Source organism: Streptomyces sp. NPDC086989 (assembly GCF_044745505.1).
Classification (GTDB): domain Bacteria; phylum Actinomycetota; class Actinomycetes; order Streptomycetales; family Streptomycetaceae; genus Streptomyces.
In genome coordinates, this window is the sequence record NZ_JBIVAL010000030.1 from 1 (window position 1) to 47,630 (window position 47,630).

Genomic DNA, 47,630 nt, shown 5'->3' on the forward strand with positions numbered 1-47,630 from the left:
CCGCTACGAGCGCAAGGCTGAACACTTCCTCGCCTTCGTCGGCATAGCCGCAGCCCTCATCTGCCACCGCCGCCTCACCAAATGAAACGACGTCTAAGGGGTCCCGCGTGACACCCAGGAGCTGTGGTGCCGGATCAGGCCCCGACGGGAGACAGGCAGCCGCAGGAGGCAGTGGACGCGGGAAGGCGCCGCCGACGTGGGCGATGTTGGGCCGCCACCCTCGGACCCCGTACACCGACCCTCCGCGGCGACCGCTTCCGGCGTCCGCGAGCCGGCGGGTGTGCACACCGCCGTCCGGGGTCATGGGCGCCGTCTACAGCCGAGCCGCGGCCAGGATGAGCGCATCGAACGGTACTGCCCCTCGGGGACGTGGACGGCGGCGGTGGCAGCGGCTCCGCCTCGGCACCAGTCGGTTTCCGGCCACAAAGCGGCACTGCCTTCGGGGTCCCCGCGAGGGCCCCTTTCTCTGCTCAGGCGCCGTGGGACAGGACGAAGGCCGCCAGGAATCCCAGGACCGTGGTGAGCCCGGCGAGGAGGTGCGCCTCCTCGAAGGCCTCCGGGATCATGGTGTCCGCGACCATCGCGAGGATCGCTCCGGCGGCCACCGCGGTGATGACTGCCATCCACGTACCGGAGGCTCCGCCCAGGAAGGCGTAACCGGCCAGCGCGGCGAGCCCGGACACCACCGCGATGACCGACCACAGGGTGAAGACGTACGCGTGGCTGCGGCCCGCACGCTTCATCCCGGCTGCGCTGGCCATCCCTTCCGGGACGTTGCTGATGAAGACGGCGGCGACGGTGGCCACGCCGACGCTCCCCCCGCCCAGCAGGCTGGTGCCGATGACCACCGACTCCGGGATGCCGTCGAGCAGTGCGCCGAGCGCGATGGCGTTGCCGGAGCCGGGCTGCTCCTGTTCCGAGGGCTGGCGAGCGCCCGAGCGCTTGCGGTGCCTGGCTCCGCGGCGGGACAGCAGCACGTTCGCCAGGGAGTACACGGTAGCCCCGGCCACCGCCCCGGTGGCGGTCGGCAGCATGCCGCCCTGCTCGTAGGCCTCCTCCACCAGCTCGAACGACACGGCCGAGATCAGCACGCCGCTGCCGAAGGCCATGACCAGCGCGATCCACCGGGTGGAGACCGGGAACAACGACCCGACCGCCGCGCCCACCAACAAGGCTGCTCCCGCGAACAGCCCCCATCCTCCGGCCATCAGCACTCCGGCCATGCCCCGCCCCTGCCTCTTCGTCGGTCGTTACTCCCGACCCTGCCCCGGGAACGGGCCTTGATCCGTTCCCCCTGCGAAGCCGAGGACTCCCGACGACAGTGTGTGGAGCGGCCGCCGACGGACGGCATGCTGCTCACCGGGCAGCGCCCGGCCGGCAGCGGACTGGTTGGAGCCCGCTCAGCGAACGGGACATGACACTGCTGTCCTTCACCGATCCGCTGTGACGGGAGTTCGCCTGATGAGCTACGTGTCCGAGCGTCCGTTCCCCGCGTCGACGAACTGCCGAGCAGGTGCCGAGGAGGTGCTCGGACCTTCGCGGTCAGACGGGGGGCATCAGGTCGCTCTCGCTGATCGTGTACGTCAGGAGCGGGTAGACGAAGTCCGTTTCCCTGTTCTCACGGCGTCGTAGTCGGAAGAACTCACGCCTCTGCTCGTCATCGGCTTGCGTGAGGCGCTCACCCTGCGGGAGGCATGCGTGTCCGTCGCGAAACCGCACGACGGTCTTTGACGTTCGAAACGTTACGCCCAACCATTGGTTGTCCGCCGGTCGGCGGGACGCGTCCAATACGATTTTGTGCCTGAGTCGCCGGTTCGCGTCGATGGAGAACGCGACGATGCTGTTGTGGGCGAGGGGGATCTCGAACTTCTCACCACCGGACTCTTTCGATTCGAAGACGAGCTTCCTGGGCGGGCCCACTTCAGGGTGTTGGTAACAGGAGAAGACCGCGATGGACGACTCGTCGGCCAGGTCGAGGGCTTGGTCGGAATGGCTGCCCATGCTGGTGTAAGCGTTCGTGTAGCTCTCGATGAGAGCATTGTTGAAGCCGATCGGGAGCGCGGCGCGTTCTTGAATCCGTTGCGCCAGCCGTTCGTGCACCGTCCGGAAACGCTGCGCCGGGGTGCTGTATTGAGTGGTAGTCCGTACGAGAGGCACGCCACCCGCCTCGTCGACCCTGGCAAGCGTGGCGCCTCGCCGGCCCTTCCCCAGGTCTTCCCACTGGACCGACGCGGACAGCTCCCCGAAGAGGTTCTCATCGGTCGGCACATCGCACGAAAGGATCTCGTCCACGATCCTAGACTCGCGGGGCAATGTAGTCTCCCGTATTCATGCTGAAGAGAAACTTGTGGCCGTAATCGATGAAGGAGGAGGTCTTGTTCTCCTCGGCGTAGAGCCTGCGCAGGTCGCTCATGCCGGCCTCTGTGGGCGCCTCCAGGTTCACGAGGCCTCCGGCCGATTTGAGGAACGTGCGGCCGTTCCTGTGAACGGCTTCGGCGCTCGAACACCGCACCACGTATCCCATGCGGGTCGGGAGCAACTCCGCGTCCAACGATGACGGCCGGATTTCGTGCGTATAGAAGCGGTTGGTGGACAGCGGCATGAAGAAGACGGAGCCGGGGTAGAGATTGACGGTGAACTGCGGCGGGAGCGGGGCCCCGGCGCGGTCTTCGGTCGGCTCCTTGAGGCGAAAGTGGAGTTTGGTCAGACCGCTGACTCCCTTCACACCATGGTCGAAGGAGTCCTCGGCGAGGGGCTGCAGCTTGTCGAGCCCGTCATAGAAGGTACAGAAGGCCATGACGCCGTTGACGGGCATGTCCTTGGTCTTGTCGGCGTGGGACGAGATCCTGGCCTTGGACTGTTTGCGCTCGGCCGTGGCAAGGGTGTTGTGGTAGATCTGGGCGAGGACGTGATTGAGCGGTGCCTGGTTCCGGAAGACGGTGGCGGCCTCGCGGTTCAGCGCCTCGACGATGCGCGTGTCGGTCGGGCGGAAGTTCTCGGTCGGCCCTGAGAGATTCGTGGAGCACCGGAGCAGGCGGAAATGCAGCCCGTCACCGTCTCGCCTGACAGGTGTCAGATAGATTCCGCTGCGATGGGCCGTTCCGGGCTTGGTGGACTCCGTCAGGGACTGGAACGCGTGCTCCGAACGGATCCGGTCGAAGTGATCGTCACCGAGCCCGAAGAAGCGGCGGTAGTACACGCCGACGCCGTGTACGCGGACGGGAACTCGGCCGAGGTCGACGGGAGTCCAAGGCAGGCCGCCGTCCACTTGACAGCCGTGCGACAGCTCCCGGACAACGAACACCCGGGCAGCGGCGTGCAGGTGGCGGCTGCTGATGCCGGTTATGTCGCCACACAGGTAGACGGTCTTCTGCTCGACGTCGGGCGAGCCGGAAGCGAGCTCCTCCGGCGTGATGACGGACCCGAAGAAGTCTCTGATCAGATCATTGTCTTGCAGCGTCGAAGGCGCGACCAGGATGTTGTTCGCATCCTCGATGCGGGCTTCGGCCGACTCGGCTGTGGACATCAAACAGTACCCGTCATTCGCGAAATCGTGGCGAGTTGCTCAAAATCGTGGACATGGCATGAAATGACATGACAATGGCCCGCGCTCTTCCCTCTGCGCGCTGCGCCGGCGCAAACGAAAGAAGACGGACCGTTGAGGCTTGATGCTCTCACGTTGCTCGCCCGCGGACAACGGGGTTCTGCCGTACGGGCGGTGGGCGCGCGGCGGTAGGCGATCGTCAACGCGCTCGCTCCGGGCCGACGTGAAGTGCCGGTGCCTTCGCGGTCTTGCCGAACCCTCGCAGGGTGCGTGCCGGGACAGCACAGGCCCGTGTCCCTCCTGGCCCGGCCCGGAAGACACCCCCGTTGTCGACGCCCCGATCCGGGGTCACCTCCACCACCCGGTCCGGGCGGGGTCGTCGTCCCCGGACGGCGACGATGATGCTGTCGGGTGATGTGAGGGGGCTGGCACCCGATTGGGGTGCCAGCCTTTACTGTCCGGAACGAGAGCTCGGAATTCCACGCGCAAAAGTCCTGGTGGGGAAGTCAAGTGCGCAGGAGGCAGACCTTGATACGGATTCATCTCGGGTCCGAGGGCTTGGGCCGGGTCCGAGTCTGTTCCCTCCCGGACTTCGACGCCGAACTGACAGCAGCCGGGAGGGATTACGCCCGCAGGGGGCGGCCTGAGGACCTGCTGATGCAGCTCTACGCACGCAGCGTCTCACCGGATCTCGCCGAGGTGTCAGCCGCCACTGCCTCTTCCACTTGTTCGCGTGTCGCAGTCCCACGCCCTTCACCAAGGCCCTCGCCGAGGGCGAGGAGCGGTCCTGCAGCGTCCTGGCGAACGCCATCGACCACCTGCGCAGCACCGCCGTCGAGCCACAGAGCTCGGGCATCCGGGCTGCGGTCGCAGCCACGGCCGTCGGCCTGTCCCACCGGTACGTCACCGGCGGAGCATCGGCGATGCTCCAGCAACTCGGACACGGCATCCGACTCCGGCGGGTGTTCTGGAACTGCCGACGTCCTTCGACGCGGACCTCGAACTCGACCAGCGCTTGCTTCGGGTCCAGGCAGTCGCACTCAGCCCACGGGTCACCCTGGCTGAGCCGGCCGGCGTCCGGTGGAGTGACCGGGCGCGAACTGGCATCACTGCTCGGAGTGTCGAACGCGGCCGCAAGCCGGCACGCCGCGGTGCTTCGGCGTGCCGGCCTGATCCGAACCCTGCGCGGGGGGCAGGCAGTCGAACACGTCGGAACCCCCTTGGGCTATCACCTGGCCCAACCAGAAACACCGACGGCGCCGTAACCGCAACCCACGAAGGCGAGCCCAACCGATCGGTTCAGCATGCTCGACGACCCAGCGTGCGGTGTTTGTCGAAGTCGTAGCCGCGGTCGGCGAAGAGCCGGCGGGACCGGTGACGAGACCGTCCGCGAAGCCCGCGGATGCGGGGTATCGCCACTCCCGCTCCAATTCTCGTGCGCGACCTCCCGGCCGGTGTCTGGCGAGGAACCTGAAGACGAGGTGGAGGTGTCTGCAGCGGGCGGCCAGGACACGGTCCGTTCGGTGTCGCCGCGACCGCAGCCCGCAGCCCGCGAGGATTCGTGGTCCCTGCGGGCGTGAGTGGACGGCCCGGCCCTCGTCGGGGTTGCCGGGGCCGCCCACGGGGCGGCGGCCCCGGCTGGGGTGAGGCGCGACCCTAGGGCCGGGCGAGGACGTCGGTCACCCGGTGTGCGTAGATCACCCGGCCGCATGGGGAGCCGGCGTCCGTGCACGTCGGGTCCGTGGGGTCCATGCGGTGTTCGGTCAGCGACCACAGGTACTGCGTACCGCCGCCCGGGACACTCTGCCCGTGTTCGAAGGACAGGTCCTCGGGACCGACCGCGTTGGTGATGTTGGCGCCGTAGTCCACCAGACGGCCGCCCGAGACGGTCGCCCGGCGCAGGCTGCCGCTGTGCGTGGTCCAGCTGCGGTTGAAGTAGTACATGCCGCCGTAACGTGCCGCGCCCTGGGTCAGGTCGCGGGGCAGGTAGAACGCCCCCGTCGCACTGACCACGCCGTTGGTCGACTTCAGGAGGCCGGTGGCGTCGTCGATCGGCAGTGCGCCGACCCGGCCCTTCTCGGGGTGCGTGTCGTCGGAGTCACAGTACTCACCCATGATCATAGCCGGGGCGGCGGTGTCGCTGCGGTCGACGGAGATGTAGGAGGCCTTCGGCGCTCCCGTCGCCACGCAGGTGCCTGCGGAGGAATTGCCCTGGGCGCTGACGAACTTGTACGAGGCCACCTGGGGCATCACGTACCGGTACGTGTAGCTGTAGTAGACGTTGTTCTGCCGGCCGATCTGGGTTTCGTCCCGGACGTTGCTCTTCAGGCCGTCCAGTGTGGTGTCGTCCACCGATGCGTTCTGGTCCGGGTTCAGGTCCAGGATGGAACGCATGTCGAAGACCCGAAGGCCGTTCATGGTGTCTGCGACGTAGAGGTAGTACTTGTACCAGGCGATGCCGCCCGCGTGGACGTCGATCGCCTTGTAGGAGACGTGGTTGTAGCTGTTGTAGTACGGCTCCACCAGCAGGACGTGACGGTACCGCCGGCCGTCGGGGTCGCCCGGTATCGCGGTCTTCGGGTCGAGGAACGACAGCCGCACGCCCTTACTGCCGACCTTGTCGTACCAGGCGGTGACCAGTGGCTTCCGGGAGCCCCACAGCTCGTCGGTCTGGGCGTCCGAGACGCCGGTGACGCCCTGGGGTATCCATTCCTCGGTGGTGGAGTCACCGGAGTCCCAGCAGAGCTTTTTGGCCGGCGCCAGCACCTTGCCGTCGTCGCCGGTGCCGAACGGGTCCGTGGTGCAGGATGCGTCCGTCTTCGCTACCCGGTTGCCCTGGTCCAGCAAGTTCTGAACGCCCTCCGTGGGCAGAGCCGCTTTCAGATCGGCCACCTGGCCGCTCAGGTCGGGGCCGGACTTGAGGTTGAAGAAGGACGCGGTCGCCGGGTCGCCGGGGGCCGCATGAGCGGGGGAACCGAGGACCGGGACCGAGAGGACCACCGCGAGGGCGGCGGCGATCCAACTGGCATACCGGCCAGCGGGTTTACGGGGTGGCATCGCTGATTGTCCGACCTTCGCTCGGGGGGAGAAAGCGAAGATCATACGTAGGCCCGCCGGATGCCCGTGAGCCGGGGTCGGGTGAGTCGCTGGAGCCCGCTGGGCCGGCAGGGCCGGCAGCGCGTCGAAGGGCCGGCGTGCCAAGTACCGAGTGACCGGCGCGACAGTCGGTGCCTTCGTTCACCGAGCAACTGGGCGGCTACCGGATCGTGGCCGGCTACGACGACCCGAGGGCGACGTCTACGGCCCGGTACCGGCGGCCCGCGCCCTTACCCCCTGCTGACCCGACACTGCGAGGAAGGCGCCCAGGCCCCGGTCCAGATCGCCGACTCCGACGACTCGGATGTCCCCGGACCCTCGCATCCCCGGGCGACCCGCCCGGACACCACAGGGCGCGCATCCGGCCGACGGCCAGCGGGGGCTCGGTGCGCTCATTGCCGGCCGTCCGCCACGAGGGCGTGTCCACGCCGCCGACGCACGGGGCGAAGCAGGTCGCGAGACCGGTCAGGAATCGAGAAGCCCGGGCCGCGGTGCAGCCCCTAACGTGATGTTCATGGCAACCACCGCTTCCACCGCAGCCCCCACGTCCCTCGCCTCCGTCACCCTTGAGGTCGCCGACTCCGAGGCCGCCCACCGCTTCTACACCGCCTTCGGCGTGGACACGTACGTACGCCTGCGGGTGTCCGAGGCCGACTCCGCCGGATTCCGCGGCTTCACCCTCGGCCTCACGGTGTCCAACCCGGCCACCGTCGACGGCTTCTTCGCCTCCGCCGTGGACGCCGGCGCCACGGTCCTGAAGCCCACCGCGAAGTCGCTGTGGGGCTACAGCGGCGTGGTCCGGGCCCCGGACGGGACGATCTGGAAGATCGCGACCTCCGCGAAGAAGGACACCGGCCCCGACACCCGAGAGGTCGACGACCTGGTCCTGCTGCTCGGCGTCGAGGCCGTGAAGGCCACCAGGCAGTTCTACGTCGAGCGCGGTCTGACCGTGGCCAAGAGCTTCGGCGGCAAGTACACCGAGTTCGCCCCCGGCACCTCCAGCCCCGTCAAGCTCGCCCTGTACAAGCGCAGCGCCCTGGCCAAGGACCTCGGCGTCCCCGTGGACGGCGACGGCTCGCACCGCATCGTCCTCGGCAGCACCGCCGGCACGTTCACCGACCCGGACGGGTTCGTCTGGGAGCCTGCCGCGTAGCCCGCCTCCCACCCCGCGCCTCGCCCCTTCCCGGCCGCGCGCTCCCGCACCTCCCCAACTGTTCCGTCTGTCCCACCTTGTTCGAGAGGAAAACCGCCATGTCGTCCACGAACTCGCCCACCGAGAAGTACAGCGGATTCACCGCCGAGGAGCGGGCCGCTATGAAGGAGCACGCACAGGAGCAGAAGAGCACGGCGGCCCGGCGCGGCGCGTCGAAGGCGGAGAAGGAGGCGGCAGCGGAACAGGACGTGCTCGCGAAGATCGCCGAGATGCCGGACGCCGACCGGGTCCTCGCCGAGCGGATCCACGAGCTCATCAAGGCTGCCGCTCCCGGCCTCGCGCCCAAGCTGTGGTACGGGATGCCCGCGTACGCCCGGGACGGCAAGGTCGTCTGCCACTTCCAGAGCGCGGAGAAGTTCAAGTCGCGGTACGCGACGCTCGGCTTCAGCGATCAGGCGGCACTCGACGACGGTGCGATGTGGCCGACCGCCTTCGCCCTCAAGGAGCTGACCGCGGCCGACGAACAGCTCGTCAGCGCGCTCGTGAAGAAGGCGGTGGGCTGAGGCCGATGACCGGCGGCGGGAGCAGCAGCGAAAGCGAAAGCGACCAAGCGTGACGGAACGTTCATGCGCCCGTTGCTCCCCCGGACTCTGAGAAACGGCGCTCCGCATCGTCCCGCGACCCCCTCCTCCGAGGGACGGGGAAATCCATGGACGCACCAGTGGAAGATCACGTACCGTGTGGCACCACGCCCTGAGACGGACGGAAGGAGGCGAGCCCGTGCAGTTCACACCTATCCAGCGCTCCCTCTTCCGCTGCCCCGGCGTGGCTCGTCAGTTCTGACCGGGAGCGCTCCAAGCAGCCTGTATCCCGGAGGAATCCATGACCGGTCCGGTCATCCGTACGCTCTCGGCGAGCGACGCTCATCTCTTCGACGCACTCCCCGACCCACTGGGCGCCCGTGAAGGGCATCGGCGAACCCGGTTCCGACCCGAATGGAAGCGCGTCGCCCTGCGCGACGGCCGGGTCGTCGCACGCGGAGCTTGGTGGGGCGGTCCCGACGACTCGGAGCCCGTCAACATCAACTGGTTCGACGTGGCCGAAGGCGAGGAGGAAGCCGGGACCGAACTCCTGCGCTCCGCTCCCTGGAAAGTCGAACTCGAGATCAACCTGCCCGCTGGCTGGCGGGAACAGAGCGACCTGCGCGCCGGTGCCGAGTCCCGCTTCGCCGCCGCACGGGCCGCGGGGTACGAACTCCTCGTGGAACGCCTCCTGTACCGCTGGACCCCGGAGCGAGGACTGCCCGAGCGGCCCGGACGCCTGCGCTTCGGCGCAGAACCCGACGACGCCGTGTTCTTCGACGCGCTGCGCCGCATCCACTCCGCCACCCTGGATGCCCACGCGCTCAGGGCCATCGGTGAGGGCGGGCTCGACCAGGCCGCCCAGGAGGAACTCGACTTCTTCCACTGGTGCCCCTCCCCCCGGGAGTGGTGGCAGACCGCACGCACACCGGACGGCGACCTGGCCGGCATCCACATCCCGGCCCACAACCCCTCGGGCCCCACCATCGGCTTCATCGGGGTCGTCCCGGAACAGCGCGGTCGCGGCTACGCCTACGACCTCCTCGCGGAGTGCACCCATTTCCTCGCCGAGCAGGGCGCGGAGTTCATCAGCGCAGCCACGGACCAGGCCAACTTCCCCATGGCCGCGAACTTCGCCAAGGCGGGCTTCCCCGTCGTCCGCGAGCGCATCAACTTCCGCCCGGCGGGCTGAGCAGTCTGGCCGAGGAGTAGCACCCGGTGAGCGGCGGTCCGGTCGGACGACTGCCCGGACCGCTTGCCGACCAGGACCCGACGGCTGGTCCCCTTGCCCACCCGGCCGTTTCGTTGGCCCTCCGCTCATCACGGCCCGTCGGGCAGGTCCCGCCGGGGCGAGTAAGGGACACGTTTGAGCTGTCCCTGCCGCGCCGCACGACGCGCGGACCACGGCAGCGGTCAGGGTGACGGAGCCCGTACGCGACTTCGACGGTGCCGACGTCGAAGTGACCCCGGATCGACCCCGGGAGCCCTGGTCGTGGACCGCCCAAGTCACCGTCGACTACACCGTCCCCGTCACGGGCACCGTCACTTCGGAGCGGAACCCGCCTCGCCGAGTGCCTGAGGCTGAACGACGCGCAAACCCGCCCCGCGTGTGGACATCAGGTGGGTGTCGACGGCCGCCCGCCGTCCAGGCGGCCGTCGACACCTGACACCGGTCAGTGGTGGCGACGGCCCCAGGACTCGGTGTCGATCGTGCGGCCGCGATCATCGCGCAGCGTGGCGGTGTCGGCCCGGTTGTCCCAGACGTAGTCGCGGCGGTTCTGGAACAGGTCGGTGCGGGTGTTGCGTCCGGTGCCGGTGTGGATGCGGATGGTGGCGCGGCTGTTGATGCGGACGTTGTCGAAGCGGTAGCGGTTGCCGTCGTCGTCGCGCAGGGTCCAGCCGCGGAGGTTGATCGGGTTGCGGGTGGTGTTGGTGATCTCCACCCACTCCCCGTTCAGAGACCGGTTCGAGCGGTCCTCGCGCCCGGGGCTGACGGCCTGGACGCGGCTGATCTCCACCCGCGGACGCTGCTGGTGGCCGCGGTCCTGGGCAGCCGCCGGCAACGCCGCGGCACCGACCACCGCTCCGGCGGCCAAGACGGCGGCGCCGATGCGACGGACGGAGGAAGAAGCAGATGACATGGGTGATGCTCCCTCAAGAACAGTGTCCTGCCGACCGAACGAGCGGTGGCGGCGGGTGCGGAGTCGCGGCCCGGAGCGAGCCGAGGACCACACTCTCGCCCCGGCCCCCGCCTCTGCGCAGCACCCGCCGAGGTCGGTTACCAGCCACGGACATTTCCGTCACGCTCGCCTGCTCACCCCAAGCACATCTTCCGGGCGTGACCCTGACATTCACCGACCCTGCGCCCACCCGTACCGCATGCGGCATCCGGGGGCCTGGCGCTCCGGCGCACCACCGGGCGCAGTCTTCCCCGACCTCACCCACCCGGAGCAATTGATCTGGTAACAACCGTTCTGCGGAATTCTTCGCGCTCGCGCCCGTCATTCGTCCAGACCTTCGTGTCCTACCGGAGTGGCATGCCCTGCTGGGACCGCCCCTGCTCGACCCCTTCGTCCTGACTTACTCCGCACGGGCCAGGCCATGGACCCGCGCTTCATCGATCCGTTCAGGAGTTCGGTCGGATCCTCCGCGGGCGGTTCGGCGGGGACTGGGCCTGGTCCCGGTGAGCCAGCCAGTGCAGCCGTGCATTGCGCCTGCGACGACGATCCGGGCCGGGGGCATGCTGGTGAGAGCGGCGTACAGCGGTGAGACCGTGGGATCGCGGGTGACCGATCGCGTTGGAATCGTGCGATGTGCAGGCGTCAGCGCCGCAGGGGCGCCACGCCAGCGTTGACGCCACCGTTCGGGTCGGTTCTCAGACTCATGCGGCGCCTGATCCAAGGTGGTACACGGCGAAGGCCCTATCGATGACCGGCATCGCCACGTTGCGCACCCGAACCCCGCCGGCCGTCATCCCGTGCTCGGTGCCCATATGCGCATGGCCGTGGACAGCGAGGTCGGCACCCCCCTGGTCCATCGCCTCGGCCAGCAGGTAACTGCCGAGGAACGGATATATCTCCAGCGGCTCACCCGCCAGGGTGTCCGCCACGGGTGAGAAGTGCGTGAGCGCGATCAGGACGGTGCCTCCGGCTCCCCGGAGCTCACCGAGCGAACGCGCGAGGTTGTCCGCGCACCGCCGCGTGTAGCGCACGAAGGACTTCATCTCCGGCTCGCCGAATTCGCTGGCACAGCGTCCGGCGAAGCCGCCGCCGAACCCCTTGGTCCCCGCGACCCCGACCCGCGAACCGTCCACGTCCAGCAGTACGCCGTTCCCCTCCAGCACGTGCACCCCGGCCCGGGTCAGTTCCCCGGTGACGGCCGCCTCCTGGTCGCTCTGGTAGTCGTGGTTCCCGAGCACGGCGACCACGGGCACGGGCAGTCCCGCCACCTCCCCGGCGACCACCTGCGCCTCTCGCGGCGTGCCGTGCCTGGTGAGGTCGCCCGCCAACAGCAGGAGATCGGCGCAGCTCCCGAGGGTGTCGAAGGCGGGCCGCAGGGCGCCCTCGTCCCCCGGGGCGAGATGGATGTCCCCCACGGCCGCCACGCGGATCACGACAGCTCCTCAGGATGGTCCGGCGGTTGGTGACAGCTCACCTGAAGGTCCGCGTGCCACGGGACACCCGCGAGTTCCTCCTCGGCGATCCGCAGGACCGCCGCGCGACAATCCGTGCTGGTGACACTGCCCCAGACGTGTACGGCGGGCCCACGGGTCTCGACGCGTACGCCGAGCTCGGCGATGTCTTCGCGTGCCAGCCGGTCCCGCAGGTGCTGGATCAGGTATTCGATCTGCCCTCCCGCCGTCATGGCTCCTCCCGCCGCTCCCGCGGCTCGATGACACGGAGCCGTTCCAGGAGGTAGAGGAACGCGTCGGACAACGGCGCGTCCCGGTGGTCCAGGTACATCCGGTCCCAGTCGATCTGTTCCCGCAGCATGCGGGCCATCGGGAGCAGATCGCCGAAGTCGCAGTAGTGCTCACACAGCGCGGCAAGCCGGCTGTCCATCAGGTCGGTGGGCGCCAGGACCGGCATCCACACCGAGTCCACCGCCCTGCTTTCGGCCCGGTCGAGCAGTTCCGTACTCACCGGACGCCGGGCGAGCTCGAAGATCAAATCGAAGTCCTCCCCCTCGGAACACCCCTTGACCAGCCAGTCCTCGGGTGCCTGGCGCATGGTGACGCCGCCGGCCTCCAACGCCTGGACCACTTCGCCGGCGTCCTCGCGACGGACGCAGAAGTCGGTGTCGTGCTGGAAGCTGGCTGGCAGGCCGTGTGCGAACGCGGCTACGCTCCCCGCGAGCGCGAACCGCTTTCCGGAGGCCTTCAACAGAGCCGCGACGCGCTTCGTGGTCTCCAGGATGGCCTGCGTGTGGTCGTGGGGCAGGGGCACGCTGCGGCCGGGGGGCGTGGCGGGCCCGTCACATCCGTCCCTCTCGGCGATCACGGCCGGCACCTCCTCCGCCACGGAATCCACGGGTGCGCTACATACGGCCGCTACCCAGGGTGGGGCCGCTCATGCTTCTGTTTTGCGGCGGCCCGGCGTCGAGCGCATCGGCTCTCACGAAGCCGCTCTGAGCGCCGACACCGTAGGCAGCGCAGGCACTGCAGGCACTGCAGCAACCCTCATATGGCTTCGCACGTGATCGACCGGACAGGATCCCGGTGGCCTGGCGTGATGCCGTCAGGCCACCGCGCACGGGGCCGGGGCGCTGGAACCCGGGAATTGGGGTATCCGTGTGGGCGCGATTCGTGCCCCACGCGGGGCCGAGGCCGGCTTCTGTCGCACGTCCGGGCCCCGTGCCGCGCCGCCGGTGGCGGGCGGGCCGGCGTTCTCCCGGGTCAGGAGTCCTCGATACGGACGAGACCTCCGACCACGCCGACGTAGGCGGAGCCGTCACCGCCCAAGGTGATCGGTGCGTAGTGGTTGTTGAACAGGGGGCCGCAGCCGATCAGGCGGCTCCAGACCCGCTTGCCGGTACGGACGTCCAGCGCGGTGAGGTACCAGGCGTCCGGGGCCGCCGCGGTGCCCTTGCGGTCCGCGGTCCGCAGTTCGGCGGCAGTCGGGTGCGTGAACGTGTAGAGGAGGCCGTTGGCCAGGGAGACCTTGCTGACGACGCTGGGAATCCTCTCGCCGGTGTCGGACCAGACGAGGGAACAGGTGCGGGAGGTGTAGTCGACGTGCACACGGGCCACGCCGGCTTCCGTGTCCACCTGGCGCCCTCCCAGCACGCCCTTCAGCAGTGCATGGCCGCCGACGGCATAGCCGTAGTTGTTCTCGACGACGAGGTCGCCGCCCACGGCGATGAGGCTGTTCTCGGTGGCGCTCCGGCCCGGGGCGAACACGGGCTGTGTGCAGATTCCGTGGGGTCCGGCGGTCCCGCGGGTCATCACCAGCACGTTCATTCTCGGGTCGGCGTTGTCGGTGATGGCGATGTACCCGCCGTCCGGGCCGGATGCCGAGCCGATGAGGGTGGGGGTGGTACCGCTGCCCTGGCTCAGCTGGCCCGGCTTCCGTCGCGAGCCCCTGTCGTAGGGGGACCGCCACGTGGTGACGGGCCTGCCTTCGGTGTTCGCGTCGAAGCGGTAGAGGGCCCGGTCGCTGACGACGAAAACGCCTCCGGACTCGTCGACCGCGATGCTGTTGGCGATGCTCTCCCCCGTGAGTGTGTGGGAGCTGATGGCGCCGGTGGAGGGATCGAGTACGCCGACCACGCCGCTTTCGGACACGAACCACATCCTGCCCGCCCAGTCGGGCAGGACGGAGACGATTCCGCTGGCGCCGACCACCGGTTTGAGGTCGTGGCGAGCCTCGGTGACAAGTGTGTCGCCCCGGACGGCCACGATCTGGAGGGTGCCGTCCTTCGTCGGGATGACGGCCCGGTCACGCTGGTCGAGGTAGAAGTATCCGCCTCCGGAGACCTCCGTCGGGCTGCTGCCGGCCCTGCCGGGCAGGGTGAGGGAGGCAATCGACGCGAGGCTGTGCGGATCGAGCAGCATCAGCCGGGGAGCGTGTTCCGGGGTCATGCACACGGTCACGATCCGGCCTCGGGAGTCGAAGGTGACCGAGCCGCACAGCCCGCCCTGCAGTCTGCTGCGTACGGTGAGATCGCGACCGGTGGGGCCGGGTCCGGTGTACGTGTCGCTCTGATAGGCGTCCCCGTGCAGGTTGCTGGAGCCGTTGGGAGCCATGAAGGGGTTCTGCGGGACGGCGGGGACGGTCACCGGGCGTGGTGCGGCTGCGTGGCCGGTGAACTGCGTCAATGACGCCCCGCGGGGGTCTCCCGGTATGGCCACGGCGGGAACGGACACCGCTGCGGCGGGGGCCGCGGCCGCCAGAGGCGGGAGGAGGGCGGCTGCCGCCAGGACGGCCAGGACGCGGACGATCATGGGCATGTGGAGCCTTTCATCCGAGGACCGCGCGAGGACGGGCGGAGGGCTCTCGAGCGGCATTCACCTTTCCACTATTGCACCGCCAGTGCAATTAAATGATGACGCAGATCCTGCGGGGCTGTCGAGGGTGCGGAGCCCACGTCATCCTGCAGGCGCCCAGGACATCCCGCAGGCGCACCCACCAGCACAGGGAAGTCCGATCCCTGGCGAGGCAGGCGGCGGTCCTGGTCACGAGCTCTCGGCCACCGCGCAAGCCGGCGTGTCCTCGAACTGCGAGCACAGGGCGCCCATGACGTCACCGACCTGGCATCGGTCGAGGAGCGCCTGACCGGCCTCGATTGCCTGGACGCCCTGGTCAATAACGCGGGCGCGGGTCACCAGGGCACGCTGGAGCTGGAGAGCGGGCAAGAGGCCTACTGCGCAGCCAATTTTGCGGTCGAGGGGTTTACGGAGTCCCTCGCGCCGGCCACCTCCGCGGTGGGCGTGTCCGTCGGCGCGATCGAGCCCGGCGCGGCGACCAACCGGTCACCACGCAAACAACTTGTCGTCCTGGTAAGTAATTTGCCGACTTGTCATCATCTCCGTCGACTGTCCCTCGCGCGCCTTCCTTCGGCGTCAGCACCTGGACCGGACCAAGCTGGTCCCCGCGCATCCCACGCTCTTGATCTCGCCGGCATCGAAATTCAGGATGCCGATATCGATGCCGAACACCTCCCCACGGCCGACACGGGCTCGGCTTGATTACCAGGCACCCGATGGTTGGGATGCGGTGGCGAGATGTCAGGGAACGCCGCAGCGAGTGGCTCCGCCGAGGCAGGTGACGCTGTCGTTGGACGCCAAGCCCACGATCATCAGCGCCAGGACGATGAGAGCGAGGACGATCACAGGAACGTCGTCTGCAGCCCAACTATCGTGCGTGCGCGGGGCTTTCGGAGCACTGGGCTGTGGGCTGACATCGTCGCGGTCGGGCTCGGCGCCGGGCCCGTCGTCTCCTGCTGTCGCAGGACCGGGCGTGTCGGAGGCGGGACAGACACGATCTGGGGCCTGCGTCGCCCGAAGACCTGGCCCGTGCCGGACGGCGGACCGTACGACACGGGAGTCGGCGATGACCAGGAGTGGCTCCCAAACGGTCTCAGCTGCTTCTCTGGCGAGCCGAGTGCCCTCGGTGTACCCGACACATTTATCATCGCGGCGGAGTCCGCAGCCGCAACCCTCCGTCTCGGGGGGAGGGATTCAGACGCAGGACTTCTGGGACCGGCCCCGGACAGCGGACCGCGGACAGCCCTTCACGGCAGGGGCCCGCCCGACTGCGCAAACCTCAAGGTTCGGCTCACCCGGCAGCGGCGGCGTCTCAGACCGGTCACGGAATCAGCGATGAGTTTTCCCGGTCCGGCGAGTCTTACCACCGCTGTCGACAACACAGGAGGAACACGTGACCCAGCTGCTGAGAGTCCAGAACTTCAACGTCTCGAGCGACGGGATCGGCGCCGGAGAGGACCAGACACTCGAGAGGCCATTCGGTCACGTGGATCCCCAGCGGCTGTTCGCCTGGGCCGGCGCCACGGCGAGCTGGCCCATGCGCACCGCCCCCGGAGGAAGCCGGGGACTGGACGACTACTTCACGCGGGACTACGCCCGCAACATCGGCGCCGAGATCATGGGTCGCAACAAGTTCGGGCCCCAGCGCGGACCCTGGCAGGACTACGAGTGGCAGGGCTGGTGGGGTGACGAGCCCCCGTTCCGCACGCCGGTGTTCGTCATGACCCACTACGAGCGTCCTTCGTTCACGCTCTCCGACACCACGTTCCACTTCGTCGGCGGTGATCCCGCGGCGGTCCTTGAGCAGGCCCGGGAGGCGGCGCAGGGCAAGGACGTCCGACTCGGCGGCGGGGCCAGCACCATCCGGGAGTTTCTCGACGCCGACCTCGTCGACACTCTGCACGTCGTGGTCTCCCCGGTGAAGCTGGGGTCCGGAGTGCGACTCTGGGAGTCCCCTGATGAGCTGCTGGACCGGTTCCACCTTGAGGTCGTTCCCAGCCCGAGCGGGGTGGCTCACCACTTGTTCTGGCGAAAGTGACCGGACCGGGCCGTCGACCACGCCGTGGCGGACAGGAGTCGGTACTGTCTGCGGTTCTCCCGGTTGCCGCACTGCGGTCGCCGGGTGCCGGGTTGCGGGCCGAAGCCCTTCAGCGCCCCATCCCTGCCTGCCCCGTCACCGAACATCCGGCGGCCGCCGGGGCACGTCCACCGGGCTCGCTCGTCGGCGGCCGCCGGGGCCGACCGAGGGCGTCGTGGAGGAATGCGGGGGTCTCCGCCCGTGACGGCCACGGATGGGTCACCCCGCTGGAGCGAGCCCGTACTGATCGCCGCTGAGCTCAGGAGCCTTCGACCGGCCCCGCCCGATCCCATCCAGGCGCCCGCACGTCGATCGTGAGACTGCCCGACTCGACCTCCTCACCGCAGGTCCGGCACGTCGACTTCAGGTCGAGGTCGTGCTCGGTGCCGGGCCCGCCGCGATGCCGGAAGGCAACCGGCGGAGTGTCCACCGCCCAGCGATCGCCCCAGGCCAACAGCGCGTGCATCACCGGTGCGAGGTCGCGGCCCGCTTCCGTCAGGTGGTACTCGAAGCGCAATGGGCGCTCGCTGTAGGCGTGGCGCTCGACCACGCCCGCTTCCTCCAGTGCGCGCAGTCGGGCGGCGAGACGGTCGCGCGGGGCGCCGGTGTTGCGGACGATCCGGTCGAAGCGCTGGTTGCCGTAGAAGATCTCGCGGATCGCCAGGAGCGCCCAGCGCTCGCCGACGAGTTGCAGCGCGGCGGCGGCGGAGCACGGCCGTCCGGGTACGTCGGGGTGCGGAACCGAGTTCTCGCTCTGCTTCGCGTTCGAGGTCACGTCCCCATCCTCCCCCGAGTGCGTTGTGTTTTCAAACTCGCCCGGCTACTCTCCGGGCCATGACAGTTGGATTTTCAAACCCACTAAGGGCGTCCCGGGCCGTGCTCGCGACGGTCGCCGCCGCGGTCTTCATGTCGAACCTCGACCTCTTCATCGTCAACGTGGCCCTCCCCGGGATCGGCCGCTCGTTCGGCGGCAGCGACCTCGGCTCCCTCTCCTGGGTCCTCAACGGCTACGCGATCGTCTTCGCGGCGCTCCTCGTAGTCGCCGGCCGCGTCGCCGACCGCTCCGGCCACAAGCCGGTCTTCCTGACCGGTTTGGCGGTGTTCACCCTCGCCTCGGTCGGCTGCGCCGTCGCTCCCAGCATCGGGACGCTGGTCGCGGCACGGCTCGTGCAGGCCGCCGGCGCTGCGCTGGTGATGCCGACGTCGCTCGCGCTGCTGCTCGCCACGACGGCACCCGAAAAGCGCGCCGGGGCAGTGCGGGCCTGGGCGTCGATCGGCGGAATCGCCGCCGGACTCGGTCCGGTGGCCGGCGGGCTGCTGGTCGAGGCCGGATGGCGCTGGGTGTTCATCGTCAACGTGCCCGTGGGGATCGCGGCGTTCGCCCTCGGTGTCAAGGTGCTGCCGACCCCCGGACGCGCCGGGGCGGAGAAGAGTCCCCTGCCCGACCTGTTCGGCGCTGCGCTCCTCACCGCTTCGATCGCAACGCTCGCGCTCGGTCTCGTCAAGGCTCCCGACTGGGGTTGGACGAGTGCCGGCACCCTCGGCGGCCTGGCCGTCGCAGTGCTGCTCGGCGTCTGGTTCGTCCTGCGCTCGGCCCGCCACGCCGTGCCGATCGTCGAGCTGCCACTGCTCCGGGTTCCGGCGTTCGCCTCCGCGGCGACGGCCCTGGCGCTGTTCACCGTCGCGTTCGCCGGAATGCTGCTCGGCGCCGTGCTGTGGTGCCAGGGCGTGTGGGGCTACTCGGCTCTGCGCACCGGCCTGGCGATCGCGCCGGGGCCGTTGCTGGTGCCGCCGGTCGCGCTGCGGATCGGCCCCGCCGTCGCCAGATTCGGTGCGGGCCGCATCGCGCTGGCGGGAACCGTCCTGTTCGCAGCCGGCATCCTGTGGTGGGCCGCGGCGCTCGACACCGGCTCGGCCTACGCGGCCTCGCTCCTGCCCGGCATGTTGCTGACCGGCCTCGGCGTCGGTATGACGCTCCCGGTCCTGACCGGGGCGTCGGCGGCAGCCCTGCCACCGGCCCGCTTCGCCACCGGCTCGGCCATCACCTCGATGGGCCGCCAGATCGGCGCGGTCCTCGGCGTCGCGATTCTGGTCGGTGTCCTCGGCACCCCGGCTCCCGGACACGCTGTCACCGCGTTCCGGAACGGCTGGTACGCGGTCGCCCTGGCGTCCCTGCTCGCCGCGTGCGCGACGGTCCCGCTCGTCCGTAAGCCGCGACCGGCCGCCGCGAAGGCGGCCGACGCAGCGGAGGCCGCGGAGGTCGGCGCGGCCTGAGAAGCGAGTCCCGCCCGCCGCGGGCCGCGCCGACGCCGCCCCGGAGCCGGCCGACTGCCGGTGCGGGTGGCCGAGGACGGCATCTGGCCCGCAGCGGTCGTGGGCGCGCAATCCGATGCACACACGGACTCCGTCGCAGCGGGCCTGGTGTGGAGTTCCCCCGCCACCGGAGGGGCTCGCCGGGCATCGCCCGCAGCCTCACCCCCCTTCGTCGCCAACCCCCGCCCGTCGTCAACGCCATCGCCGACCCGTCGCCGGCGCAGAGCAGGGCTTCGGCCGGATGCCGAGGATGCGCAGGGGGGCTGTGTATCCGGCGGCGGAGCCCGTGACGGTGACCTTACGTACGCCGTCCCTCGGCTCGCCTCGGCCGCGTCGTCCGTCTCAGGCCTTCGACCCGGCGTCGATCTCGGCGATCAGGCCCTCGATGAGGCCCTTGATCTCGTCACGGATGGGACGGACGGCCTCGACGCCCTGGCCGGCCGGATCCTCGAGCCGCCAGTCGAGGTAGGTCTTGCCGGGGAAGTACGGGCAGGCGTCGCCGCATCCCATGGTGATGATGTAGTCGGACGCCTGGGCGGCCTCGGGGGTGAGGACCTTCGGCTTCTGGTCGGAGATGTCGATGCCCAGCTCGGCCATGGCGGCGACGGCGGAGGGGTTGATCTGCTCACCGGGCACGGAGCCGGCGGAGCGGACCTCGATGCGGTCTCCGGCGAGGTGGCGCAGGAACCCGGCCGCCATCTGGGAGCGACCCGCGTTGTGGATGCAGACGAACAGGACGGAGGCGGTGGGAGCGGAGGACATCTGTTCTTCCTGGGGGTGAGGCGACTGCGGCGGGGGCTGGGGCTGGGGGCTTCAAGGGGGTGGCGGGATGGGGAGACGGGGTGGAGGGGCCGCTGCCGCGGCGCGGTTCGGTGCGTGTCTTTGGGTTCGGACGTACCGGATGTGCGGGATGCATCGGATGTGCGGGATGCACCGGATGTACCGGCTGCCGTACCGACGAGACCTCGGACCCATCGACAGGTTTCACCCCACGTTGGGGCTGCGACGCTCCAGCAGTACGACGTCACGCCAGACGCCGTGATGGCAGCCGATGCGCTCGCGGGTGCCGATGACCCGGAAGCCGGCCCGCTGGTGGAGGGCCAGGCTCGCACGGTTCTCGGGGAAGACGCCGGACTGGATCGTCCAGATCCCCGCGGCCTCGGTGGAGTCGATCAGCGCCTGGAGCAGCGCCCGGGCGACACCTTGTCCACGGGCGGCGGGCTGGACGTAGACGGAGTGCTCGACCACGCCCGCATACGCGCACCGGTCCGAGACCGCGCTCGCCGCGATCCAGCCGAGGACCTTGCCGTCCTCGCCGACAGCGGCGAAGCGGTGCTCCGGGAGCCTGCCCGCAGAGAACGCCTGCCAGGTGGGGGCCGCGGTCTCGAACGTGGCGTCGCCCTCGGCGATCCCCGCCTCGTAGATCGCCAGGACCTCATCCGCGTGCGCTTCGGTCAGCGGCGCGATGGTGATGCTCATGCGGAGGCCGCCCGGGTCAGGAGTCGGCCCATGGCGGCGAGTACCGCGGGCTCGACCCGGTAGTACACCCAGGTGCCGCGCCGCTCGGAGGCCAGCAGCCCTGCCTCCCGCAGCTTCTTCAGGTGATGGGAGACGGTCGGCTGGGAGACCCCCACGTCGGAGATGTCACACACGCACGCCTCGCCGCCCTCGTGCGAAGCGACCAGTGAGAACAGGCGCAGGCGCACGGGGTCACCCAGGGCCTTGAACATGACGGCGGTCCGTTCGGCCTCCTCTGCCGTCAGCGGGCGCTCCGACAGGGGCGGGCAGCACACCGCCACGGCTTCCGGCTCCAGCAGCGGCAACACCTTCGTAGTCATGGCTCCATCATCCGATTGATTTCGACAGATGTCTATGTTGACGAACGTCGATTCAGGGATCACGCTGGATTCGACAGGACATCGACAGACATCGAATCAACAGGGAGCCCGCTGTGAACGCATCCACCGAAGCCCTGCCCGTCGTCGTGATCGGCGCCGGCCCGACCGGACTCGCCGCGGCGGCCCGCCTCATCGAGCGGGACATCGAGCCCCTGATCCTGGAGGCCGGACCCGCCGCCGCCTCCGCCGTGCGCGAGTGGTCGCACGTACGCCTCTTCTCCACCTGGTCCGAGGTCACCGACCCCGCCGCCGAAAAGCTCCTCTCCCCCACCGGCTGGGTGAAGCCGGACGGCGCCACCTACCCGTCCGGCGGCGACTGGGCCGAGCACTACCTGCAGCCCCTGGCCGATGCCCTTGGGGACCGCGTCCGCTACGACGCGACCGTCACCGGCGTCTCCCGCGCCGGCCGCGACCGCATCGTCGACGCCGACCGCGAGACCCGGCCCCTCGTCATCCACCTCACCGGACCCGGCGGCGAGGAGAGGATCTTCGCCCGCGCCGTCATCGACGCCTCCGGCACCTGGTCCACCCCGGGCCCGGCCGGCGGCAGCGGCCTCGCCGCCCTCGGCGAGAAGGCCACTGCCGACCGGGTCACGTACCGGGTCCCGGACCTCGAAGACCCCACCATCCGGGCCCGGTACGCGGGCAAGCGCACCGCGGTCATCGGATCCGGCGCATCCGCCTTCACCGCTGTGGCCTGTCTTGCGGATCTCGCCGAGTCCGAGGTCGGCAGGGGCACGCACGTCATGTGGATCCTGCGCCGCGGGATCTCCGGCTCCACCTTCGGCGGCGGCGATGCCGACCGGCTCCCCGCCCGCGGCGCCCTCGGCCTCGCCGCCAAGGCCGCCGTGGACGGCGGGTACGCGGAGGCGGTCACCGGCTTCCGCACCGACACCTTCGAGCGTGATGGTGATGGCCGGGTGGTCCTCGTCGGAGAGGACGGCCGCCGCCTGGACCCGGTCGACGAGGTCATCGCCCTCACCGGCTTCCGCCCCGACCTGACGTTCCTCGGCGAGCTCCGGCTCGGTCTCGACGAGCGCCTGCAGGCACCCGTGGAGCTGGCCCCTCTGATCGACCCCAACCAGCACTCCTGCGGCACCGTCCATCCGCACGGCGTCAAGGAGCTCTCCCACCCGGAGAAGGGCGTCTACCTGGTCGGCATGAAGTCCTACGGCCGCGCCTCCACCTTCCTCGCCCTGACCGGCTACGAGCAGGTCCGCTCCGTCGCCGCCGCCCTGGCCGGTGACCGCGAGGCCGCTGAGCGCGTCGAACTCAAGCTCCCCGAGACGGGCGTGTGCGGAGGCGCGGGCCTCTTCGACGAGCCGGAAGCCACCGAGCAGGCCGGTGGGGGATGCTGCGCCGCTCCGGCCACGCTCACCGTCGCAGCCGCGCCCGCCCCCTCCGGTGGCTGCTGACAGGTGCCCGACACCAAGGCCGGCATGGCGGGGTTCCACATCGGCTGTGTCCTGGCCGCCGCGGTCCCCGTACCGTCATGCTGGGAGCTCACATCCGACTCAGACCAGATGCGGGCATCGGCCCTGTTGCCCGCCGCACTCGCCGGATGACCGCTGGAGCGCCAGGGCGATGAGCAGCCCGAAGGCGAGAGTGGCGGTGGCGGTGCGGGCGTCGTTGAAGAGTTCCCAACGGCGCAGGATCTCCGCGTGGTCGGGCGGCGGTGCAGTGGCGGCCCACTGCTTGATGTGGCCGTTGATCGGGACGTTCCCGAACCGCGTGATCAGGAAGGCGGACACCGTCAGGAGCCCCGCCGCGCCGGCCAGGAGGCGCGCCCGGCCGCGTACCGAGGCGGCCAGGGCCAGGGCACTGAGGGCCGAGACCGCCATCGCGGCCTGCATGGTGATGCCGTTCATCTTCATCAGCTCGGCGTGGAAGTCGAGCCGCATCTCGATCGGCACGGCGTTGAACGTCGGGACCAGGTTGGCGGCGCCGTAGCCGAAGGCGCCGGCCAGCAGGCCGGTGGAGAAGAGGGCGATCGCCCGGAGGAGTCGGATGCGTCGCACAGCCCTCACCGCCCGGGGAAGCGGCGGGCCGCGTCGCCGCGGAATCGGCCGGGTGGAACACGCCGGCCGAAGGCGCCGTTCACGCGGTGGAGGTTGCCCCGCGTCTTCAGGAGTGCGTCCGGGGTGGCGGGGAGGGAGAGCGCGGCGACCTCGCGGGCCGCCCAGCCCACACGCGGGCTGCGGGCGTGGCGGTCGTCGGCTTTCAGGGCGTCGAAGAGGTTCGCCGGCTCGCGGCGTTCGGCGGCGATGGCGGCCTTGCGGACAGCCTGCTCATGTGTGGGTTCCGTTGCGCTTTGCATGTGATCAGCCTGCAAGTGACTGATCCAGAAGGCCAATAGACAGTTCTGCTGGCCCCCAGCATCAGCAGTTATGAAGCTGAGTTCGCAGGACAGGGTCACCGGGGTGGGGGCGCATGGGAGGAGCCGCATGCCTCGCCCGGCCGAGGTGTGCGGACCGGTCCGCCGACCGCACCACCGGCCGGACGCGGGCGCCGCCCGGGCGGAGGGGATGGATGCGGCTGGGCTGCGTCAGGTGTAGTCGGCGGTGTTCCGTACCTCGCCGAAGCGCGGGAAGGTCCGCTTCACGGTGAACTCGTGCTCGTCCGCGGCCAGTCCGGACATCGCGTCGGCGGCGAACTCCACCTCGTAGCCGTGGTCGGCCGCCGCCCTTGCGGTGGACTCGACGCCCATCGTGGTGACCAGACCGGCGAGCACCAACGTGTCCACACCGAGCTTGCGCAACTGCTCGTCCAGGTCGGTGCCGTAGAACGCTCCGATGGTCCGCTTGACCACCACGATGTCGCCGTCCTGGACCAGGCCATCGGCGAAGTCGCTGCCCGGCGGCTGCTCGGCGACGTTCGGGCGCTCCACCCGGACCAGCACCACCGGCCGTCCGCTCTCCCGGAACGAGCGGGCCAGTGCATGGCAGCGCGCGAGCACTTCGTCGCCGGAGTGAGGTGCGAGCGGGAGGGCGACGATGCGCGGCATCAGGTCGATGAGGATCAGTGCGGAGGTCATGGCGACGATCGTAATGCCGTTCAGATCAGCGGGAGTTGGTGGGGACGCAGACGGGCGGACGGGCGGGGGCGTGGGTTGTGGGGGCGTGGGTTGTGGGGGCCTGCGGCCCCGGGTGGCTCATGCGGCTTCCCTTGGCAGACCACGCTCTGCAGCAACGAAACCAGTGGCTCGAGAGCCGGAGGTTCCGTAGCGTGTCGGTCATGCCGATGCCCGTCCTGTACTGCCGTGACTCGTTGAACCCTCGACGCGTAGACGAACACTTCCCGCTGGAGGCACGAGAGGTCCGCGCCCGTGGCGGGGCAGTGGGGCTGATCGACCACGACGCGCTGTTGCAGGGCGACGCGCGACAGGCTGTTGCACACGTTCCGGATGGGCTGGGAAACGTCTGGTACCGAGGCTGGATGATTCCCGGCGACCGATACGCCGCACTGGATGAGGCCCTGCGCCGGCGCGGCGCCGAGTTGATCGTCACACCGGAGCAGTACCGCACCGCTCACGAGCTGCCGGGCTGGTATGCGACCTTCGCCGAAGTCACGCCCGCGAGCGTGTGGCGCCCCGCCAGACCTGATGAGGTGCTGACCGCTGAAGACCTGGCGGCTCTCTCCGAGCCTCTGCCGCCAGGGGCGGCGATCGTGAAGGACTACGTCAAATCCCGCAAACACGAGTGGGAGCAGGCGTGCTTCATTCCCGACCTGGCCGACACCGTGCAGCTGACACGGGTCGTACAGCGCTTTGTTGAGTTGCAGGAGGAGTTCCTGACCGGTGGGATCGTACTCCGTGCCTTCGAAGCGTTCCCGCGGCTTGAGTCCGTCGCGGCTGAGGTGCGCGTCTGGTGGCTGGATGGAGAACCCCGGCTGTTCACTCCCCATCCGGACAGCCCGTTCGAGCGCGGGCTGGAGCCCGACCTTGACAGCATCGGGCCTGCGGTGCGGCGCCTGGGATGCCGGTTCATCACAACCGACTTGGCCCTTCGGTCGGACGGGGTGTGGCGGGTCGTCGAAGTCGGTGACGGCCAGGTCAGTGATCTGCACCAGTCGAGCAGCCAAGGCGAACTGGCCGCACTGCTGGTCGGCCCCTGAGACCTGTCCCATAAGTCCTGTGGTGCTCAGACCGGATCTGGCTGCGGTTCCATAGCCTTGAGCAGGCACTCGCGGTCGTCCGCGCTGAGCAGCGCGCCCGTGAGACTCTCGTCCTCCAGCAATGCGCTCAGTTCAGAGGCGTGTGCGGCGAACGCGGCCCGGCACCATGCGCGTTCCGGGTGATCGCAGTCGTTGCCGAACAGCCCGGCCTGGCCTTCGTCGTCCGCTTCGACGGGTCGGGTCACCTCGGCGACGACGGTCAGCAGCTCGACCACGCCGGGGCGCGCCGCGATGTCGGGGACGGCCGCCAGGCGGATCAGGAAGGGCAGGGCGGTCGGCATCGCCGCGCTCGGGTGGAAGATTCCGTTCATCAGGACGTTGCCCAGCACGCGCAGGGCCTCGGGGCCGGCGGCCTGATCGAGGAGCCCGCGGAGCAGGACCGGGATTCCGGCAGGACAACCGGGAATCTGTGACCAGCCGGCATCGGCGCAGCCCACAAGTGCAGGGTGGTCGCCTTCGGCTCGCCCTGTCTGCGGATACTCGCGGAGGAACCGAGCGACTGCGGCCTCTTTGGCCGCAGTGTCCATTACGCACATACGTCTGCCCCCAGCCCCGGCTCACCGATCCGCTCATGGTGCAGACAGGCGGCGGGCGGTGAGCCTACCAGCGGGGGTGAGTGTGAAGACGGTGGGCTCCATCATGCTGGTCACGCTGGCCGTTTTCCCATGGGCCTGCAGCACGAGATCCTCGGCCTTGCCGTAGTGGATGTCGGCCTCGGCCGCGTCGCCCCAGTTGTTGACACGTACGTGCGTCGACCAACCCTCGATCCCCCCGTCGGTCCAGGGCCCCCAGCTCCCCTCCGGCAGGAGCCCGGGCGCGCGGCCCTCCCGGACGGCGAACACGGCCCCGGCTGACGACGCCACCACGATGACGGCGGCCAAGGTCCCGGCGAGGCGGGATACGCGGGCAGGCGTACGAGGGCGGGTGCGACGGAACGGGAGCGGCACGGCGGTTCTCCTGTCGGACAGCCGGTCAAGACCGCCGGGAGGCGGTCTTCGTCCGGGGAGAGGCAGACCACAGCGGAGGCGTTCCCTCCACCGCGCCCAGGTCGGACCGCGACGGCCAGCCCAGCCGGTGCCTGCCGACCAGGTGGCGGATGTAGTAGCCCACCATGGGGCACAGTCATTCCTTTCGACGCCGGTACGACCCTCCTGTCCGACGTGACTGCCGCGGTGACGACCGCCGGGGTCACATTGCGCGACCGCCACACCTCGCACGCCCGGGGCGTGAGTCTGGACGAGGTCGTCGGCGAGATCCACGCCAACGACGACGCGGTGCCGGACGTGCTGCGGGAACCGCTGCTGCGGGCACGGCAAGGGTCGCAGTGGGCCGAGGACGAGCTGGCCGGCGGAGCGCTCCCGCCCGGGGAATGGTGGGCCGTCGCCCCTGCCGAGGGCAACATCAACCACGTCCAGTGGGCGCAGCACTCGCCGGCACCGTCCAGGCCAGCCCCGGCGAGGACGAGCGCACTTTCCGGCGCATCGGTGACTCCGTCACCGCCATGCCCTCACACGGCTTCAAACCATGGCAGCTCGGGCGGTGCACCGCACTGCTGCGGCTCCGGCGCCGGCTTGATGCAGGCTGAGTCGTCCCTTCGACGGACCTCAGTCCCCAGGAGTGAAGAACTCGCCGTCCAGGACTGGTGGTCCTGTCTCCCCGGCATGCTGATACGCCTCGTCCACCAGCTCCACGAAGCGAATGCGGCGCGGGTCTTCCAGCGCAGCCATGTGGTCACGCCACATGGGACCGCTGTTCTCCCAATGCGCTCGTGCCACCTCCCCTCGAAAATGCGCTCCGAGCACCACCCGCAGCGCGCTGTCGTTGAGACGTCCCAGGTGATGGTCACTGGCCCACATGCTCACGATCAAGTTCGTGACAATGAGCTGCTTCCACCTCGATTCGGTTGTCGGAATCCTCGGCGGCTCCCAACAACGCAGCAGTGCCGAGTCGGTCAAGGTCAGCATCGTCAGCTCCCGATGGGCTGCACGGAACGTCTGCTCGCCTTCCAGTCGAGCCTGCTTCGCCTGGAACGCGATGGAGGTCACGACCCCCAGAAGGGCTGCAGCGGAGATCACGAGTGACACGGCGCCGTATGACTGGCTTATGTCGCTCAGACGGTTCCAGTCCAGGGTGGTGGGCGCGACGAAATTCAGAACGAACGGTGTCACCGCGACTGCGCCCATGAACACGAGAAGCGCACCGCTCCATGCAAGAGCACGGCGAATCCTGCGTAACCTGGGATTGTCTGCCATCCAATACCCTCTCTCCGAGCAGGACGTACAGGGCTGCCTGCGCCCTCGCCCCGCCGGCATGGGGCACTGAGCTCCTCACAAAGTTCCTTGAACCCAACTGGCTTGGCAAGAGGGCTGGGACATCGGACAGCGACGCCGACACCGGGCAGGCGCCACTCAGCTGCTGGCTGCTATCCGCCCCCGTCGCCACGGCCACGCCGGCTTCTGATCCGCGTTGTCATCGGTTCGCGACGGGCTTGCCGTCGGTGACGGCCACGTCCTCGAGACCCGGCGCTCTCAGCCCTGGCCCGCGGGCTCATGGAAGAGCGATCTGTGGTGGGTGGCCTCCCGCCGTTGGGGATCACGCACCCGCGCAAGCACACCACGGCGACGGCGACGGCGTAGGGGGGCGGGCTGCCGTGCGGGGCACTCTGCCCGGTCCCCTCGCCCGTCGGCGCGATCGGCCCCGGGCGAGCCCGGCAGCCAGGGCGTCATGAGCCACGAGACATCACATCCCCGTAGAAGTTGCCCGTGTAACTAGGCGTATCTCCCGATATGCCCGCCTAGCATGCCGCCATGAAGCCTGGAAAGGGAGAGCCCGCGGGCGGCCCGCAGGAGAGTGTCGGGCCCGGGCGGAGCCTGGCCCCGCTCATCGCGGTCTGCACCGGCTACTTCATGGTCATTCTGGACTTGACGGCCGTCAACGTCGCCGTCCCGGTCATCGGGCGGGACCTCTCCGCCTCCGTCACCGCGGTCCAGTGGGTGACCAACGGCTACACCATGGCCTTCGCCGCCCTCCTGCTCATGGGCGGGGCACTCGGGGACCGGTTCGGCCACCGGCTCGTCTTCTGCGTCGGCATCGTCGTGTTCACCACGGCCTCGGCGGCCTGCGGGCTCGCCCCGGACGTGATCGTCCTGACCGCCGCACGGCTTCTGGAAGGGGCCGGCGCCGCGTTCATCGTCCCCGCCTCGCTCGCCCTCCTCCAGGAGGCCTACCGGTCGCCGGCGGACCGGGCCCGTGCCTACGGGCTCTGGGGCTCCATGGCCGGCATCGCCGCCTCCGCGGGCCCGCTGCTCGGCGGCCTGCTCGTGGACACCTTGGGATGGCGCTGGGTCTTCTTCGTCAACCTGCCGGTCGGAGTCCTGTGCCTCCTGCTCACCATGAGCCATGTCCCGGCCTCGGTCCGCCGACCCGGCCGCTCGCTGGACTGGCCCGCCCAGACCGCGCTCGTCGCACTGGTCACCTTCCTCACCACCGCCCTGAACGAAGCCGGCCGGCTCGGCTGGACCGCCCCGCTGGTCCTGGCCTCGGCCGGACTGTGTCTCGTCGCGTGCGCACTGTTCGTCCTGCGCGAGCACCTGGCACGCCGTCCCGCGCTACCGCTCTCGCTGCTGCGCAAGCGCCCCGTGGCGGGCGGAGCCGCCATCGGGCTCCTGTTCAACTTCGCCTTCTACGGCATGGTCTTCACCGCCAGCCTGTACTTCCAGCACGAGCGGGGAATGAGCGCCCTGCGCACCGGTTTCGCGCTCTTCCCCGCAGTGGCGATGTCGATGTTCGCCTCGGCCCTGTCGGGGCGGCTCGCCCGCCGGACCGGGCACCGCCCTCTCGTGATCACCGGCATGCTGATCGGCGCCGCGGGCCTGGCCGGCTGGGCGGCCGCCGGGCCGGACCCGTCCTACTGGCTGCTCGTGGCCCCGATGACGGCCGCGGGATTCGGTACCTCCTTCACCCTCACCGGGACCACCGCGACGGTGCTGTCCGCCGCCCCGGAGACGCACGCCGGCACCGCCTCCGCCCTGTTCAACACCACGCGCCAGATCGGCAGCGCGGCCGGCGTGGCACTCGGCGGCACCCTGCTGGCAGCCTCAGCCGATTTCGCCGACGGGATCCGCCTCAGCATGGCCGCCGGCTCGGCGGCGTACCTGGTCGCCGCCGCGCTGGCCGTTCTCTGTGTCCCGCGCACGCCGTGAGCCGCGTCCGACACCGACGGCTACCGACGGCGCAGGCTCCGGCCCGACCGCCCCGAACCGGACGTAAGGCCATGAAAACGGAGGTGTGGTGTCCGGCTCACGACCGGTGGTTCCAGCAGGTCCGCGCCATCCGGGAGAGAGACGCCTGTCATCACCCCCGTCCGGGCTCCGGATTCCGATCGCGGGGTACCGAGGGGAATGGCGCGGCACCCATCAGGGAAAGGCCGTTGGACGGGTATTCAAAGAAAAGGTTCCACTTGCCTCGCCGTTCTCTTTGGCCAATTCGGACCCGTCAGGCGCCATTGACCCTGTTGGAGAACCTGAAATAGCGTGCAGACAACAAATCCAACCAGGGGGGAACCAGTCCATGCGCAACAGGAAGACGATCGCCCTCGCGCTCGGCGGCGCCGCGGCGTTGGCCGGCACGGTCGTGTTCGGGGGTGCGGCTCAGGCCGCGACGCCCGCGCCGACGGGTACGAAAGTGACGGAGCATGTCGTCTGGGAGGCGCCCGTACCTGGGAAGATCACCCCGATGCACGTCCCGAACCACGGTTTCAACACGTACTACTTCAACGGCGTTTCGTGGCGCGCGACCGTCACTGTCGACTACGGCCGTACCGGAGCATGGACCCACTGCAGCGATGGCACGGACATCCACGGCCCGCTACAGAATCCTGGATTCTGGGACTTCGGCGGAAGCTGCAGCGGTCACGGAACGATTACCCAGTACGGGTGGTACGACGGCTGAGCCGCCCCTCGGCGACCAGACCGTTCACGAAATACCCCGGGACGCGAATGCGTTCCGGGGTATTTCCACGACCCGTTTTCATTGATTTCCGCCGAGGGGCATCGGCGCGGTATCGGACCGTGCACCACATACGGGCGACCGCGCCCTCAGTGTCCGTCGGCGAGCGCGGCACGCAGTCGGCCGAGTCGGGAGGCGGCGCGGGTGGCCCAGCCGTCGCGCAGCTGCAACGGCACGGTCACCGTCACCCCGCTCTGTACCGGGTCGCGGACTTCCACCACGAACGGGTCGGCGGCGCGCAGCCGCAGGTAGGCGCTTCGGCCCGCGGCGGGCCAGTCGGTGATCGACCCGTCTGGGAGGGCACTGTCCTCCTCGGCTGCCGCCCGAGCAGCGAGGAACGCGGTGAGGTCCGCGAGGTCGGAGTCGGTGAAGTGCACGGGCAGGCGCGCGCCGACGAAGCCCGTCTCGATCACGATCTCGGCCTCGTGCCAGCCCCCGTGGCGTCCTCCGCCGCCTGCCGCGGTCTCCAGAACCACCGATACGCTCCGCGCCCGGTCCGCAAACCTGACGACGTCGAGATCCCTCACCCCTGCCCCTCCTCATCCCGATCTGCCGCCGTAACCGGACGGTCAGGACCGCGTCGAGCCCGCCGCCGCGGGGCGGGAGCCCGGCGGGTCGGGGGCCCGCTCCGCGCCCGCCGGGGTGGGAGCGCGGAGCGGACGGCCCCGCAGCAGCGGCCGGGCGGAAGTTCAGCCGGCGTCCGGTCCTGCGTGGGAACCGGGCTCCCGGTGCGGCGGTCGGCGTCGGAGACGGTACACGACGGCCGCTGCGCCGCCGGCTCCCGCGAGGAGGACGGCCGACCACACATAGCCGGTGAGCGGCTCCGCGGAGGACGCGGCGGCGGCCACGGGAGGCGGACCGGTGCGGGTGGGCGCAGCGGCCGGCGGCGGCTGAAGCGATCCGACGGGGTCCACCCGTCCGGCGGCGGCGAAGCCCCAGTCCATCAGGGCCCGCGCCTCGTCGTACACGGCGAAGGCGCCGCCTTGCTGGGGGTTCATGACGGTGACCAGGAGGGTGCGGCCACCGCGTCGCGCGGCGGTGACGAGGGTGAATCCGGCCCCGGAGGTGTAGCCGTTCTTGATGCCGATGATGCCCGGGTAGCGTTCGACTCCGTCCTCACCGGTGAGGAGCCGGTTGGTGTTCTCGATGCCGTACGTCCAGCTCGGCCGGCCCTCGGCGTCCGTGTCCCCGGGGAACGGGGCGTCGGCCAGTGCCGCGTACCGGGCGAAATCGGGATCGGCGAGGCCCGCCCGGCCGAAGACGGCGAGGTCGTACGCGGAGGACACCTGGCCGTCGGCGTCGTAGCCGTCCGGGGAGACGACGTGGGTGTCCCGCGCTCCCAGGGTGCGGGCCTTCGCCTGCATCTCCGCGGCCGTTTGCGTCCAGCCGCCGTTCATGTCGGCCAGGACGTGGACGGCGTCGTTGCCGGAGCTGAGGAAGACGCCTTTCCACAGGTCTGCGATCCGGTAGGTGCGGCCGGCGTCGAGGCCCACGAGACTGCTGCCTTCGCCCACCTCGGCGAGTTCGGCGTCGGTGACCGTGTGCGTGCCGGTACGCGGCAGGTGGGGCAAGGCGGTCAGGGCGAAGAGCGTCTTCATGGTGCTGGCCGGCGGCAGGCCCCGGTGGGCGTCGTGGGCGGCGAGAACCTCACCGCTGCCGGCATCGGCCACCAGCCAGGACAGCGCGGAGATGTCGTCGGGTAGGGCGGGGGCGCCCTCGCGTGGCCGCAGGTGGACGCCGGGGCGGTGCAGGAGAGCCGGGTCCGGCGGAGCCGCTGCCCGCGGGGGCGCGGGCTCGGCCGGGGCCGCGCCGGCGAGCGACGGCGTGAAGACGACGCCCACACCGGCGGCCAGAGCGGCCGCACGGGAGAGGAGCCTGCGTACGGACGGACTGAGGATCATCCGGTCACGGTAGGGACGGTCCAGCCGGCTCGCAGCTCGGCGTGGGCCGACCGGCGTAGCGACCGGCGCGGCGTTCTGGGAGGCGTCGTGACCAAGCCGGGGCCGGTCGTCCTCGGCTCGGGTGCGCGGACACCGCAGCCGTCGCGGCCGCCTTCGGCGTCGTGCGTGCCTCCGGCGCCAGGTGGCCGGCCGCTTTTCGCTGCGAAGGCGCGGAGCCGGGGGGCCACAGCGGCCCTGCGCTGCGCGCTGCCGCGACGTTCCTCCCGGCGCCGCGCGCCCGCCTGCGCCCGCGTAGCACGCCGGCACGGCGTCGGCCCCGCTGTGGCCCGTCCCCGTCCCGTTCACGCCCGGAACCCCCTCGGAGGCGGCTCCCGGGGTCACCCTGCGGGGGTGATCCGCCAGGTGCCGTCCCGGACGTCGAGCGCCGCCGTCAGGTCGGCCCGCTGCGGAAGCGGAACGTCCAGCCGCCATGGTTTCGGCAGGGCAGCCAGCCGGATCGTCACCAGCTCCTCGGTGGCGGTGTCCACGGCTCCGATCCAGTGGGGTGCAGTGGCCATCAGCCGCTCGGGCAGCCATGGCCCGGGCTCGGGAACGCGGACGGAGGTCCCGTCCGTGAGGGCGGCGACGGCGGAGCCGGCCAGCAGGGTCAGCAGCCGGGCCAGAACCGCGGCCGGCAGGGCTGAATCCCGGGTTTCCAGCAGCACGTAGCAGTCGTCGTGGCCGGAGAACCAGAACCGGGAGGAGTCTCCCAGGCGGCCCAGGAGCGGCTCGTCGAAGTCGGTCGTGCCGAGCACGAGGGCGAGTTCGTCAAGGCGTTCCGGGGTCACGTCCTTGGGCACGTCGATCAGGGTCAGCTCGTACGGAAGCCAGGTGCCGTCGAGGAGACGGGGCAGCTGGTCGCCGTCCAGCACGAGGATCTCCTCCGCGAGCCCGTGCGTGCCGGACGCCCAGGGGCCCAGGGGGTGGACCGAGCACCGCACGCCGAGATCGGCCGCGATGAGTGAGGGTGGCAGCGTCTGCCAGTTCTCGTCCAGGAAGGAGTTGGTCTCCAGCGACACCACCGCGACCGAGCCGTGCGCCGCATCCCCGAGCAGGTCGGCCAACTCGCCCGCCTGCGCCGCGCCGGCGGCCACCTTCCACGTCCCCTCCGCCTCGTGGACGCTGAAACTCAACGGGAACGGCAGGCGCTCCATGCCAATACAGTTGACGCTGAACGCGCCCTGCCGCCCGACCTCGATCATTGCCCCGCCTCCGTGGACCCCCGGCGCCACTGCGGCGCTCGCGTTCCATCATCTCCTCTCGGCGAGACGGGCCGGACAGACCCCGGTGGCTGCCTATCCGGCCATGCGGAGGCGGGTGGCCGCCGCTTCGGCCTCCCGTACCACGCGGCTCGTGTCGACGTCGACGAGTGCGCCCCCGAACTTCAGCGGACGTCCGTCCACGAACACGGAGTCGATGTTCTCGGGCCGGCCGTTGAAGACGATCTGGCCGGCCCACTCGAAACGAGGCGCAAAGTTCAGGGCCGCCGGGTCGATGACGACCAGATCAGCCCGCTTGCCAGGGGTCAGGGAGCCCACCCGGTCGGCGATGCCGAGGGCTTCGGCGCCGCCCAGGGTGGCCATCCGCAGGACGTCGGGCACCTGCGGGAACACCCCGGCGTCCAGGGCGCGGGCGCGTTGCAGGCCGATCGCCGTCTTCATCAGCGCCTGGAAGTCCGAGGTGTCGTTGGTGCCGCCGTCCAACCCGAGCCCGATCTTGACCCCCCGTCGTCTGAACTCCGGAAGGCGCATGACGCCGGAGGCCAGCCGCATGTTGCTCAGCGGGCAGTGGACCGCCCGCGCGTCATGGTCCGCCACAGCGGCGATCTCCTCGTCGGTCAGGTGGACCGCATGGTTGACCAGGAGCCGCGGTCCCAGCGCACCGATGTCGGCGAGGACTCCGATGGGATCGTCCGCGCGCTGCTCCGGGCGTTCCAGAACGTGGGAGTTGAGCATGACCCCCAGCTCCTGAGCGGCCTCCCAGTGCGCGCGGTTGAGGTCCTGGGCTGCCCGCGCCGCGTGCGTGGCGACCTGGAGGGCACCGAGCGGTACCGGGTCGACGAGGTCCCTCTTCACCTTCGTGACCAGCACCGCGTCGGGTCTGGGCGGGAACATCGCGTAGGTGAACCGGACCCCGGTGCCGGCCAGGGCCCGTACGTAGCTCTCGATGAGGTCGTAGTCGAAGATGTCCGACCAGTCCACGAGGGTGGTCACGCCTGACTGGACGGCGTCGAGGGCTGCGAGGCGCACGAAGCTGTGGAGCGCCGCGGGGGTCAGCCGGCCGCGCGCGGGGTCGGTGCAACGTTCGAACCAGCCGAACAGGTTGCCGTCGGTACAGCCTCCGCGGATCGCCGCCTGCCAGAGGTGGGTATGAGCGTCGACGAAGCCCGGCATGACGAGCTTGCCGGAGACGTCGACCACCCGGGCACCGGGCGGAGCCTGGAGGGCCGTGCCGACGGCGGCGATGGCACCGTTGCGCATCAGGACGTCGGCGTTCTCCATCGAGCCGAGGGGGCCGCTGCCCGAGGCGGGGTCCATGGTGAGCACCAGGGCGGCGCCCCGGAGCAGGATCGTACGGGCGGCCGGGACGGGCCGGTGGGCAGCGCCGTTGCGGGGGGCCGACCGGGCAGTGCCACCGAGGAGGAGCGGGGCCGCGGCGGCCGCACCGAGGCCGGTGAGGAGTTCGCGGCGGCTGCGGGCCGGCTGCGGAGTGGGGGTTGTCTGCATGGCGTGTTACCTCCCGAGAGCTCAGAACGGAAGGGCCGCCCGGACGACGTGGTGACGGAGAGTCGAGCAGAGGCGGGAGATTACCCGCAGCATTCCCAACCGGCGGCTCTTCCATGGGCGTTCGCGGAAAACTTTTTCCGTTCCGGCCATGCGCCGGTCACGCCGACGCCCACACGACAGACGGGCCCGCGGGCGGGCCGGGACCGAGGCCGAGGCCGAGGCCGAGGACCGGCCCCGAGCCCGCAGACCCCGGCGCAGCGCCGCGGCACCGGGCCCGCCCCCGGTCCCGTGGGGCCAATGAGCCGTATAGATGTGCGACGGTCGCGAAAACGCGCCACTTTTGGGGCTCGGCGACCGACAGGGGCTGATTCCGCTCCGTTTCGGTGCGCGCACCCACGCGGCGGATCGGGGGCCGGGAATCGGGAGCCGCAGCGGACGGACGTCAGAATCTGATCGTTTCATTACACCTAAGGTGCGGGCGATTGATCGTTTTATGGGTTCGGAATGACCGGTGGCGGCTGTCATTACGGCAAAGTCACATGACGAACCCGAACTGACTATGCTCCCCGATGTGTTGCGCTGCGCTCACGGCGAGTCATGGACGCCGTGGTGCGCGCGGACGGAGCGTGGCTGCGAAGAGAAGCGACCATCGGCGCCCTCTCGAAGCGACCCCTCGGGCCCCATCGGAGCATGCATATCCGCCCCACTGGAGGCCGTCGTTCCTTTCGGCGCACCACCTCGCCTCAGTCCGCTCATTTTTCAGACCGTATAGGGGCCCCTGATGTTTCGTGCAGGTGCAATGTCCAGAGCCCGGCCCACCACAGATACTCGGGCATGGCTGCTTCCTCCCGCAGTTCTGGCGGGAGCCTCGGCCATAGCGTTGGTCATTTGCCCTGCACAGATACGGACACCACTTGCCTGGTGGGGCGTTGCCGGCGTCGTCCTGACGCTCATCACCTCGGCCGAAAGCGCCCGCCGGCTGCGATCGGCGGAGGCGGCCCGCCACGCACAGGTGAGCGCCCAGGCCGACGCGTACCACGCACAACGCGAGGCCATGCTGATCGGACGCCTGACCGATCAGCGGGCGACCGCGGTCTGGCTCGCCGAAGAGCTTCTTCCCGCGGCCGTAGCCCGTCTGCACAAGGGCGTCCCCGCGTCGGAGATCCTGCAGGCCGTCACCTTCGGCGACCACCTCGACGGCGAGTTCACCGAAGCGCTCAGGGGTGCACTGCAGACGCTCCTTGAGGCCGTCGAGGGCGAGGAGCACACACGCGACGCCTCCCAGCGGGCACTCGTGGCGGTCGCGCGCAGGGTCCAGGCGATCGTGCACCAGCTGGCCAAGGATCTCCACTCCATGCAGATCCTCCACGGTACGGATGTCGTGGTCTCCCGCGGTCTCCAGGACATCGACCATCGCAATGCGCTGATCGGCCGCCTCGCGGCCAGCATCGCGGTGCTGGGCGACGCCCGGCCCGGACGTCAGTGGTCGAAGGCGATTCCGCTCTACGACATCCTGCGCGGAGCCATGTCACGCATCGTGGACTATCCCCGCGTGAAGCTGCAGGCGGTGACGGAGGTGGCCGTGATCGGCTCCGGAGCCGAGCCGCTGATCCATCTGCTCGCCGAGCTGCTCGACAACGCCACGACGTTCTCGCCGCCGCACACCCCGGTGGAGGTGACCGCGAGCGAGGTGCCCTCCGGCATCGCCATCGAGATCGAGGACCGCGGGGTCGGACTCACCGAGGAGGTCCGGGAGCACATCGGACGCGTCATGGCGCAGGCCATGTCGGGCATCCAGCTCTCGGCTCTGGGCGAGGTCACCCAGCTCGGCCTCCCCGTCGTCAGCAGGCTGGCCCACGAGCACGGCTGCGAGGTCGACCTGCGCACCTCCGCCTACGGAGGCGTTCGGGCCGTCGTCCTCGTGCCCCGGCGTCTGATCACCACGATGCCGCAGCCCGTCGCGAGGCCGCAGGAGGCCGTCCGAAAGCGCACGGTGCGCCCGGTCCCGTCCCGGCCGGCGCCGACGCCGGTACGCGACGTCGTCATGGATTCCGGCGAGGTGAGGAAGACCACCAACGGACTTCCACAACGACGACGCGAGTCGCCCGTCCCCAAGCCGGTCGTACTGGCGACCCCTCCGCCCCCCGTCGCTCCGACTGCCTCCTGGGGCACCTCGGGTACCTCCCGCCAGCCGGGTCTGATGTGGGAGGCGTTCAACGGCGAGAAGAAGTCCGTCGCCGAATCTTCCACTCCCCCCAGCGAACCGTCAGATGAGGTTGAGTAACGTGCAGCCACTGCCCAACATGGACTGGATGCTCAAGGAGCTCGTGGGCGGAGTCCCCTACGTGCGACACGTGGTCGTCCTGTCGTCGGACGGCCTGTGCATCGGGCAGGCGAACACGGCGCCCGACACCGCTGACGCGATCGCCGCCGCCTGCTCCGGCATCCAGAGCCTGGCGAGGGCCATCGCGCAGATGTTCCCGCACGGAGACGCTTCGACGCGGATGGTCGGGATCGAGGCCGACGGGGGCTACTTCTCCTTGATGGCGGCCGGCCCCGGGGCCTATCTCGCGGTGCTGGCCGACCAGGAGGTGGATGCCGGGCTCCTGGGCGACCGCATGCGGACGTTGGTGGTCCGGATCGGCCAGCACATGACCAGCCCGCCCCGTGAGGACGTCGGGCAGGCGATGTGACATCAAACGACCAGGACCCCTGGGATGAAGGCACTCCGGTCCCGCTCTACGTCATCACGGGGGGCCCGGGTTCCACGGCCACGACCTTCAACCTGGTCACGCTCATCGCGGCGAGGTCCGAGCCCGAGCCCGCGATGCAGCCCGAGCAGGCGGCCATCCTCTCCATGTGCACGTACCCGCTCTCGGTGGCCGAGTTATCGGCCTACCTCAGCCTTCCGTTCAGCGTCGTCACCGCGCTGCTCTCCAAACTCGTCGACGACGAGCGGGTCGAGGCCATCGCACCCGTGCCGGTGGCGGCATTTCCCGAACGCGGCCTTCTGGAGGCGGTGATCCATGGACTACGCAAGCTCTGATGCGCGGGGCGCCGGCCCGCGCGGCACCGATGCGCCGCTGCCTCACGGCGCCAGTGGAGTCAAGGTCGTGATCGTCGGCGGCTTCGGCGTCGGCAAGACGACCATGGTCGGGTCGGTGAGCGAGATCCCGCCCCTGACCACCGAGGAGACCATGACGCAGGCGGGCGTGGGGATCGACCACAACCCCGGCGCCGGAGGCAAGAACACCACCACCGTCGCCATGGACTTCGGACGGATCAGCATCAACCGGGAGCTGGTGCTCTACCTGTTCGGGACGCCGGGACAAGAACGCTTCTGGTTCCTGTGGAACGGCATCTTCGAGGGCGCGCTCGGCGCCGTGGTCCTCGTCGACACACGCAGGATCGAAGTCTGTTTCGAGGTGATCACCCGACTCGAGGACCGCCGCGTCCCCTTCGTCGTGGCCGTCAACGCCTTCCCGGAGGCCCCGCAATACCCCCTACCGGATCTGCGTACTGCTCTGGCCCTCAGCGAATCCGTGCCCATCGTCACCTGTGACGCGCGGAACCGGGCGTCGTGCCGCGACGCCCTGCTCTCGCTGATGGTCTACCTGAGCAACCTCGCCGCCGCCCAGGAGACCGCATGACCTTTCCCCCTGCTGAACACGGATGGCCCACGGCGGAGCCCGGGCCGACCCCGCCCGCGGGCTGCCCGGCCCACACCGCCACGGGAGCCGACGGAGCCACCCGGCTCTATGGCGCCGCGGCGGCGACGGACCCCATGGGCCTTTACGAGAAGTTGCGGGCCACCCACGGTCCCGTGGCCCCCGTCCTGCTCGACGGCGACGTACGCGCCTGGCTCGTCCTGGGGTACCTGGAGAACCGTGACGTGGCCAGCCGCCCGACCCAGTTCTCCCGCGACCCCCGCGTCTGGCACGGCTGGACGAGCGGGGAGATCGACCCCGCCACCTCGCCCCTCGTGCCGATGATCGGCTGGCGTCCCGACTGCGTCTGCGCGGACGGCGAGGAACACCAGCGCCTGCGCGGTGCGGTCACGGCCGGTCTCAGCCAGTTCGACCACCGCGGGATCCGCCGTCACATCGCCCGTTTCGCCCACCAGCTGATCGACACGTTCTGTCAGAGCGGTGAGGCTGAACTGGTGGGCCAGTTCACCGAGCACCTGCCCATGCTCACCCTGACCCATCTGCTCGGGATGTCGGAAGAGTCCGGCCCCGGACTCGTACACGCCGCCCGTGACCTCTTCAAGGCCACCGAGACATCGCTCGCCAGCAACGCCTATGTGCTGGAGAGCCTCGAACAGCTCGTCGTCGCCAAGCGAGCCCGCCCGGGGCACGACATCGCCTCCGCGCTGATGGCCCATCCCGCCAACCTCACCGACGAGGAGGTGGTGCACCACCTGCGCCTCATCCTGCTCGCCGGGTACGAGACGACGGCCAACCTCATGTCCAACGTCCTGCGCATGGTCGTCACCGACCCCCGGTTCCGCGGTTCGCTGGCCGGCGGGCAGATGACCCTGCCCGAAGCCGTGGAGCAGGTCCTCTGGGACGAGCCGCCGCTGATGGTGTGCCCGGGCCGCTGGGCCAAGGGCGACACGGTTCTCGGGGGACAGCAGATCAAGACGGGAGACATGCTCCTGCTGGGGCTGGCCGCCGGGAACGTCGACCAGGCGATCCGCCCGGATCCCTCGACCCCCGTGCACCACAACCGCGCGCACCTGTCCTTCAGCGCCGGTACCCACGAATGCCCCGGCCAGGACATCGGCCGCATCATCGCCGACTCGGGCATCGACATCCTGCTCACCCGCCTTCCCGACATCACCCTGGCCGTCCCGGAGGATCGCCTGACCTGGCGGTCCTCCACATGGGCCCGTCACCTCACGGCCCTGCCCGTGAACTTCGCCGCCCGCCCGCCCCAGGCCAAGGACGCCCCGGCCCCGCTTCCGGTCCCGCCCGCACGGAGCAACGGGATGCCCTCTGCGCCGCTGCGTCCGGCGAACTCCCCGGCGACCGTCCCGGCGCCGGAACGCCGGCCGGAACCGCGCGTCCCGTGGTGGACGCGGCTCGGACACCTCTTGCGGAGGCGGTAGGCCGGCACGACCAGGGCCGCGACTACCGAGCGTCAGCTCCGGGGGTTCCGACAGGTGTCTGTCGGAACCCCCGGAGCCCGCTTCCGTTACGCCTGGTGCGAGACGTCCGAGGCGGCGTATCGGGGTGCTCCCGTGTACCAGGCATGGAGACCGGACAGGAAACTGCACGCTCCCCGGAGCCACTTCGCCAACTCGGCCCGCTCCTCGTGGCGCAGCCCGTATCGCCGGACGAGCAGGGGCAGTTCCTTTTGTCTGAGGTGCTCGAAGTCACGCAGGCGGGTGTTCACCAGATTCAAGGCAGCGGGTACGGCTTCGTGGCGGCTGATGCCGAGTGAAGTCTCCACGATCAGTACGAGGTTGTTGACGTCGAGTTCCTCGTGGACTTCCCTTTCATAGGACGCGATGTCGTTCGCCAGTCCCATGAAGTCCATGAACGCATCGAGCAGGGCGCGAACGGTCCGGGTGTGCCGGATCTGCCGGGGTATTCGGGCGCCGGTGGCCAACTCGACGGAATAGGCAGCCGTGTGGGCGGCGAAGCTCTCGCGGCGGAACGGGACGTATTCGATCAGGTGGGGAACGCGGCCGCTGCGGCTGTTGGCCAGCTCCTTGACTCCCGCATCGATGTAACTCTCCAGGGCCCGGTTGAACTCCTGCCGCCAGTGCGCCAGTCTCGGGGGGAAGAGGTATTGCTGCAGATCGGCAATTCCCCTCTCGACCGCATTCGTGGGCTCCGGTAACCGGGCGCCGTATTCCGGACGCAGGAAGGCGCGTAAGCGGGTGGTGAAGGCCAGCGCACCGGCGAGGTCACCGTTCTGTTTGAAGGCGGAGGCGAAGTAGTCGTCCCAGGCCAGAGCCCACACGTTGAACCGGTGATTGAGCCGGAGATCGGCGAGCGAGGCGTCGGGAAGCGTCCAGGCAGTCAGCTGGTCAACGGTCATGGCATGGAACGCGGAGCGGGTCCATATCGCCTGGCGGCCCGACGGACCCTGGTGGCCGTCCAGCATGCCCATCTCCCGCGCCCAGGATTCGCTCTCCTCTCGCAGGGCGGACAGGAACGGATTCACTCGCAGCGGATAGGGCATCCAGAGCTGAGGGAGCTCGACGGCACGCACTGCCATGGGGACCAATCTCCTTCTCTTCTGGGCCCGCGTGGTGTACGGACCAGCACGCCAGCGGCCTTCCTGCGCGAAGTCGGTTGGTTTCTCCTGCCGTTCTTCTTCTCACCTCGTCGCCGAGAGCACGGCGCGCCACCGGACGGCCTGCCGTAGTAGTGGCGCGCTGCGGTGCCGGATGCCCAAGCAAGCCGGTGTGGTGACCTCCCCTGGTGTGAGGCCGGTTCAGGCCCGTCCTGCGGCTCATAAAACTGCCCGTCACGGATGCCTGGCAACCCCCAGTCGTCGATGACGGGCGATCAGAACAAGTCTCTTCCGGAATGGAACGACCCATCCTGGGCGCTTCCCGTACATCCGCGCAAGTGTCCAGACGTGACGGTCACGTGGATGGTCACCGCCGCCGGCGAACACGTGAACGGTTGGTACGGAATCCGGATTCAAGCGACCTGAAGACGGACGACCGCATGTAGAGTTTACTCATGAGTAACTTAGCTGGTGCGGATGCACCCCTGGTCACCTTCGTCCTGGTCCACGGATCGGGCAGCAACGCGTACGGCTGGTCGCCCGTGGTGGCCGAACTGGGGCTGCGTGGGCAGCGGGCGGTCGCGGTCGACCTGCCCGGCCACGGCCCCGGCGCGTACCTCCCGCTCTCGTACCAGGCACCCCAGGACCTCGAGCGGCTGCGTACGGAGCCCTCCCCCATCGCCGGGACGACCCTGGCCGACTGCGCCGCCCACGTGGCCGCGGTGGTGCGACGGGCGCACCGCAACGGCCCGGTGGTCCTGGCCGGCCAGAGCCTGGGCGGCGTCACCGTCAACGCGGTGGCCGACCTGGTGCCCGAGCTGATCTCGCACCTCGTGTACGTCTCGGCCCTGTGCCCGGCGAAGCGGGCCTCGGTGACAGAGCTGATGGCGACCCCGGAGGCGGCCGACAGCTTCATCTTCAAGCTGACTCCCGTCCCCACTGCGCCCGAGCTCGGGGTCACGCGGGTCAACTGGCGGAGCAACGACCCGGAGTTCTTCCGGACCGCCAAGGAGGCGATGGGCGCCGACTACACCGACACCGAGGTCCGGACGATGCTCAACATCCTCGAACCGGACGAGTCGGCCGCGATCGGGGCCGCCGACGGCCGCGGCCTGCCCCACAGGTGGGGCCGGATCCCGCGGACGTTCGTACGGTTCACCGAGGACCGCACCCTCCCGCCCGCGCTCCAGGACCTGATGATCCGGGAGGCCGACGAGCTGACCCCCGACAACCGCTTCCGCGTGCGGTCGCTCGCGGCCCCGCACATCGGCCCCCGCGACCCGGCGCTGCTGGCGGACGAACTGGAGCAGGTGGCCCGGCTCTGCCACGGAGTCGGAGCTCAAGGGCCGGCGACGAGGGCGTAGGCGAACACGGCCGTCACCCAGGTCCACAGGACGGCCAGTGCGATGTGCCCGGCGGTCCGGAAGCGGTCCCCGCGCCACAGGGCGGGTGAGAAGTAGGCGAACTGGAAGGCCCAGCGGGCGCCCCAGAAGAGGGTCTGGCCCGCGAGCAGGGCCGTACCGAGGGAGGTCCCGGCCAGGAGTTCCGGCGTGTAGCACAGTGGCAGCAGACCGAGCAGGACGCAGGTCAGGCCGATGAAGAAGAGGTGTGCGTAGGAGACCTGGCGGGTCAGCAGGCTGGTGCCGGCGAGGTCGGTGGGCCAGTCCACCAGACGGGGCAGGACGATGTGGAAGGCGCCCATTCCGGTCAGGGCGAGGCCCACGAGGCGGAGTTGGGACTCCAGGGCGAAGAGGGTGTTCACTCGGCGCCCCTGCGGAAGACGAGGGCCGTGACGAGATGGGCGATCCGTGTTTCGGTGACGGAGCGCAGGCCCTCGCCGTCCGCGAGTCGGAGCCATTCGCGGCGGGGCATGAAGTGCCAGGCCCCGGGGCCGAAGACGGCGGTGTTGGCCGGGTCCCGCAGGTGCTCCACCAGGACGAGCGTGCCACCGGGACGCAGGGTGCGGGTCAGCTCCGCGAACAGCGCCTCCCGGTCGGGTGCGAGGCGCAGTTCGTGGGCTGCGAAGACCGCGAACACGGTGTCCTGGGAGGCGGTGGCGACGGGCAGTCGCGACGGGCTGCCGGCCAGGGTCCCGGGCCGCGGGGGCACGCGCCGGCGGGCTCGCCGGATCGAACCTTCGGTGGTGAGCGCCGGGTCGTAGAGGTCGACGACGCTCTGACGGGTCCCGGGGTACCGGAGGGCCAGGGGGTGGCTGACCTCGTCGAGACCGGTCGATATGACGAGATGGTCGCCGGGGCCGTCGGGCAGCAGGCCGGTCAGCCAGTCGAGGGAGTACAACTCGGAGTGGTCGTACACCCACCAGCAGGCGGCGGTGCTGCCCATGAGCAGGGCGGCAGCGGCCAGTGCGCCCGTGCGGGCCAGGGTGGCCGGGACGCGGGGCAGGCGCGGCGCGAGGGCGAGGCCGCCGGCCATCGCGGCCAGCCCTCCCGCGTACATGGGCCAGTTGTATCCGATCACCTCGCGCACCCCTGAGGGGCGCGGGGGCAGCGGGACGGTGCCGGTGCCGATTCCGGTTCCGGTTCCGGTGCTCACAGCGCTCCCCCGTCCAGTGCCCGTCTGTAGCCGCGCTCCCAGCCGTATTCGAGATCGCCGACGTGGAAGGCGTTGGCGAGAACGGGCTTGGTCCCGGCGAACGGTCCGTGGTCGAAGAAGGTCAGGGTGGGAACGTCGACCGAGACCGGGACCGGCTCCCACTGCGTGCGGGTGGCCTTGACGATGATCACCGTGCCGGTCTGCGGCTCGTACTCGAAGGTGTACGGGAGCGGGCCCGCGTACCGGCGGGCTTCCTTGGCGCTCGCGAAGGGGCTCCCCTCGGGGAGCGGGGCGGGGGTGTCGGCCAGGTCGGCGCGGACGTGGAGGTCGGCCAGGCCGTCGGCGCTGACCACCTTGAACTCGAGGGTCCGGCCGACCGTCCGGGTTCCGATGCGGGCGAGGCGGTAGTTGTAGCGGGAGAAGAGGTTTCCGCCGAGGACCATCATCCGGTGGTCGGTGTCGCTGCGCAGGATGCGCAGGCCGCGCATGGTGCGGCCACCGGGGGTGGGGAACCGGGTGAAGATCCGGTAGCCGGTGAGGATGAAGTCGCGGCCGAGCCCGGCGGGAAGGAACGACGGGCGCAGCGCCCGGGTGTCGACCACGGCGGCGGCGACGAACCCGTGCTCGGTGCCGTTCGCGTCACGGTAGGTGTCGAGGGATAGCCCCGGAGGCACCAGGGGGGTGAGCAGCTCGGGCGGCAGCGCGTAGGTGAGTACGAGGGAGTGGGCGAACGACGTCTGCATGGGCAGGGGGTGTCGTTGCAGCAGGTGTCTCATGAGCCGGCCGCCCCGTCGGTCTCGGCGGAGGGGGCGGCCGAAGGCTCGCTCCCCTCGGCCTTGCGCCACTTGGTGTGCCGCAGCACCACCTGCTCGGGGCAGACGGCGCTGAGGAACCGTCCGATGTGCATGGCCAGCCGTTCCTCGGCAAGCGCGTAGAGGATGCGGTTGCCGTCGCGTCGTTCGGTGACCAGCCCGGCGCCCTTGAGCACCCCGAGGTGCCGGGAGATGGAGGGCGCGCTGATCGCGAACCGGCTCGCGATCTCCCCGGCCGCGAGCTCGCCACCCCGCAGGTCTTCAAGGATCTGACGCCTCGTCGGGTCGGCCAGCGCCCTGAACGCGCTCGCCTCGTCTTCGCTTGATGTGCTCATGCGCAGGAACTTAGCACATTAGCTAAATACGAAAACAGAGGGGCCGGCAGGTTTCCCGCCGCCCCGGGGCGGCGGACCCGGGCGGTGCCGATGGGACGCGGCCCCCGCCGACGCTCCGGACACTGCGCGGACTGGCCACCTCGCGGGAGCCAGGTGACCGCCGGAGCGGCGGAGCGTGCCGGGCGGACCACGTGTCAGCGAAACGCGCCGACGTTGCGGGTGGCCCAGTCGGCGAAGGGACGCGCGGGGCGGCCGAGGACGTCTTGGACCACCGGGCTGACGCGCAGTTCGGCCTCGCTCGGGGCGCCGAGGATGTCCAGGGTGTCCTCCGCGAGTTCCGCCGGCATGCTGTGGGTCATGGCGGCCTTGGCCTGGTCCCGCGTGAGGTCCTGGAACCGCAGGGGGGAGCCCAGCGCGTCGGCGATGGCCTGCACCTGCCGGCGCGGGGTGATCACCTCGGGGCCGGTCAGCTCGTACACACCGCCTACGTGCCGGTCCTCCCGCAGGCAGGCCGCGGCAACCTCGGCGATGTCCATCGGGTCGATGACCGGCACCCCGACGTCGCCGAACGGGGCGGCGACGACCCGCTGTGCGCGGATGGACCCGGCCCACCACAGGGCGTTGGAGGCGAAGCCTCCCGGCCGCAGAATGGCCCATTCCATGCCGGATTCCCGAACCACGTCCTCCAGGGCGCGCATCGCGACCCGCGTCGCACCGAAGGGCCTGGTCGCCACGCCCTGCGTGGAGAGCAGAACGACCCTTCGGACCCCGGCCGCCCCGGCTCGGGCGATGAGCTCGGCCGGGCCGGTTCCCGGGCCGTGCAGATCACCGGAGAGCAGCAGGAACAGGGCCTTCGCCCCGGCGAGCGCGGGCTCCAGGCCGGCCGGCTCGGCAAGATCGGCCGCCAGGTGGCGGACTCCGTCCGGAACGGGCGCCGCACTCCGCGACACCGCCGTCACCTGCTCGCCCGCCTCGGCCAGCGTCCGCGTCAGCGGTCCGCCCACGTTCCCGGTGGCTCCTGTCACCACGATCATGATCAGCTCCTTGTTCGTCCCACGTCATCTACGGCCCCGACGCTAGGACTTGGGGCTAACTTCCAGTAAGGACATACCCCTGGGTAAGCTCCTCACATGACGGGAAGCGTGCAGCTCGGACGCGGCGAAGCGGACAAGCGGTATGACGTGTTTCACACCGACTGCCCGGCGCGCGACATGGTCGACCACGTGACCAGCAGATGGGGCATCTGGGTGCTGATCTCCCTGCGGAACAACGACCTTCGGTTCTTCGAGCTGCGTGAGAGCATCCAGGGCGTCAGCGAGAAGATGCTCGCCCAGACCCTGCGCGCGCTGGTCCAGGACGACCTGGTGTGGAGGACGGTCGAACCGACGACGCCGCCTCAAGTCACCTACGGGCTCACCGAGTTCGGCAGGAACGTGAGCGAACCGCTGGTGGAGCTGTTCGACCGGATCACCCGGTGGCTGCCGCCGCGCACCGCGGACTAGACGAGTGATTCCGAAGTGATCAGTGGTCGTAGGCGATCAGGGACCGCGTAATCGGCCGTGTTGTTCCAGGTCGAGCTGGCCTTTGAGGGTGTCGTTCACGGACTCGATCAGTTGCCGCACCGATTTCAGCATGGACTCGCCCTTTCGACGTCTCTCCCGCTTGAACGAGGGCAGCCCTTGTCCGTGATCACCAGCAGGCCGGGGCGGTCTGTGACTGTGTCCGGCTCACGATCCAACATCGCCGTCAGCACCTCGCGCTCGTCCAGCTTCGGGTTCGCAAGGGACCACAAGATCGGCATACCGGTCGGGGTGCACACCAGGTACAGCCGCAGGCCCCAGAAGAATCGGGAATGTCTGGCGCAGTATCCGCATCCGGCCCAGCCAGCCAGGTCTGACCAGTGCAGTGAGCAGGGCGTCCAGGTCATTCGTCACAGAACGATCTTGGCCGCCCAGTGCCGGATCTCCCGGTCCGCGCTATGGCCAAGAACCGCCCAGGACAACGCGCTCCTCCGCCATTTGCGCCGCTCTACCCCGAACCCCACGCCGTGTTCATGTCATCGATGTCATAGTATCGGGTGTTGTGTGGACAACGCTTGCGCCGCTCGTCGGCGTCCTGCTCGGTGGGTTCATGTCGATGCTGGCCCAGCGATCGGCAGGACGCGCCTTGGAACGCGGCGAGGCACGCCGCAGTGTCCGGGAACTTGCCGAGGCGCGCCGCAACGAGCGTCTCACCCACCTCATCGAGTTTCTGTCTGCGGTGCAGGAAGCTGAACGGGTCGCGGTGGACCGGTATCACCACAACCTGACTGACGAGCAGTGGCAGGGCCGGGCAAGGCAGGTCCTCGACAGGGTGTGGGTGACGCAGAAGACGATCCACGTGCTGTGCACGGCCGAGGTCAGCGAAGCGGCACGTAGCCTCGCGTTCGTGGTGCAGGAGGTGATCAGGAAGGGCCCCGAAGATCCGGGAGAGCCGCAGGATGAGAAGGTCTGGGCGTACATCCATCCGAGCCGACAGGCATTCCTTGACCTTGTGCGCGGCCAACTGAGCTGAACCCGGGGAGGGATTCGGCAGCTGCGGTGAGCGACACGGGAAAAGGCTCTGGCACTGATCTTGTGGTCTCGTGACGCAACGTCATCGGATTCCGTCATCCTGTGAGGCGTGCGATCTTCGGGGTCTTGAAGTGTTGTTG

Annotated in this window: 48 protein-coding genes and 2 pseudogenes; 18 read left to right on the forward strand and 32 right to left on the reverse strand. The window is 69.9% G+C overall.

Features of this window, described 5'->3' with window-relative positions; translation table 11 throughout:
* Positions 1 to 470: 470 nt before the first annotated feature.
* From ACIPK4_RS37880 to ACIPK4_RS37900, 5 genes and pseudogenes are all read right to left on the reverse strand, one after another.
* Entirely contained in the window at positions 471 to 1,223 is a 753-nt protein-coding gene (locus tag ACIPK4_RS37880) for a ZIP family metal transporter (protein WP_402321912.1), read from the reverse strand.
* Between the two features lie 319 nt (positions 1,224 to 1,542).
* A complete protein-coding gene (locus ACIPK4_RS37885) occupies positions 1,543 to 2,292 on the reverse strand; it encodes an alpha-ketoglutarate-dependent dioxygenase AlkB (RefSeq protein ID WP_402321915.1) in 750 nt (249 codons plus the stop codon).
* Between the two features lie 4 nt (positions 2,293 to 2,296).
* Positions 2,297 to 3,526: a hypothetical protein gene (locus tag ACIPK4_RS37890; protein ID WP_402321918.1), complete on the reverse strand. Its 1,230-nt coding sequence runs from the start codon at positions 3,524 to 3,526 to the stop codon at positions 2,297 to 2,299.
* Between the two features lie 1,335 nt (positions 3,527 to 4,861).
* Positions 4,862 to 4,960: pseudogene (locus ACIPK4_RS37895) on the reverse strand (IS5/IS1182 family transposase); the annotation flags it as partial.
* 240 nt (positions 4,961 to 5,200) lie between these two features.
* Positions 5,201 to 6,601 carry a hypothetical protein gene (locus ACIPK4_RS37900; protein ID WP_402321920.1) on the reverse strand — a complete coding sequence of 467 codons (1,401 nt, stop codon included), beginning with the start codon at positions 6,599 to 6,601 and terminating at the stop codon, positions 5,201 to 5,203.
* Between the two features lie 547 nt (positions 6,602 to 7,148).
* On the opposite strand from ACIPK4_RS37900, the gene ACIPK4_RS37905 reads away from it, so the two are divergent.
* The 3 genes from ACIPK4_RS37905 to ACIPK4_RS37915 all read left to right on the forward strand — a co-directional run bounded on the left by ACIPK4_RS37905 (position 7,149) and on the right by ACIPK4_RS37915 (position 9,566).
* The gene (locus ACIPK4_RS37905) at positions 7,149 to 7,793 is read left to right on the forward strand and encodes a glyoxalase (RefSeq protein ID WP_402321923.1); all 645 of its coding nucleotides are present in this window, start codon (positions 7,149 to 7,151) and stop codon (positions 7,791 to 7,793) included.
* A gap of 98 nt (positions 7,794 to 7,891) precedes the next feature.
* Complete coding sequence (locus ACIPK4_RS37910) at positions 7,892 to 8,356, forward strand: iron chaperone (RefSeq protein WP_402321926.1); 465 nt, start codon at positions 7,892 to 7,894, stop codon at positions 8,354 to 8,356.
* A gap of 319 nt (positions 8,357 to 8,675) precedes the next feature.
* Positions 8,676 to 9,566, forward strand: coding sequence for a GNAT family N-acetyltransferase (locus ACIPK4_RS37915; RefSeq protein ID WP_402321929.1), 891 nt, complete (start codon positions 8,676 to 8,678; stop codon positions 9,564 to 9,566).
* A gap of 481 nt (positions 9,567 to 10,047) precedes the next feature.
* Here ACIPK4_RS37915 and ACIPK4_RS37920 read toward each other — a convergent pair whose 3' ends face one another.
* From ACIPK4_RS37920 to ACIPK4_RS37945, 6 genes are all read right to left on the reverse strand, one after another.
* The gene (locus ACIPK4_RS37920; protein ID WP_402321932.1) at positions 10,048 to 10,515 is read right to left on the reverse strand and encodes a lamin tail domain-containing protein; all 468 of its coding nucleotides are present in this window, start codon (positions 10,513 to 10,515) and stop codon (positions 10,048 to 10,050) included.
* A 740-nt stretch (positions 10,516 to 11,255) separates the two neighbouring features.
* The gene (locus ACIPK4_RS37925; protein ID WP_054222128.1) at positions 11,256 to 11,987 is read right to left on the reverse strand and encodes a metallophosphoesterase; all 732 of its coding nucleotides are present in this window, start codon (positions 11,985 to 11,987) and stop codon (positions 11,256 to 11,258) included.
* Positions 11,984 to 12,238 (reverse strand): BON domain-containing protein, encoded by a 255-nt coding sequence (locus ACIPK4_RS37930; RefSeq protein WP_402321936.1) that lies wholly within the window; start codon positions 12,236 to 12,238, stop codon positions 11,984 to 11,986. The genes ACIPK4_RS37925 and ACIPK4_RS37930 overlap by 4 nt, the downstream gene beginning before the upstream one ends.
* Positions 12,235 to 12,873 carry a hypothetical protein gene (locus ACIPK4_RS37935; RefSeq protein ID WP_402321939.1) on the reverse strand — a complete coding sequence of 213 codons (639 nt, stop codon included), beginning with the start codon at positions 12,871 to 12,873 and terminating at the stop codon, positions 12,235 to 12,237. Before ACIPK4_RS37935 ends, ACIPK4_RS37930 begins: the two co-directional genes overlap by 4 nt.
* Before the next feature lie 395 nt (positions 12,874 to 13,268).
* Positions 13,269 to 14,822: a hypothetical protein gene (locus ACIPK4_RS37940; RefSeq protein ID WP_402321942.1), complete on the reverse strand. Its 1,554-nt coding sequence runs from the start codon at positions 14,820 to 14,822 to the stop codon at positions 13,269 to 13,271.
* A gap of 225 nt (positions 14,823 to 15,047) precedes the next feature.
* Positions 15,048 to 15,227: a hypothetical protein gene (locus tag ACIPK4_RS37945; protein WP_402321944.1), complete on the reverse strand. Its 180-nt coding sequence runs from the start codon at positions 15,225 to 15,227 to the stop codon at positions 15,048 to 15,050.
* 1,024 nt (positions 15,228 to 16,251) lie between these two features.
* Between ACIPK4_RS37945 and ACIPK4_RS37950 the strand changes: the two genes are divergently transcribed.
* Positions 16,252 to 16,896, forward strand: coding sequence for a dihydrofolate reductase family protein (locus ACIPK4_RS37950; RefSeq protein WP_402321947.1), 645 nt, complete (start codon positions 16,252 to 16,254; stop codon positions 16,894 to 16,896).
* Positions 16,897 to 17,194: 298 nt separating this feature from the next.
* Here ACIPK4_RS37950 and ACIPK4_RS37955 read toward each other — a convergent pair whose 3' ends face one another.
* Positions 17,195 to 17,710: a winged helix-turn-helix transcriptional regulator gene (locus ACIPK4_RS37955; RefSeq protein WP_376199304.1), complete on the reverse strand. Its 516-nt coding sequence runs from the start codon at positions 17,708 to 17,710 to the stop codon at positions 17,195 to 17,197.
* 101 nt (positions 17,711 to 17,811) lie between these two features.
* On the opposite strand from ACIPK4_RS37955, the gene ACIPK4_RS37960 reads away from it, so the two are divergent.
* Positions 17,812 to 19,209: an MFS transporter gene (locus ACIPK4_RS37960; RefSeq protein WP_402321951.1), complete on the forward strand. Its 1,398-nt coding sequence runs from the start codon at positions 17,812 to 17,814 to the stop codon at positions 19,207 to 19,209.
* Positions 19,210 to 19,590: 381 nt separating this feature from the next.
* Here the strand turns inward: ACIPK4_RS37960 and ACIPK4_RS37965 are convergent, their stop codons facing one another.
* From ACIPK4_RS37965 to ACIPK4_RS37975, 3 genes are all read right to left on the reverse strand, one after another.
* The gene (locus tag ACIPK4_RS37965) at positions 19,591 to 20,010 is read right to left on the reverse strand and encodes an arsenate reductase ArsC (RefSeq protein ID WP_402321954.1); all 420 of its coding nucleotides are present in this window, start codon (positions 20,008 to 20,010) and stop codon (positions 19,591 to 19,593) included.
* Positions 20,011 to 20,232: 222 nt separating this feature from the next.
* Positions 20,233 to 20,727, reverse strand: coding sequence for a GNAT family N-acetyltransferase (locus ACIPK4_RS37970; protein ID WP_402321957.1), 495 nt, complete (start codon positions 20,725 to 20,727; stop codon positions 20,233 to 20,235).
* The gene (locus ACIPK4_RS37975) at positions 20,724 to 21,086 is read right to left on the reverse strand and encodes an ArsR/SmtB family transcription factor (RefSeq protein WP_402321960.1); all 363 of its coding nucleotides are present in this window, start codon (positions 21,084 to 21,086) and stop codon (positions 20,724 to 20,726) included. Before ACIPK4_RS37975 ends, ACIPK4_RS37970 begins: the two co-directional genes overlap by 4 nt.
* 113 nt (positions 21,087 to 21,199) lie before the next feature.
* On the opposite strand from ACIPK4_RS37975, the gene ACIPK4_RS37980 reads away from it, so the two are divergent.
* Complete coding sequence (locus tag ACIPK4_RS37980; protein ID WP_402321963.1) at positions 21,200 to 22,561, forward strand: NAD(P)-binding domain-containing protein; 1,362 nt, start codon at positions 21,200 to 21,202, stop codon at positions 22,559 to 22,561.
* Between the two features lie 99 nt (positions 22,562 to 22,660).
* Here the strand turns inward: ACIPK4_RS37980 and ACIPK4_RS37985 are convergent, their stop codons facing one another.
* From ACIPK4_RS37985 to ACIPK4_RS37995, 3 genes are all read right to left on the reverse strand, one after another.
* Positions 22,661 to 23,164, reverse strand: a complete 504-nt coding sequence (locus ACIPK4_RS37985; protein ID WP_402321965.1) for an anthrone oxygenase family protein — start codon at positions 23,162 to 23,164, stop codon at positions 22,661 to 22,663.
* Positions 23,165 to 23,169: 5 nt separating this feature from the next.
* The gene (locus ACIPK4_RS37990) at positions 23,170 to 23,463 is read right to left on the reverse strand and encodes a hypothetical protein (RefSeq protein ID WP_402321968.1); all 294 of its coding nucleotides are present in this window, start codon (positions 23,461 to 23,463) and stop codon (positions 23,170 to 23,172) included.
* A 228-nt stretch (positions 23,464 to 23,691) separates the two neighbouring features.
* On the reverse strand, positions 23,692 to 24,180 hold the full coding sequence (locus ACIPK4_RS37995; protein ID WP_402321971.1) for an isochorismatase family protein: 489 nt from the start codon (positions 24,178 to 24,180) through the stop codon (positions 23,692 to 23,694).
* A 200-nt stretch (positions 24,181 to 24,380) separates the two neighbouring features.
* Between ACIPK4_RS37995 and ACIPK4_RS38000 the strand changes: the two genes are divergently transcribed.
* Entirely contained in the window at positions 24,381 to 25,259 is an 879-nt protein-coding gene (locus tag ACIPK4_RS38000) for an ATP-grasp domain-containing protein (protein ID WP_402321974.1), read from the forward strand.
* 26 nt (positions 25,260 to 25,285) lie between these two features.
* Here the strand turns inward: ACIPK4_RS38000 and ACIPK4_RS38005 are convergent, their stop codons facing one another.
* Both ACIPK4_RS38005 and ACIPK4_RS38010 read right to left on the reverse strand, forming a co-directional pair.
* A complete protein-coding gene (locus ACIPK4_RS38005; protein WP_402321977.1) occupies positions 25,286 to 25,756 on the reverse strand; it encodes a hypothetical protein in 471 nt (156 codons plus the stop codon).
* Between the two features lie 132 nt (positions 25,757 to 25,888).
* A complete protein-coding gene (locus ACIPK4_RS38010) occupies positions 25,889 to 26,266 on the reverse strand; it encodes a hypothetical protein (protein WP_402321980.1) in 378 nt (125 codons plus the stop codon).
* Between the two features lie 467 nt (positions 26,267 to 26,733).
* Between ACIPK4_RS38010 and ACIPK4_RS38015 the strand changes: the two genes are divergently transcribed.
* A complete protein-coding gene (locus ACIPK4_RS38015) occupies positions 26,734 to 26,904 on the forward strand; it encodes a hypothetical protein (protein ID WP_402321983.1) in 171 nt (56 codons plus the stop codon).
* A 19-nt stretch (positions 26,905 to 26,923) separates the two neighbouring features.
* Here ACIPK4_RS38015 and ACIPK4_RS38020 read toward each other — a convergent pair whose 3' ends face one another.
* Entirely contained in the window at positions 26,924 to 27,571 is a 648-nt protein-coding gene (locus ACIPK4_RS38020) for a DUF6082 family protein (protein WP_402321985.1), read from the reverse strand.
* A 555-nt stretch (positions 27,572 to 28,126) separates the two neighbouring features.
* Here ACIPK4_RS38020 and ACIPK4_RS38025 point away from each other — a divergent pair.
* On the forward strand, positions 28,127 to 29,521 hold the full coding sequence (locus ACIPK4_RS38025) for an MFS transporter (RefSeq protein WP_402321988.1): 1,395 nt from the start codon (positions 28,127 to 28,129) through the stop codon (positions 29,519 to 29,521).
* Between the two features lie 367 nt (positions 29,522 to 29,888).
* The gene (locus tag ACIPK4_RS38030) at positions 29,889 to 30,269 is read left to right on the forward strand and encodes a hypothetical protein (RefSeq protein WP_402321991.1); all 381 of its coding nucleotides are present in this window, start codon (positions 29,889 to 29,891) and stop codon (positions 30,267 to 30,269) included.
* Positions 30,270 to 30,415: 146 nt separating this feature from the next.
* Here the strand turns inward: ACIPK4_RS38030 and ACIPK4_RS38035 are convergent, their stop codons facing one another.
* The 4 genes from ACIPK4_RS38035 to ACIPK4_RS38050 form a co-directional block, all read right to left on the reverse strand.
* Entirely contained in the window at positions 30,416 to 30,853 is a 438-nt protein-coding gene (locus tag ACIPK4_RS38035; RefSeq protein ID WP_402321994.1) for a DUF5959 family protein, read from the reverse strand.
* Positions 30,854 to 31,015: 162 nt separating this feature from the next.
* Complete coding sequence (locus tag ACIPK4_RS38040; protein WP_402321997.1) at positions 31,016 to 32,227, reverse strand: D-alanyl-D-alanine carboxypeptidase family protein; 1,212 nt, start codon at positions 32,225 to 32,227, stop codon at positions 31,016 to 31,018.
* Positions 32,228 to 32,604: 377 nt separating this feature from the next.
* Entirely contained in the window at positions 32,605 to 33,468 is an 864-nt protein-coding gene (locus ACIPK4_RS38045; protein ID WP_402322000.1) for a hypothetical protein, read from the reverse strand.
* A 93-nt stretch (positions 33,469 to 33,561) separates the two neighbouring features.
* A complete protein-coding gene (locus tag ACIPK4_RS38050) occupies positions 33,562 to 34,992 on the reverse strand; it encodes an amidohydrolase family protein (RefSeq protein WP_402322003.1) in 1,431 nt (476 codons plus the stop codon).
* A 1,054-nt stretch (positions 34,993 to 36,046) separates the two neighbouring features.
* On the opposite strand from ACIPK4_RS38050, the gene ACIPK4_RS38055 reads away from it, so the two are divergent.
* Genes ACIPK4_RS38055 through ACIPK4_RS38075 form a run of 5 tightly spaced genes read left to right on the forward strand, consistent with a single transcriptional unit; the run spans position 36,047 to position 40,102 of the window.
* Entirely contained in the window at positions 36,047 to 37,276 is a 1,230-nt protein-coding gene (locus ACIPK4_RS38055; protein WP_402322006.1) for a sensor histidine kinase, read from the forward strand.
* Positions 37,277 to 37,295: 19 nt separating this feature from the next.
* Entirely contained in the window at positions 37,296 to 37,685 is a 390-nt protein-coding gene (locus ACIPK4_RS38060; protein WP_054222155.1) for a roadblock/LC7 domain-containing protein, read from the forward strand.
* The gene (locus tag ACIPK4_RS38065; protein WP_402322009.1) at positions 37,682 to 38,038 is read left to right on the forward strand and encodes a DUF742 domain-containing protein; all 357 of its coding nucleotides are present in this window, start codon (positions 37,682 to 37,684) and stop codon (positions 38,036 to 38,038) included. The genes ACIPK4_RS38060 and ACIPK4_RS38065 overlap by 4 nt, the downstream gene beginning before the upstream one ends.
* Entirely contained in the window at positions 38,019 to 38,642 is a 624-nt protein-coding gene (locus tag ACIPK4_RS38070; RefSeq protein WP_402322012.1) for a GTP-binding protein, read from the forward strand. Before ACIPK4_RS38065 ends, ACIPK4_RS38070 begins: the two co-directional genes overlap by 20 nt.
* Positions 38,639 to 40,102, forward strand: coding sequence for a cytochrome P450 (locus ACIPK4_RS38075; protein WP_402322015.1), 1,464 nt, complete (start codon positions 38,639 to 38,641; stop codon positions 40,100 to 40,102). Before ACIPK4_RS38070 ends, ACIPK4_RS38075 begins: the two co-directional genes overlap by 4 nt.
* 86 nt (positions 40,103 to 40,188) lie before the next feature.
* Here ACIPK4_RS38075 and ACIPK4_RS38080 read toward each other — a convergent pair whose 3' ends face one another.
* Positions 40,189 to 41,220, reverse strand: coding sequence for a hypothetical protein (locus ACIPK4_RS38080; protein WP_402322018.1), 1,032 nt, complete (start codon positions 41,218 to 41,220; stop codon positions 40,189 to 40,191).
* 473 nt (positions 41,221 to 41,693) lie between these two features.
* Here ACIPK4_RS38080 and ACIPK4_RS38085 point away from each other — a divergent pair, with 473 nt between their 5' ends.
* The gene (locus tag ACIPK4_RS38085; RefSeq protein ID WP_402322021.1) at positions 41,694 to 42,602 is read left to right on the forward strand and encodes an alpha/beta fold hydrolase; all 909 of its coding nucleotides are present in this window, start codon (positions 41,694 to 41,696) and stop codon (positions 42,600 to 42,602) included.
* Here ACIPK4_RS38085 and ACIPK4_RS38090 read toward each other — a convergent pair.
* The 5 genes from ACIPK4_RS38090 to ACIPK4_RS38110 all read right to left on the reverse strand — a co-directional run bounded on the left by ACIPK4_RS38090 (position 42,578) and on the right by ACIPK4_RS38110 (position 45,972).
* A complete protein-coding gene (locus ACIPK4_RS38090) occupies positions 42,578 to 43,000 on the reverse strand; it encodes a hypothetical protein (protein WP_402322024.1) in 423 nt (140 codons plus the stop codon). The genes ACIPK4_RS38085 and ACIPK4_RS38090 overlap by 25 nt on opposite strands.
* The gene (locus ACIPK4_RS38095; protein ID WP_402322027.1) at positions 42,997 to 43,791 is read right to left on the reverse strand and encodes a class I SAM-dependent methyltransferase; all 795 of its coding nucleotides are present in this window, start codon (positions 43,789 to 43,791) and stop codon (positions 42,997 to 42,999) included. Before ACIPK4_RS38095 ends, ACIPK4_RS38090 begins: the two co-directional genes overlap by 4 nt.
* Positions 43,788 to 44,567 (reverse strand): DUF2071 domain-containing protein, encoded by a 780-nt coding sequence (locus ACIPK4_RS38100; RefSeq protein WP_402322030.1) that lies wholly within the window; start codon positions 44,565 to 44,567, stop codon positions 43,788 to 43,790. The genes ACIPK4_RS38095 and ACIPK4_RS38100 overlap by 4 nt, the downstream gene beginning before the upstream one ends.
* Positions 44,564 to 44,938 carry a metalloregulator ArsR/SmtB family transcription factor gene (locus ACIPK4_RS38105; protein ID WP_402322032.1) on the reverse strand — a complete coding sequence of 125 codons (375 nt, stop codon included), beginning with the start codon at positions 44,936 to 44,938 and terminating at the stop codon, positions 44,564 to 44,566. The genes ACIPK4_RS38100 and ACIPK4_RS38105 overlap by 4 nt, the downstream gene beginning before the upstream one ends.
* Positions 44,939 to 45,132: 194 nt before the next feature.
* On the reverse strand, positions 45,133 to 45,972 hold the full coding sequence (locus ACIPK4_RS38110) for an SDR family oxidoreductase (protein WP_402322035.1): 840 nt from the start codon (positions 45,970 to 45,972) through the stop codon (positions 45,133 to 45,135).
* 96 nt (positions 45,973 to 46,068) lie between these two features.
* Here ACIPK4_RS38110 and ACIPK4_RS38115 point away from each other — a divergent pair, with 96 nt between their 5' ends.
* Positions 46,069 to 46,440 (forward strand): winged helix-turn-helix transcriptional regulator, encoded by a 372-nt coding sequence (locus ACIPK4_RS38115; protein ID WP_402322038.1) that lies wholly within the window; start codon positions 46,069 to 46,071, stop codon positions 46,438 to 46,440.
* Positions 46,441 to 46,494: 54 nt separating this feature from the next.
* Here ACIPK4_RS38115 and ACIPK4_RS38120 read toward each other — a convergent pair.
* A pseudogene (locus tag ACIPK4_RS38120) lies at positions 46,495 to 46,835 on the reverse strand (IS982 family transposase); the annotation flags it as partial.
* 185 nt (positions 46,836 to 47,020) lie between these two features.
* On the opposite strand from ACIPK4_RS38120, the gene ACIPK4_RS38125 reads away from it, so the two are divergent.
* Positions 47,021 to 47,491: a hypothetical protein gene (locus ACIPK4_RS38125; protein WP_402322040.1), complete on the forward strand. Its 471-nt coding sequence runs from the start codon at positions 47,021 to 47,023 to the stop codon at positions 47,489 to 47,491.
* The last annotated feature ends 139 nt before the right edge of the window (positions 47,492 to 47,630 follow it).

Coding starts and splice junctions, on each gene's coding strand:
- ACIPK4_RS38020 (WP_402321985.1), bottom strand. CDS start 27,571: ATGGCAGACAATCCCAGGTTACGCAGGATTCGCCGTGCTCTTGCATGG.
- ACIPK4_RS37970 (WP_402321957.1), bottom strand. CDS start 20,727: ATGAGCATCACCATCGCGCCGCTGACCGAAGCGCACGCGGATGAGGTC.
- ACIPK4_RS37930 (WP_402321936.1), bottom strand. CDS start 12,238: ATGACGGCGGGAGGGCAGATCGAATACCTGATCCAGCACCTGCGGGAC.
- ACIPK4_RS38060 (WP_054222155.1), top strand. CDS start 37,296: ATGGACTGGATGCTCAAGGAGCTCGTGGGCGGAGTCCCCTACGTGCGA.
- ACIPK4_RS38030 (WP_402321991.1), top strand. CDS start 29,889: ATGCGCAACAGGAAGACGATCGCCCTCGCGCTCGGCGGCGCCGCGGCG.
- ACIPK4_RS37890 (WP_402321918.1), bottom strand. CDS start 3,526: ATGTCCACAGCCGAGTCGGCCGAAGCCCGCATCGAGGATGCGAACAAC.
- ACIPK4_RS38115 (WP_402322038.1), top strand. CDS start 46,069: ATGACGGGAAGCGTGCAGCTCGGACGCGGCGAAGCGGACAAGCGGTAT.
- ACIPK4_RS38050 (WP_402322003.1), bottom strand. CDS start 34,992: ATGCAGACAACCCCCACTCCGCAGCCGGCCCGCAGCCGCCGCGAACTC.
- ACIPK4_RS38110 (WP_402322035.1), bottom strand. CDS start 45,972: ATGATCGTGGTGACAGGAGCCACCGGGAACGTGGGCGGACCGCTGACG.
- ACIPK4_RS38075 (WP_402322015.1), top strand. CDS start 38,639: ATGACCTTTCCCCCTGCTGAACACGGATGGCCCACGGCGGAGCCCGGG.
- ACIPK4_RS37975 (WP_402321960.1), bottom strand. CDS start 21,086: ATGACTACGAAGGTGTTGCCGCTGCTGGAGCCGGAAGCCGTGGCGGTG.
- ACIPK4_RS38055 (WP_402322006.1), top strand. CDS start 36,047: ATGCTGATCGGACGCCTGACCGATCAGCGGGCGACCGCGGTCTGGCTC.
- ACIPK4_RS37965 (WP_402321954.1), bottom strand. CDS start 20,010: ATGTCCTCCGCTCCCACCGCCTCCGTCCTGTTCGTCTGCATCCACAAC.
- ACIPK4_RS37910 (WP_402321926.1), top strand. CDS start 7,892: ATGTCGTCCACGAACTCGCCCACCGAGAAGTACAGCGGATTCACCGCC.
- ACIPK4_RS38085 (WP_402322021.1), top strand. CDS start 41,694: ATGAGTAACTTAGCTGGTGCGGATGCACCCCTGGTCACCTTCGTCCTG.
- ACIPK4_RS38080 (WP_402322018.1), bottom strand. CDS start 41,220: ATGGCAGTGCGTGCCGTCGAGCTCCCTCAGCTCTGGATGCCCTATCCG.
- ACIPK4_RS37995 (WP_402321971.1), bottom strand. CDS start 24,180: ATGACCTCCGCACTGATCCTCATCGACCTGATGCCGCGCATCGTCGCC.
- ACIPK4_RS38040 (WP_402321997.1), bottom strand. CDS start 32,227: ATGATCCTCAGTCCGTCCGTACGCAGGCTCCTCTCCCGTGCGGCCGCT.
- ACIPK4_RS37900 (WP_402321920.1), bottom strand. CDS start 6,601: ATGCCACCCCGTAAACCCGCTGGCCGGTATGCCAGTTGGATCGCCGCC.
- ACIPK4_RS38100 (WP_402322030.1), bottom strand. CDS start 44,567: ATGAGACACCTGCTGCAACGACACCCCCTGCCCATGCAGACGTCGTTC.
- ACIPK4_RS38070 (WP_402322012.1), top strand. CDS start 38,019: ATGGACTACGCAAGCTCTGATGCGCGGGGCGCCGGCCCGCGCGGCACC.
- ACIPK4_RS37920 (WP_402321932.1), bottom strand. CDS start 10,515: ATGTCATCTGCTTCTTCCTCCGTCCGTCGCATCGGCGCCGCCGTCTTG.
- ACIPK4_RS38105 (WP_402322032.1), bottom strand. CDS start 44,938: ATGAGCACATCAAGCGAAGACGAGGCGAGCGCGTTCAGGGCGCTGGCC.
- ACIPK4_RS38000 (WP_402321974.1), top strand. CDS start 24,381: ATGCCGATGCCCGTCCTGTACTGCCGTGACTCGTTGAACCCTCGACGC.
- ACIPK4_RS37990 (WP_402321968.1), bottom strand. CDS start 23,463: ATGCAAAGCGCAACGGAACCCACACATGAGCAGGCTGTCCGCAAGGCC.
- ACIPK4_RS37905 (WP_402321923.1), top strand. CDS start 7,149: ATGTTCATGGCAACCACCGCTTCCACCGCAGCCCCCACGTCCCTCGCC.
- ACIPK4_RS38025 (WP_402321988.1), top strand. CDS start 28,127: ATGAAGCCTGGAAAGGGAGAGCCCGCGGGCGGCCCGCAGGAGAGTGTC.
- ACIPK4_RS37880 (WP_402321912.1), bottom strand. CDS start 1,223: ATGGCCGGAGTGCTGATGGCCGGAGGATGGGGGCTGTTCGCGGGAGCA.
- ACIPK4_RS38045 (WP_402322000.1), bottom strand. CDS start 33,468: ATGATCGAGGTCGGGCGGCAGGGCGCGTTCAGCGTCAACTGTATTGGC.
- ACIPK4_RS37940 (WP_402321942.1), bottom strand. CDS start 14,822: ATGCCCATGATCGTCCGCGTCCTGGCCGTCCTGGCGGCAGCCGCCCTC.
- ACIPK4_RS37915 (WP_402321929.1), top strand. CDS start 8,676: ATGACCGGTCCGGTCATCCGTACGCTCTCGGCGAGCGACGCTCATCTC.